Here is a 48,239-nt window from a genome sequence, read left to right as displayed (position 1 = left end):
GAAACGTCGTCATTCGACATTAGGCGGAATTAGTCCGGTAGAATTTGAAAAAGGCTATACGGGCTTAACTATGTGTCCGTGAATTTGTGGGAAACCCACCCCCCACAGCATCATATTACGAGTACTCCAGTGCCCCTGTAAGGCACCTTCATCTCTACCAGAGTTTCAACGAAATAGCGTCTAGTAGTTTGTTAGTTCTACTTCCGATTATTCCGAGGCATGGCGTTATTCCCAGTCCAACCCGGGCGCATTACTCTGGACAGCTTCGACTTAAAGTCATAGTGAAGGGTAAGGGAGAAAAACCTTAAATGTCTCTGTAAAAAACACTTTTGTCTTTACGTCGAAACTTTCAGATTCACGGACTTATAACGAATAGTTTCCTTTTCATGCCGTCAGCATACGATAAAACGCATACTGCCCCCGGTCGAACTATGTTAGGTTCTTCCTAAGGTGCGTGGTAATTTGTGGATAAGTAAGTTAAGTCATTGTCAGGAAAGACAGAAAAACCCCACAAAATACTTCAGAAAAACTAACGTATTTCAGAGCTTGATCTGCCAGTTATCCGTTAGAGATTGTGTCAGTATCAGTTCAGCGACTTTGGTCATTGTCAGGTCATATATTGATGACAATCATGAAAAAGTATCAGCTTTAAGGATTCCCCAAGCCCTTCTGATCGTCTTTCTATCCTTGCTGATAGAGTGATGGCTCGGGTCTGCTGAAAGTCGATCAGGAGATCATACTTGCGGTATTCTGAAAAGAATAAACAGGGCATCACATACATGACACTGAGAGCAGCTTCCAAGAAACTGAAATTAGTTACATCTTGATCTAACCGCACAGAATTTGTTTCAGCTACCCTAGGTTCATCCTTCAGGAGAAACAAGATCAGAGGATCACGAAGCGCGTTCTAAGGGTATTGAATGCAGTCAACAACCTTTAACACGTCTTTTAGTTGGAAAGTATGAGTGTAACGATCAGTTTGTCCAGCACCATACTTCTCGTGCCCAACGACTTGCTGAACCAAAACATTATTTATTCCAGCCGCTCTAGCCTTTGTAATAAATGTATGTCTGAGAGAGTGAAATACTAGACGTTCACCGTGATCATTGACGTTTCTTTCAAGTATGGAGCCGAATAAATCAGTTACTCTGTTCAGATTCTCATAAGCAGTATTGAAAAAGCGGTAGTTGCTGGAGTCAATCCACTCCAATAATCCGAGTTCAATCAGATGGTTGTGTATCGGAACTGTACGTCTAGCCGCTTTAGTCTTACCCTCCTTGACGATAAAGTAATAACGCTTGGTATCTGGGCAAAGCTTAATGTCGTCCTTTGTTAGCGCTGCAATTTCACTGCGTCTTGCTCCAGAATAAGCAGCCATTAACAAGAACCACCTAAACCACTCTGGTTTTAACTTAGCTTTTTCAATCGCATCCATTACTTCTGAATCGGTTAGGCAACCAAAACGTCTGTTTTCGTAGTCCCAGCTTACGCCTTCACTTGGTGAAACTTGAATAAGATCAGCTTCATGCTTTAGATAACTGCTAAAGAAGCTCTGTGCAAGTTTGAGGTGTTCTTTAACGTACTTGCCGGATACCCTATCTTCATCAGGTATTGTGATCTCAGGTAGCTTCTCAAGGGGAATCTGATTGTATTGTTTCTTGTTTCTCTGAGGTAATTGCGAGATGCCTTCCAATGCAATTTTAAGATGTCTCTTGGTGATATCCCTTACATCTTTATTACCAAGGAACAAACGAAGGTTATCAAACATTCTCTGATTTGCTTTGGCCTGTTTGTCAGTCCATTTTTTCCATTCACTGAAGTCTTGCCATGCACGATCGAGAGGAATCACTTTACGCTTTCGTTCAGGCCATGCGGGTGGACTCTCAAGTTGTTGCCCATAACTTTTCAGTTTGGACTTAACCCATTGGCTTACTTGTTTACTGAAGTCGGATAACCGCTGACATATTGCCAACAAAGTATCAGCATTATCAGTGCTTCTTAACAAACGAATCAGAGGGATTTTGTCACTGACCATTGCGAGGGCATCTGTCAGGGAGTCAGTACGAAGGCTACGTTTTATCTCTCGTGGTAACGAGGGACAAAGCTCTCGTAAATGCTGAGGAATCAACACGCGGAAATAATAAGTTTTCCGTCTGAGATAAACGTAAGAGTTTCCAGTTTGTACCAGTTCTTGTACCATAAGTCAGAGTCTCCTTGATTGGAGTCGTAACCCATTGATACAGAACCATAAATATAAGTTTGAGATGGCCGATAAGCCGGGTTCTGTCGTGGACAATCATTCATCTGGGACAGATGTCACCATCTGCCTCAAGCAACCTACCCGGGAACCATGCGGGCCGCATGTCATGCCGAAGCATTTGTTCCTCTATTTGGTCTTGCTCCTGGTGGGGTTTACCATGCCACTTCTGTTACCAGAAGCGCGGTGCGCTCTTACCGCACCCTTTCACCCTTACCTGAACTACATTCAGGCGGTTTACTCTCTGTTGCACTGGCCGTGGACTTACGTCCCCCAGGTGTTACCTGGCACCTTACCCTATGGAGCCCGGACTTTCCTCACTCTTGCAAGCGCGATTGTCTGGCCATCTCAACCAGTTATTTTACCGTAGCAGTGTTATTTTTGCTGAAGTTTCAACGCCATCTCATAAGCTTTATTCTTCTTGATACCAAGAATCGATGCCGTGATGCTCGCAGCCTGCTTTAACGGCATTTCTTTCAGCAGAATGTTTAACACCCGCAGCTGCTCAGCTTCATCAATATCCGTTACCGTTGATTGCCCTTCGATAAGGAGGACTATCTCACCCTTTTGATGATTTGCGTCGCTGATGACGACCTCGACTAATTCGGCTAACGGTAGTGTAACAATGGTTTCGAACATTTTTGTCAGTTCACGTGCCAAGCATGCTTTACGCTCACCACCAAATACGCTCAACATATCCTGCAAGCTCGCTACCATCCGTTTGGGACTTTCATAAAAAATCATTGTTCGCGGTTCGTTTACCAGCTTTTCCAAAACCTGGCGACGTGCCGTAGCTTTCGGCGGCAGAAACCCTTCAAAAGCAAAGCGTTCAGCGGATAGTCCAGAGGCTGATAAGGCGGTAATAACGGCACAGGCGCCAGGTATAGGAATCACCTCAACACCCTGTTCACGTGCCATATTGACCAGTCGAAACCCCGGATCGCTGATTAATGGTGTACCGGCATCTGAAATCAGAGCAATGGAATTTCCGTCCGCTATTTTTGTTAACAATAATTCACTGCGCTGCTGCTCGTTATGTTCATGCAGAGAAATAGTTGGAGTTTCGATACCGTGATGTTGTAACAAATATTTGCTGTGGCGAGTGTCCTCCGCTGCAATTAAATCCACTGAAGACAGGACTTCAATGGCGCGCGCTGAGATATCGGCGAGATTGCCGATTGGCGTGGCAACAATGTAAAGTGCGGCTGTAGCGTCTTTCACGGCGTATATCCTGAAAAGAAATATTGATTCTGGTCGTAATATACGCGAACAGGTAAGATGATGCCTTCTCCGAACTAAATTTGATGTAGCTTATGACGCAACGATTTTCCGCCCTGCTTATGTTGTTGGCCATTCTGACATTATCAGCCTGTCAGCCAATCTCCATGGAAACTAAACCCAGCGGTCCTGACATGACAACGTTGATTTCTGACGCTGAGAAACAAGGTGATTATGCCGTTGCCGCTGAAGAGTATTTAACAAAAGCGGCAGAATCTGAAGGTGCGCTGAAATCGGCATTCCAATATCGTGCAGCTATCATGCAGTATGAATTGGGCGAATTGGCTGAGGCAGATGCTCTCCTCGCAGAAACCAACCTTGAACAACTGACGTCAGCTGAGCAGCTGACGGCCAATTTATTACGTGCGGATATCGCAGTATTAAATCTGGATGGTCAGACTGCTTTGCAGCATCTGGATAAAATTGATTTTGCTTCCGCCAACACGGCACAACAAAAACGCATTCTTGAGTTACGCATCACAGCTTATGATTTGACTGAAAACTGGCTGGAAAAAGCCCTGGCTCACATCAAGCTTGATGGAATGTTGCCAGAGGGTGAGCGTGAAAATAACCATCTAGCCTTGTGGCAAACATTAATGAAAATGACCCCACAGGCGTTGGATTTATATAATCCGGGTCAACCGCCCGCCGAGGATAGTGGCTGGTTCGCTTTAGCCTATGCTTTTAAAGCCTATGAAAATAATCCGGAAGCGATAGAAGTTGCCATTGAGGACTGGCAATACAGTTATCCGAATCACCCTGCCGATGTTGAACAATTAAAAAAATCCATCAAAACACCAGTCCGTCTTCCTGAGCAACTCGATTTGATAGGCATCTTATTACCCGATTCGGGGCCTGCAGCAAATGCAGCTCAGGCGATCCGCCAGGGCATTATTGCAGCACATTTTAATGCACAGTCAAATGTACGTTTGCAGTTTTATGATGTGCGCCCCGGTAATACGCCGGATGCCAATAATGTCATCTCACAATATGATAAAGCTGTAGCAGATGGCGCCAATATCATCATTGGTCCTTTAGATAAGGTCTCAGTTGAAATATTGGCAACATACGATGCCCTATCAATCCCTGTGTTAGCTCTCAATCGTATTAATCAGGACATTGATCAGGCTAACTTTTTTCAATTTGCTCTGGCTCCTGAAGATGATGCCCGTACTCAAGCGGAATATGCGAACCAACAGGGCTACAAACGAGCTATCGTTTTAAGTCCTCGAAGTGACTGGGGTGATCGCGTTGTACAGGCTTTTGCTGATGAATGGCAGACTTTGGGCGGGCAACTTGTTACACGTGCAAAATATGATGAGGCAGAGAATGACTATTCTCATATCCTGACGCCCATCCTCGGTGTTGATAGCAGTAATCAACGTTATCAGAACCTTCGCCGTACGCTGGGACAATCTTTGGAATTTGAACCACGAAGACGTCAAGATGTGGACTTTCTATTTATGGTTGGCCGGCCTTTGAAAGCGCGGCAGTTATTAACCCAATTACGCTTCCACCGTTCAGGACAACTACCGATCCTTGCGACCTCTCATGCATACGGTGGTGAGGCTAATGCTCAACAGGATATTGATTTAAATGGCTTAATTTTTACCGATATACCTTGGATGTTTAGCGAACAATCTGCACAGGATCCAGCTTATGCCGCTGTACGGCGTCAAGCATCCGGTGATATCGGGACATTTATGCGTTTGGCAGCATTGGGAGTCGATGCCTATCGAATGATTCCTTTCTTACCGACCATGACCAGCTCTGAAAGCGAAGAATATAAAGGAGCGACCGGTACACTGACAATTAATGAGCAAGGCCAGATTGAACGTTCAATGCCTATCGCGACAATACGTAATGGACTGATTGAGCCACTTACCAGTGAATAAAATATATGGCCGACCATCTCCAGTCTGGTAAGCAGGCGGAGCAATTAGCTTGTGATTACCTTAAAAAACGTGGATTAAAGCTCATCCAGCGTAACTTTCACTGCCGTCGCGGGGAAATTGATCTGATCATGCAGGATGGAACAACCCTGGTATTTATCGAGGTTCGGTTTCGACGCAATGCTTATCATGGAAGTGCATTGGAAAGTATTACAAGTGCCAAACAATCACGTATTATCACCACAGCTCAGCATTATTTAATGCAATCTGGATGGCCCCATAATTGTCGATTTGATGCAATCGCCGTTACGGCAAATTCACCTGATCAAATTTTATGGATTCAGGATGCTTTTCAACTAAACTAAGCCACAATTTCATCAGCACTCTTTCAATGAGGAAAAACCCATGCACCAATTCAGACTGGTCTTATTATTACTGATTCCCATAATGCTTCTGCAAGCATGTGCAGCGGTGGTGGTCGGTGGCGCCGCAACGACTGCTGCAGTCGCGTATGATCGTCGAACCGCAGGAGCGATACTGGATGATCAAAGCATTGAAGTGAAAGCTAAATATGCTATTTTTCAGGATAAAGACATTTATAATCAAAGTAATATCAATGTAACAAGCTACAACGGATTTGTATTGTTGTCAGGCGAAACGCCCAGCGAAGCTCTTAAACAAAAAGCCACAAATCTAGTTAAAGACATTCCTAAAGTACGTAAAGTCTTTAATGAACTGGCGATTTCGGGGCCGAGCGCATTAACTTCCAGAAGTAGCGATAGCTGGATCACGACCAAAGTCAAAACCAGAATTACCCAGGATGAAAATGTCGATCCGTTCTATGTCAAAGTCGTTACCGAAAGAGGAACGGTCTACCTGATGGGCAAAGTTACCAAGCCTGAAGCTGACCGTGCAGTCGCCGTGACTCGTTCTGTAAAAGGAGTTTTACGGGTGGTGAAAATATTCGAATATATCGATTAATTTATGCAAACCTAAAGCCCCTCTCAGAGGGGCTTTTTTTTTAAAACGGTTTCACCACTGCTAAAATCATTACTGCAATTAATATCAGCACTGGCATCTCGTTAAACCAACGATAAAATACATGGCTACGTTGATTTTTATCTGCGGCAAACTGCTTGAGTATTCGCCCACATATTCCGTGATATGCAAACAGGAGCGTTACCAAAGTTAGTTTTGCATGCAACCAATACATGGATTTCAATTGATCCAAGGTGTAGAAGCTCATTAGCCATATGCCCAGTAGCAGGGTAATAATCGCACTGGGGGTCATGATGCCACGATAGAGTTTACGTTCCATGATTTTAAAACGTTCGTTACCGGCTTGATCCTCGCACATCGCGTGATAAACAAATAACCTTGGCAAATAAAACAAGGCAGCAAACCATGTTACAACGGCCATCAAATGGAACGCCTTTATCCATAACATCTGCAATGACTCCTTATTAGAAACAATGATAGTATCCGTTCATATTAAACTGGAGATCAACGATGTCCGATGAACGAAGGTATTTTAGCCGTATTCCTTTCACGGCTAATGCGCATATTTTAACGACTAAGGGTGACATCTATCTGAATTGTCGGGTAATTGATGTGTCACTTAACGGATTATTAATTACCCGCCCCGAAAACTGGTTGGGCAAGCTGACAGATAATTTTAACGTTGATCTGTTGCTAGATGACGCGCAGATTGTCATTAAAATGCAGGCAGAAATGGCGCATATGGATGCCAACAGTATCGGGTTTCATTGTAAACTTATCGACCTTGACAGCATTACCCATTTAAAAAGACTGGTTGAGCTGAATCTGGCTGACGAGGGGTTATTACATCGAGAACTATCCGCTTTATTAGCTATGTCGGATAATTGATGCTCACATCCAGCCATCTTTAAGAGCATCTATTGCTTGCTGCAAATGATGAACAGCAATCACTTTAAGCCCTGAAATTGCCTTTCGTGGAGCATTGGCAGCTGGCACCAATGCCACTTTAAAGCCATGTTTCCCTGCGTCACGAATACGTTCCTCGCCGGCTTGAACAGGACGAATTTCACCAGTTAATCCAACCTCACCAAACACCACCCAATCCTGTGGAATTGCTTTGTTACGTAGACTGGATATTACCGCTGATATAACAGCCAGATCAGCACCTGTTTCGCTAAGCTTAACCCCACCAACTACGTTGATAAAAACATCTTGATCATGACAAGTGATACAACCATGACGATGTAATATGGCCAATAACATCGCTAACCGATTCTGTTCCAGCCCTACTGAGACACGTCGTGGATTGCCCAATGGACTCTCATCAACCAGCGCTTGAACTTCTACCAGCATGGGCCGACTGCCCTCGCGAATCACTGTAATGATACTGCCTGGAACCGCTTGTTCACCGCGGGAAAGAAATATTGCCGAAGGATTGCTGACCTCTTTCAGGCCCAGCTCAGTCATGGCAAATACACCCAATTCATTCACTGCGCCAAAACGATTTTTAACAGCCCTTAAAATACGAAAGCGGGTAGAACTGTCTCCTTCAAAATATAAAACCGTATCGACCATATGTTCCAGGACACGTGGACCGGCTAATGCACCTTGCTTGGTCACATGTCCAACCAGAATCATCGTGATACCGCTGGTTTTTGCAAACCTTACTAACTGAGCTGCACTTTCACGGACCTGCGCTACTGTTCCGGGTGCCGATTGCAGCAATTCTGTAAAAACGGTTTGAATTGAATCTATAACCATCACTTGTGGTTGGCGTAGCTGGGCGGTAGCCATCATTTGTTCGGCATGAGTTTCTGCCAGCAAATCGACCGGTGTTTCCTGTAATTGCAAACGTTCCGCGCGCAGACGGATTTGCTGTAAGGATTCTTCACCACTGATATAAAGCGGATTGATACCGCTTAACTCGGCCATACTGGCCATGGCCTGTAACAACAGGGTTGATTTTCCGATCCCCGGATCACCGCCAATCAGCACCACTGAACCGGTTACTAAACCACCGCCTAGTACACGATCTAATTCTGGCAATCCTGTTGACCAGCGAACAGCCTGTTCAGAAGTGATGGTTTTTAATGCCTGAACCGTATTTTGCTGCTGCCCGGCATACCCCGTATGTTTATTCAGCGTTGCGGTGGGTTTAGCGCTAGTTTGTACTGATTCTTCAAGACTGTTCCAGGCACCACAATCGGTACACCTTCCCGCCCACTGTGGAGTTTGTGCACCACACTCACGACAAACATAGACACGTTTGGCTTTAGCCATCCAGATACTCCCTGATCACACGTGGGGTCACGCAACAGAGTAACTCGTATGGAATCGTGCCCGCCTGTTCAGCTAACCATTCAACCGTCAGCGCTTCGGTTCCCCAAATAATCACTTCATCATCAAGTCTCGCCTCGGGACATGCTTCAAGATTGACACAAATCGTATCCATCGAGACTCGACCAATCACCGGCACACGTTGACCTCTGATAATCACTTCACCTGCATTTGATAAATGGCGGCTGTAACCATCACCATATCCAATGCTGACTACGCCCATCCTCATCGTTTTTTCTGCAGTCCATTGTCCACCATAGCCTACTTCATCCCCTGCCGATAACTGCTGGCTGGCAATCAATTTTGAAATGATTTGCATCACTGGCTTCAGTCCGACCTCTGCTCCCGATTTATCAGCGAAGGGTGATACGCCATAAAGCATCAAACCCGGTCTCACCCACTGATAATGCGATGCTGGCAGACTGATAATCGCGGCTGAATTTGCCATACAAACGGCTAATCCCGACTTTTCAGCAAGATTTTGCATTACTGCTAGTTGTTGTTGATTTCTGGCATCATTAACCAAGTCGGAATTAGCAAAATGACTCATTAATCCCAGTTTCTCGATAAGATCGGTCCGCCCTTCCAGCTGTTTGATAATCTGCTCGATAACTGGCGCAGGCAGCCCCAGTCTGTGCATACCGGTTTCTAACATGAGCCACATAAAAGGAAATGGCTGCTTGATATCAGCTTTCAGTAAAAAATCGAGATGTTTTTGTTGATGCAATACTGGTGTTAAATCATATTCAGCAGCTAATTGCCATTCTTCAATAGTACTGACACCTTCAAAAACAGTGATTGGCTGTTGAAAACCCTGTTGTCGAAGTGTTATGGCTTCTTTTAATCTTGCCACTGCAAACGCATCACTTTGCTTAAGTGCTTGGGCAACCTGAATAACGCCATGTCCGTAAGCATCGGCCTTAATCACCGACATCACTTGACTCTGAGGAGCGAATTGACGAACTCGTTGTAAATTATATTTCAGTGCTGCCAGATCAATGCGGGCAAACGGATAACGACTCACGATTCATTATCACCATAATCTTGATAGTACGCCGGAGCAAAATTTTCAAAACGCGTATATTTGCCCTGAAAGGTTAATGCCACGGTTCCGATTGGACCGTTACGCTGTTTACTGATAATAATTTCTGCCTTGCCTTTTTCTGCAGAATCTTCGTTATAAACTTCATCACGATAGATAAACACAATAATATCAGCATCCTGCTCGATCGCTCCCGATTCACGCAGATCTGACATTACCGGACGTTTATTTGGTCGCTGTTCTAATGAACGGTTTAACTGAGACAAAGCAATAACTGGTACATTTAGCTCTTTGGCAAGTGCTTTTAATGAACGGGAAATTTCAGAAATCTCATTGGTACGATTTTCAGCTTGCCGTCCATTAGCGCTACCGCTCATTAACTGTAGATAATCGATGATAATCAAGCTCAACCCATGTTCACGTTTTAAACGTCTTGCCCGGGCTCTGAGTTCAGATGGCGTCAAACCACCCGTATCATCAATAAATAACGGCGCTTCATTTAATAAAGCAATTGCTGAAGTCAGTCGTGGCCAATCATCATCGTTAAGTCGTCCAGTGCGTAAACGATGCTGGTCAATACGTCCCAATGACGACAACATACGCATCGCCAATGAATCGGCAGGCATCTCCATACTGAATACAGCAACCGGTAGTTTGCTATGAATCGCTGCATTTTCAGCTATATTCATAGCAAAAGTTGTTTTACCCATAGAAGGCCGGCCAGCAATAATAATCAAATCCGCTGGTTGCAGGCCTGAGGTTTGATCGTCAAAATCAATAAACCCGGTAGGGAGACCGGTAATCCCGCTGTCCTGTTCAAACAGCGTATCAATTTTATCAACGACTTTACTTAGTACATCTTTGACCTGAATAAATCCGCCGCCACGTTTTGCCCCTTTTTCGGCAATTTCGAAGACGCGTCGTTCAGCCGTATCAAGCATTTCTTCGCTATTACGCCCTTCCGGAGTAAAAGCCATATTGGCAATGTTATTACCAATCTGAATAAGTTGACGCAAGATAGAACGCTCACGGACAATCGCGGCGTAAGCCTTGATATTTGCTGCACTAGGAGTATTGCGCGCAAGCGCGCCGAGATAGGCTAATTCACCAACCTTATCGAGTTCACCTCGCTGATTATGCCACTCAGCTAAAGTGATGACGTCTACAGGATTGGCTTGCTCCATTAATTCCGCTATGCCGCGGAAAATAAGCTGATGATCGTGGCGGTAGAAATCCTGCTCAACCAGGAGATCAGATACCTGTTCCCAGGCACTGTTATCAAGCATCAAGCCGCCTAAAACCGACTGTTCAGCTTCAACTGAATGCGGTGGGACCTTCAAGGCCTGAGTTGCGCTGTCTTGATAGCTTTCTGGATAAGTTATCTGTTCCACAGCATTTGTCCAAGCTGGTTAAACAAGCATTGATTCAATAACGCTGAATCACAAAAATAACAGGGGTATAGCATTCACTATACCCCTGTCAGTCAAACTTCTTACTGTTGTTCTTGTGCTTTGGCGATTGCTTCCGCTTCTTCACGTGAAGCTTCACGCGCTTTACGTGCTTCCTCTGCTGCAGCAATAGCAGCAAGTTCAGCTTCAGAAGTAATGTTAACTTTCACACTAACAACGACATCCGCATGTAACTGCACATCAATGTTGTATTCACCAGTATGACGTAACGGGCCTGTTGGTAAACGGACTTCATTACGGTCGACATCAGCACCTTTAGCATTTACCGCATCAGCGATATCTGCAGCAGTAACTGAACCGAACAATTTACCTTCAACACCCGCATTAGCCATGATATCAACATCACCAGCTGCAACCAGTTTTTTCTCACGTTCTTGAGCGGCGGTGAGTAATTTGGCAGCCGCAGCTTCTAATTCAGCGCGACGTTCTTCAAATTTCAGTCTGTTGTTCTTGTTAGCAGGTAACGCTTTACCAGCAGGAACCAGATAGTTACGACCATAGCCAGCTTTTACACTAACTTCGTCACCCAAATTGCCAAGCTTTTGAACTTTTTCCAGCAAAATTACTTGCATCGTTCTAACCCTCATTCGCAGTCAAAGACTGCTTATAAAATAACCGCATCACGCCCTTGAGCGCTTGCGAAAATTAAACCATTGTTCCAAAACGCCAAGTGAGGCAGTCAAAATCAACATTTGTGGCAGCATTAACACCATCAGCACATACATCACAACGAGCCAAATAACAGATTTTTGCTTTGCCCGGACTACTGCATGTGCAACAGCAATACCTTGTATTGCAAACAGCACCAGCAGAACAGGTAAACAATCTATTAAAAGTGACAGTGATCCGGCAACAGGTGTCAGCGATAGTCCCATAAGAGCAGCTGTCACGATAGCCAGTGTTTTACCCAGTGTTATCTGAGTAAATTCACTACCGAAAGCCCCTTCGTTGTATAACGAAGCTTGCCAGGCCCGGCCAATTAAAATACCCAGAATAATGTTAACGCTTACTGCAGCGGCCATGAGACCTGTCATCATACTGGCCATTTGCACCAGAAAGTTTTGGGTATCGGCTGCGTTCAATTGCCAACCAGATTGCTCTGATAATAGCTGAACAAATGGCCCCAAAACTTCTTGCCACCATAATGCCGGTGTGGGTAGGAAAATATGGACCACCAACACCACCAGAATACCGGCACCTGCAGCGGCCAAAAGAGCCCGCTCCAAAGATCGACTATATCCCAGTACCAGTGTCACCAAGTAAGCCGGTAACCAACTGGTCACGAATAAAACTACAGCGATCCAGATCTGACCTAATAGCAAACCGGCAACTACCGCAAAAACCACTAATGTTGCCGCCATGACACGCAGCCCTTCTTTGGGACCGACGCGTAAAGTCGCCAGTACAATTACCCCGCTAGCAAGATAATTGAGTGGAGGTATTAACATTGCAGCAACTGATAGCAAAGCAGCGGCTAAAGCAGCCTGCCAGCGACCTTTCATTGCAAAATTAGCTATACCACGCAACATAAATATTTAATTTTGACGTTTCAACTAAGCGGCTAAATTACTTGTGCATGTCACAGTAAGGCAGCAATGCCAAAAACCGTGCACGTTTAACACAAGTTGACAGCTGACGCTGGTAACGAGCTTTAGTACCGGTAATTCGACTTGGAACGATCTTGCCTGTTTCAGTAACGAAATTTTTAAGCAGGTTTACATCTTTATAATCAATTTGTTTCACACCTTCGGCAGTGAAACGACAAAATTTTCTACGTCTGAAAAAACGTGCCATCGTGATATCTCCTGATTAGGCTTGTGAAGCGGGTTTTTCGTCGTCTTTGCGCATCATTGGTGAAGCTTCTGTAACAGCTTCGTCCATGCTGACGACAAGGTGACGAATAACGGCATCATTAAAACGGAAAGCCGTAGTGACTTCATTCAATTGCTCAACACCACATTCAACATTCATCAACACATAATGTGCTTTGTGAACTTTATTGATTGGGTAAGCTAACTGACGACGACCCCAGTCTTCCAGACGGTGAACCTGACCGCCAGCAGCAGTCAATGTTTGGGTATAGCGCTCGATCATACCAGGCACTTGTTCGCTCTGATCAGGGTGGACCAGAAACACGATTTCGTAATGTCTCAATTTGAGCTCCTCACGGTTTATACAGCTTACTGAAAAATTTCAGAAAGCAAGGAGTTTTACCTATCAAAGGTAATCTGGCATTTTACTTTATTTTAGTAGCTGCTCACAAGCGACGTTGACGATCTGCTTCAAATAAGCAGACACCTGCAGCGACAGATACGTTGAGACTTTCAGCAGCACCTTGCATCGGGATATACATAACCTGATCACAATGATCGCGGGTTAACCGCCGAATACCCTGCCCCTCGGCTCCCAGTATGATTGCTAGAGGTCCTTTGAGATCAGCTTGATATAAACTCATTTCTGAGTCACCCGAGGTACCGACTAGCCAGATGCCGCGTTGTTGCAGATCGCGTAAAACTCGCGCAAGGTTGGTTACCTGAATAAATGGCAGGCGTTCTGCAGCTCCACTGGAAATCTTTATTGCTGTCGGCGTCAAGCCTGATGCACGATCTTTAGGCGCAATCACAGCATGCGCGCCAGCGGCTTCAGCTGTTCGTAAACAAGCCCCCAGATTATGCGGATCTTGCACACCATCTAAAATCAACAAAAATGGTGTCTGTTGCAGGTTATCCAGTAAAACATCCAGGTCAGATTCATCCAGTGTGGCTAATGGATGACAACGTGCTACACAGCCCTGATGTCGATTTTCAGGCACCATTTCATCCAGTTGCTGACGTTGAGTTTTATGTAAACGTATCCCCAAATCACCCGCTAACTTATAAATAGTTTCAACTCGTTGATCATGGCGTTCATCAGCCACCCAAATTTCGGCTACTCGTGATACAGGCGACTCCAGAGCCGCCTGTACTGCATGCAAACCAAAAATCAGATCTTGCGATGGTGTCTGATGTCTTTCAGATGTGCCTTTACGGCGTTTGGTAGGCTTCAGCTTCCTGTCCCTCAACAATAGGTTTAACAATAATTTCTACACGACGATTCAACTGCCGTCCGGCTTCTGTGTCATTAGTGGCACGTGGCTCAAGTTCACCGCGTCCCATTGGAACCAGTCGCTCCTGCATCACACCACGGGTTGCAAAATAATTTGTCACCGATTGTGCTCTGCGTTCAGATAGTTGTTGGTTGTAACTTTCTGAACCTTTGCTGTCGGTATGGCCGATAACGTGAATAATTGTTTTAGGATAACGTTGTAAAACATCCGCGACTTTATTCAATGTCGGTTCAAAAGCGGGTTTGATGGCTGAGCTATCAAAATCAAAAGACACTTCATTGGAAATATCGATTTTTAACGATTCATCCTGCAATTGCTGAATTTGCAATTCATTCCGCGCCTGTTCATCCGCCAAGGCCTGATTCATTTCACGCTGCTGATTATCCATATAACGGCCAACGCCCGCGCCTGCCAATGTTCCCACTGCTGCGCCGGCAATAACACCACCAGCACCATCATCGATTGCATAACCAATGAGAGAGCCCGCGGCGGCACCAATTGCTGCACCGCGTTTCGTGCGCATATTCGGATCGTCCGTGGCACATCCCGACAAGATGAGTGCTGATGAAATCGCTGATACTAATAAAACTTTTTTCATTTTTATAACTCCTCACTACGGCATTGCATTCTAGACCCTTGGTTATAGGGTGGCTATACTTGTTTTCAATTCTTTACATTTGAGCACTACGACTAATGGAACAAGACTTTATTGCCGTCAAAATTGCCATTTTAACCATCTCAGATTCTCGTACAGAAGTCGATGATGTTTCCGGTAAAACCTTACAAGACAGAGTGATTGCTGCCGGACATGAACTGGCGGATAAGCAAATTGTGGCCGATGATATTTATCAAATCCGAGCCATTGTTTCCCAATGGATATGCGATGAGCAGGTTGATGTCGTTATCACTACGGGCGGAACCGGACTGACGGGTCGAGACGGAACGCCAGAAGCCGTTCAAGTATTATTTGATAAAGAAATCACAGGATTTGGTGAACTGTTTCGCCAAATTTCTTATGACCTCATCCGAACCTCTACAGTGCAATCAAGAGCGATTGCCGGTGTGGCAAACGGTACTTTTATTTTCTGTCTGCCGGGCTCGTCGGGTGCCTGTAAAACCGGCTGGGATGACATACTACAGCACCAGCTTGATATCCGTCACCGCCCTTGTAATTTTGTTGAACTTATCCCCCGGTTACGCGAAAAATGATCGAACTGCAATTATTTTCAACGGCAGGATGTCATTTATGCGATCTTGCAGTTGAACAGATTAAAACCTTACCCCTGGCTGCTCAGATTACTGTAGATGTGGTTGAAATCGGTGATGATGAAATGTTGGTGGAACAATATGGAGTGCGTATTCCTGTCATAAAATTTCCCGACCAAAGTGAGCTGAACTGGCCATTTAATCAAAATGACATTTTGCATAAAATCGCTTCAAATTACGTGGAACTTTAATACCTGCTGCAGCTCTTAACATAACTGTTTATGTGAATCGCATCGGAGCTAATGAATGAAAGCGTTGATCTGGCCTCTGTTAGTGTTTTGGTCCGTTTCCGCACCGTTAATCGCTGCTGAATTTCCTGCGATTCCTGGCCAACGTTTTGATATCGGTGGCTATCAGTTGCATATCCACTGTATGGGGTCAGGCAGTCCCACAGTCATAGTCGATGTGGGGCTGGGAGATGATTCCACTGATTGGCTGCCGATTCAAAAAGCTGTGTCCAGTTCTGCTCGTATTTGTGTATTTGATCGCCCCGGTTATGGCTGGAGTGATTTTGGTCCATCACCACGTACCAGTAATAGAATTGCTCAAGAGCTGGAAGAGCTGCTTATACAAGCCGAAGTTCCGCCCCCCTACATTCTGGTTGGTCATTCTTTTGGTGGGTATAACATCCGGATTTTTGCAGCAAACAATCCTCAGATGGTAGCGGGTATGGTTTTAGTGGATGCCTCTCATGAGGATCAATACACACAATTCCAAATCAAATTACCAAATAACTTTAATCGCCGTGGCACTATTATGATTTTGCCAAAATCGACGGATAGCACTGCCCATGCCAACAAAGCACCGGTATTACGTGAGCGCGCATTTCATGCAGCAAGAGCTGAAATTTCCGCACTGGATGAGAGCTCAGTCCAGTTACAAAAAAATTCAGCATTACCCACCGTTCCACTCATTGTAATCAGTCGTGGCAAACCTGAATGGTTTGGTGATATAGGCCAGCAACAACGAGAAAAAACCTGGATTGATTTACAGCAGGATCTGTCACGCTTATCACCTATCAGTACCCATATGTTTGCCAACCGAAGTGGTCACGCAATTCCGCATGAACAACCTGAAATTATCATCGAAGCTATTGAACAGGTACTGACCCAGGTACACGCCCGCAATATCCTTTAAAAACAGTTATACTGACCGCTTTTTTTAGCTGGATAACATGACTGTTCTTTACATTGATTCGGAAGCGGCTCTAACACAATTTTGTACAGAAATTCAGCACAGCAAATGGCTGGCGATCGATACCGAATTTCTGCGCGAAAAAACCTATTACCCGCAACTTTGTCTGATCCAGATTGCCAATGACAACGTTATTGCATGCATCGATCCGATTGCGATAAAAGATCTCACTCCTTTGCTTGATCTGCTGTATCAGCCCGATATAACACTGGTTTTTCATGCTGCACGGCAGGATCTGGAATTGTTTTTTTTGTTAAAAAACAGTCTTCCCCCCAACCTGTTTGATACACAATTAGCGGCGACGATTCTCGGCGATGGTGATCAAATCGGCTATGGCAATCTGGTCAAACAACGACTGGACGTCAACCTGGATAAAGCCCATTCTCGTGCAGATTGGACGCAGCGCCCATTAAGTGCAGAACAATTGGAATATGCAGCAGATGACGTACGTTACCTGCGTGAGTTATATCATCAAATGTCCGCTGATCTGGAAAAACAACACCGTACGGAATGGCTTAAGGAAGATTTTGCCGCCCTGTCTGATTCAGCTAATTACATTGCAGACCCAGAAACCATTTGGCGTAAAATTCGTGGTGCCGGTAAGTTAAAGGGTGTACAACTCGCTGTATTGCAACAGTTAGCTGCATGGCGTGAACAACGTGCGATGGACAGGGATCGACCAAGACGTTGGATTCTTAAAGACGAAGTCATGCTGGATCTGGCACGATTTGCACCGGAAAAGTTGGAAAAACTCAGTCAAATCCGCGGTATTGAGGCACGCGATATCGAGCGAAGTGGACGAGCCATTATTGAAGTCATCAGTAAGGCAAAACAGACACCTGCCGAGCAATGGCCCATATTGCTCAAACCTGAACCATTAAGTAATCAGCAAGAAGCACTTATTGATGCGTTGATGGCATTATTACGTAAATTCTGTGATGAGCAATCTATTACGCCAATTGCTGTCGCCAGCCGTAAAGATATAGAAAAACTGGTACGTGGTGAGAAGGATCTGCCTTTATTACAAGGTTGGCGCAATCAAATCGTCGGGCATCATCTGACCGCATTTATCGAAGGTCACCTATCAGTCACTGCTGATACACAACAAATTCACACACAAGAGGTATAGCAACATGTCGGTACTTATCTGTGGCTCATTTGCCTACGACAATATTATGGTGTTTCCAGATCAATTCAAAAATCATATTCTGCCGGACAAAGTGCATATGTTGAATGTGTCATTTCTTGTGCCGGAATTGCGTCGCGAGTTTGGTGGTTGCGCCGGTAATATTGCATACAACATGAAAATGCTGGGTGATAATCCGGTCCCAATGGGAACTGTGGGGAGTGACTTTGCGGCTTATGCAGCCTGGATGGACAAGTACGCTATTAATAGACGCCATGTCCATGTCAAAGAGAATCATTTTACAGCTCAAGCCTATATCACGACCGATATCGACGACAACCAGATTACTGCTTTCCATCCTGGCGCAATGAATCTGGCTCATGAAACGAACATCAACGAGGCACAAAATATTACGCTAGGTATTATTGCGCCTGATGGTCGTGACGGCATGATTCAACATGCCCAACAATTTGCCGATGCAGGAATTCCTTTTATTTTTGATCCAGGCCAGGGACTGCCCATGTTTAACGGTGAGGATCTGCTGCAGTTCGCCCGTCTGGCTTCTTATATTGCCCTTAATGATTATGAAGCCCAGTTATTTGAAGACAGAACCGGTCTGCCATCTGAAGAAATTGCCAAATTAGTTGACGCCCTGATCATCACAAGAGGTGCGCAGGGTTCACATATTTATACAGAAGGTAAACGCATTGATATTCCATGCGCTAAAGCCGAAAAAGTCGTGGATCCGACTGGTTGTGGTGATGCCTATCGTGCCGGGTTGCTGCATGGCATCCAGCATGGCAAGGATTGGGAGATGACTGGGCGTATCGCATCATTACTGGGTGCTATTAAAATCGAACATCATGGTACGCAGAATCATCAATTTACAGCTGAAAGCTTTGCAGCACGCTTTGAACAAAACTTTGGTATGCGCCTCAGCTAACTGATTATAAGCTCTGGGACTGTCTGAGGGCAGTTTCAGAGCATGTAATGACAAAACTGTAAGGCCGCTGCAGCAAATATACCCGCGATCACATCGTCAACCATAATGCCAAAGCCACCATGTAGCTTGCGATCAGCCAGTGACACCGGCCAAGGTTTCCAAATATCAAATACCCTGAATAAGACAAATCCCAGTAACATCCATTGCCAGCCTGCTGGTGCGGCTATCATTGTCACCAGATAACCGACAATTTCATCCCATACCACAGAAGAAGGATCATCCTGTTTCAACCAATTGACTGCTTGCTGACAAATCCAAACTCCGGCAATAAACGCTATCACGGTAATCAGCAAATACCTGATCAAGTCGAGATCACGCAGCAACCAATAAATGGGCAGCGCCACAATTGTCCCGATGGTTCCGGGCGCTTTGGGTGATAGACCCGCCCCGAATCCGTAGGCAAGCAAACACACCGGTCTTTTGAGTAAGTCCAGAAAGCTTATCTTGTTAAGAGAAATGGTCATAGCCCGCCTTTATTTCTGAGAATCCCTGCCACTCGCCTTGGGCATTCCGAAAAAACAAACCTGCTTTATCAGTGATTTCACCAATCACTTGAATCAGCCCAGGAAATTGTCGTTTAATCAACATGACATTGTCTGCCGTTGCGGTAAAACATAATTCATAATCATCACCACCGGTCAATGCCAACTGGGTCGCGACTTCTTCAGGTAATTTTTGCAATGCAACAGATAAAGGTAAAGCCGATAGATCCAGCTTTGCCCCTCTGTTACTGGCCGTCAGAATATGATTCAAATCTGCCAGCAAACCATCTGAAATATCAATTGCAGCATGAGCTGCTCCCACCAACTGCTCACCGATTTGATTACGTGGTGTAGGCATTTCTAGACGTTGCAGCAAATAACCTATATCCGCATCAGTCAATAGCGTCGTATCAAGTTGTCCCAACCGATATTGAAGACCGGCGGCAGCATCCCCCAGGCATCCGGTCACACAAATTAAATCCGAGGCTTTGGCGGCGTTTCGTTGCAGAAGGTTATCTTTAGGTACATGTCCATGCACCTGAATAGTAATAGTTAAAGGACCGCGGGTGGTATCCCCGCCAACCAGCTGAATCTGATAATCATTAGCGATATCTGCTAAACCGGCCGAAAACTGTTTTAGCCAGTCATCATTAATTTCCGGTAAGGTTAATGCCAGCGTAAACCATGCTGGTTTTGCGCCCATAGCGGCTAGATCACTGAGGTTGACCGCCAATGCCTTGATACCTAAACGATAAGGATCCACATCGGCAAAAAAGTGTATGCCTTGTACCAACGTATCGATGGAAATAGCGGTAAAGCAATCTTGCGGATTATCTAAAACAGCACAATCATCGCCAACGCCGACAATCACATCTGCACGGCGCATCGTTAATGCTTGAAAATATTGCTGGATCAATGAAAATTCGGGAGATGGTTTCATTCAGGAAAAGCCCCGTTTGGATGGGTTCATCTTTTCGGGGCAATTAATCAATTCGCTTTTTTCTGAGCGCGAGCAGCTTTGGCAGCTTGATACTCAACCTGACGTAAACGGGCGCCCATTTTATCCAACACACCGTTTACGTACTTGTGGCCTTGTTCACCGCCAAATGACTTGGCTAATTCAACAGCTTCATTTAATACCACACGATATGGAATATCAGGACGATGCATATATTCAAAAACCGCCAGACGCAGGACCGAAACTTCTACCGGATCAACAGCAGATAAGCTTCTATCAACTGCATGGGATAGTTCAGCGTCGATGTTATCCATTTCTTTGGTCACGCCTTCAACCAGCAGTTGAAAATAGTTTTTGTCGATTTTATTGGCATACTCTGCCATAACAAAATCCATTGTATCTTTTTCAGGTGCCTGATTATTCACCAGAGATTGATAAAGTGCTTGCACAGCAGCACGTCGAGCCTGGGTCCGGGGAAGTCCACCAGCCATTTACTTGGCAGCTCCGATTTGACGTAATACATTGACCATTTCAATGGTGCCCATGGCAGCTTCGGCCCCTTTGTTACCGGCTTTTGTACCGGCACGTTCAATCGCCTGCTCAATGGTATCCACCGTCAATACTCCAAACGAGATTGGAATATCCAGTTGCAGAGTCAATTGGCCCAAACCTTTTGAACATTCACCGGCAACATATTCAAAATGAGGAGTACCACCACGAATGACTGCACCGAGTGCGATGATGGCATCATACTTACCTGTTTTTCCCATACGCTGTACCGCCAGAGGAATTTCCACTGCACCGGGAACACGGGCGATTTCAATATCTTTTTCCGCAGCACCATGACGTAATAATGTATCCACCGCACCAGCAATCAGATTATCAACAATAAAGTCATTGAAACGGCCTGCTACGATACCCACTCGTATACCTTTTGCGGAAAAGTCACCTGAAAAGGTTTTGATATTGCTCATATTTCAGAAATGTCCAAAAGAGAAAAAAAGATATTGTACTGTGTTTAAAAATGAATGCCTAACAGTCAGTTACAGCCAGCGCTGCTTTTCAGCCGCTGTTTTATTTTTCGCATGGGGTAAACTCTCTGGATCCGCTTCAACCACCGTCCATTCATACGGCATAGGATCAATACGCACTGCCGTCAATTGCTCTCCCCACACGGCGCCACTATCCAATGAAAACACATTGTCATACTGACCCGTTCCCAATTGGGACCAATGACCAAATACAATTTTGTCATTGATGCTGGCACGATTTGGCATCATAAACCAGGGTTTCTGCTCAGCGGGTTTATCCTTCGGCGCCCCTTTAAATTTTAATGCCAGACTGCCGTCTTCATGACAATAACGCAATCGTGTAAAACAATTAGTGATAAAGCGCAGTCTATCCCAGCCGGTTAAATCAGCAGACCAGCGTTTGGGTTTATTTCCATACATATGCTGAAAAAATTCCCGCCAGTTCTCTGATTGCAATACAGATTCAACTTCCGCTGCTCGATCCAGTGCTTCTTCAATGCTCCATTCCGGAGGAAGACCAGCATGTACCATGGAAAACTGCAATTGTTTGTCATGATAAAACAGGGGCTGATGACGTAACCAGTCAATTAATTCATCCTTGTCATCTGCATTGAGTACCGGTTCGATGGTATCCAGCCTATGGCTGAACTCATGATTACCCGCGGCATGTGCCAGCATATGCAGATCATGGTTACCTAAGACTACTTTTGCTGACTGTTGACCAAGGTTACGAACAAAACGCAACGTATCCAACGAATTTGGACCTCGGTTAACAAGGTCACCCGCCAACCAGATTTGATCCTGCAGCGGATCAAACTGGAGGGCTTCAAGTAATTTGATCAGTTCTGCAAAACATCCCTGAACATCACCAATTGCATAAACAGCCATCTGATTTGCGAATTAACGGCGACGATACAAAGGTTCAGGTCTCAATACTGTTGCCTGATAACTTTCGCTAAAATCGTCAAATGCTGCTAACGCCTGGGTCAGACGGTTCGGGTTGGCCAGTTCAAAACTGTTAAAACCACATTGAGACATATAAAAAAGTTGATCGTATAACACATCACCTTGTGCGCGAACTTCACCTTTATAGTGGTAACGATCGCGTAACAAGCGCGCATACGAGTAACAGCGTCCATCAGTAAATGCTGGAAATAACAACACTACCAGTTGAAAGCGCCCCAAATCCGGAATAATTTCTTCTAGTGGATCATCTCCCGAAAGCCGAATACCCAAACCACCTTCGTGATGGCTCAGAGTTTCATGTTGCTCCTGCCAGCGCGTTATTGAAACAGTAATATTGCCGGCAACCAACGCCGCCTCATCATCAAGGTGCTGCCAGTTGTCTTCAACGATCTCTCGATCTTTAATGATCTTCTGCATATACACGCTCCTTGAAAGGATCAACACCGACACGACGAACAGTGGCGAGAAAACTCTCATCATCGTGGCGCAAATCAATGTAGGCATCCAGTAAATGCGCTACGGTATCAATGACTTCCTCTTTTGGAATGGCTCGGCCAAGGCGCTCACCTAATGAGGCATCCGCTTCAGAGCTACCTCCTAGGGTAAACTGATACCACTCCTCACCTTTTTTATCGACACCTAAAATACCAATATGGCCTACGCTTTGGTGAGCACATCCATTCATGCAACCAGAAAATTTGATTTTGATATCGCCCAGGTCATGCAGATAGTCGAGATCATCAAAACGCTGCGCAATACCTTTGGAGAGTGGAATGGAAGTCGCATTTGCCAAACCACAGTAATCCAATCCAGGACAACAGATAATATCGGTTAGCGTATTAATGTTTGGCGTCGCCAAACCTTCGGCATTGAGACGTAACCACAACGCATACAGATCAGCTTGTTTGACATCCGTATAAACAAGGTTTTGCGTATGAGTAGAACGTACTTCACTAAAACTGAATTCATCAGCCAGATCTGCAACGACTTCTAATTGTTCGGAAGTAATATCGCCCGGAGCCTGGCCTGGTTTTTTTAATGAAACATAAGCCGCGCGGTATCCCGGTATTTTATGATCCGCAGTATTTTGTTTCACCCATAAAGCAAATTCTTTGTCTTGAGCTAACAGCTCTGTAAAGCTGCTATCTGAATCTGCTACATCACGTTCGTATGCTGGTTCAGTGAAATACTGTTTTACCCGTTCAATTTCTTTACTGTCCAGTTTTAGCTGGTCACGAATATGTACCCATTCAGCTTCAACCAGTTCACGGATGTGATTGATACCATGTTCCCGAACGGTAATTTTGATCCGTGCTTTATATTTGTTATCACGGCGACCAAGACGGTTGTACACGCGCAGAATCGCCTCAAGGTAAGACAGCAGATCCTGTTTTTCCAGGAAAGGACGAATTTGTTCGCCAATAATGGGAGTACGGCCCAGTCCTCCGCCGACCAGAACTTCAAAGCCGACTGCGCCTTCGTGATTTTTGACCAGATGCAAACCAATATCATGTAATTTGGTTGCCGCACGATCTTCTTTCGAACCGACCACAGCGATTTTGAATTTACGCGGTAAATAGGCAAACTCAGGATGGAATGTTGACCACTGTCGAATGATCTCAGCCCATGGGCGTGGATCTTCAATTTCATTGGCATTTACACCGGCAAGTTGATCCGAAGTGGTATTACGAATGCAGTTACCGCTGCTTTGAATGGCATGCATTTGAACACTGGCAAGTTCTGCCAGAATATCCGGCACCTCTTCCAGTTTTGGCCAGTTCATTTGAAAATTCTGCCGCGTAGTGAAATGCACATATCCCTTATCATAGCGGCGTGCGACTTCTGCGATTTTGCGGACTTGACGTGAAGACATCATGCCATAGGGAATAGCAACGCGAAGCATCGGTGCATGGATTTGAATGTATAAACCATTCATCAGGCGTAGCGGACGAAATTGCTCTTCAGTCAACTCTCCGGCAAGAAAACGACGTGTCTGATCGCGAAATTGTGCTACTCGCTGATCTATCATCGTTTGATCATACTTATCGTATTGATACATTTATGGTCTCTAAACGGTTTCAATGGAACCGCCCATTATAACGATGACGGCTTATAACAGGAAATTATAAATGGCTATATCGATATTAATGGACAGGTTAAAAATGCATTATCATGATTTGTTCTTGATGGTCTGAAAGTTTATGCCGCTTGGGATAGAAGGCTTTAATCACTTCAGACAGACAAATAAATTACGATTAATGATTTTGCAATGGTCATATTGCGCGCAAAAAACAAGCGCAATTCGTTACGGCATTCCATGTGAAGTACCCTGAATCTGCGATTATTTGAGCAAAACTATTAATAAAACTGAATTTAATATCTTGCAAGTCTATTGAATCGTTATCGTCCTTATTATTGATACTTCAGGAGAAAAATAGATGGTGCTATCTAGCGGTTCGATTATGTCTGATGATAAGACAAGCTTGTAGTTCCGCTATGTTTTGCTGAAACCGGCGCTGTTAATGGAGTCTGCTAACTGATTAGACAACTTGGTAACAGCGGACACTGGTTATTTCAGCAGCCTCATTCAAGTATGTAAGATTCTGTTGTTTATTAAATTGATTTATGGCGGAGCCAATCAGGTATGTCTAAATTCAAACGCATGCAACAAAGAATATGGCTCATATTCGGCTTTGCCATTCTAATCTTTGTCGGCAGTTTTTATGATCCCGAACCACAGACGCCTCAGACTTCGCCAAATGGCAGTGGAATAGAGCAACTTATTGAACAGCGCCAAAGCGATGTTCAAATTGAGGTTTCCGGCACCGTAATCCGTCTGTTATCAGACGATAATGAAGGCAGTCGCCATCAACGTTTTATTATTGAGTTACCAAGCGGTAATACTTTATTAATTGTGCACAATATTGATTTAGCACCACGAATAGACGATATCAGTATTGGTGATCGTGTCAGGGTTTATGGTGAATATATCTGGAATGATAAAGGCGGTTTAATTCACTGGACCCATCATGATCCTGTCAATCGTCATCCGCATGGCTGGATACGGCATCATGATAGACTTTATCAATGATGTTATTAGAACGCGCTTACAGTTTCCCGCCAATTGTCGGAACCCGGCCCAAATTTCTCATTTTAGGCTCCATGCCGGGAATGGAATCATTAAAACAACAACGTTATTACGCTCACCCGCGGAATGCGTTTTGGCCAATCATGACTTCTTTTTTTGAGCAACCGGAAAGTTTAGACTACCAACAACGTTGTGATCTGCTCAAACAGAAACAGATTGCTGTGTGGGATGTATTAAAAAGCTGCCTTCGTCCTGGTAGCCTGGATCAGCATATTGAAACAGAGTCGATGGTAGCTAATGATTTTGTGACATTTCTGCAGCAGCATTCTTCAATAAACCAGATTTTTTTTAATGGTGGCAAAGCAGAGCAGGTTTTCAAACGTTATGTGCTGAATCAGCTTGAAACGGCTCAGATTTCATTGAATTATTTAAGATTACCCTCGACTAGTCCCGCCCATGCAGCGATGAGCTATACACAGAAACAACAGATCTGGCATCAGGCATTATCAGCGCCACCAATCAGCTGATACTTCAGCCAAAGACTCAAAGCTGGCCTTGGCAAAATAAAATCCCTGAAATAATTCAATTCCCATGTCTTGTAAAATATAGAGCTCTTGAGCGGATTCTATACCTTCCGCTATCACCGTGATATTCAAGTCATTACAAACAGCTATGATGCCCCGGGTAATCGTTTGCCGGACCTTGTCATTGTGAATATTACGCACTAAGGCCATATCCAACTTGACCAAATCAGTTTGCATATTCGCCAACAGATTCAACCCGGCATAACCCGCACCAAAATCATCGATTGCGGTGATAAAACCTTGCTGTTGATAGCAATGAATAATATCCTGCAGATGCGCATGATCATTGATCTGCTCACCTTCAGTAACTTCAAAAATGATTTGTTTGATGGGAAAGTTGTAGAGCTCTGCGGCTTCAAGTGTCGTTCGAATACACAGTTCAGGTTTATAAACCGCATTGGGCATAAAATTAATACTGAGTTTCGATTTAATACTGAGTTCGGCAGCAAGCATGATGGCTTTGACGCGGCAAGCTTGATCAAAACGGTAACGATTTTCTTGATTAACATTCTCAAAAACATGGGCGGCTCCTTGTCCTTGCGTACCACGAACCAGCGCCTCCTGTGCATAAACCGTTCGGGTAGTGGTATTAACTATCGGCTGAAAGGCCATCGAAAAATCGAATCCCAATAAACCGCTATTTAAACACTCACCACATCCAATCTTTCGAAAATCAGCTTGTTCTTTCATTATTCACCATCCCGGTTGCACAGAATGTAACCTAAATTATCGTCTTCCACGCAAACCGGTTCACATAATTTACAATTTTTTGAATTGTTACTTTAAAAACTGCTTACGATTACAAATTCGACTTCGTATTTCTTTAACATAAAGCAAACACAGTTAATTACTGCAGCGATAAACAGAATTTAATGAGTATGTAAGGGAATTGTGAAATAGTTTGAGGGCGACATGAAAGAACAAATCAGGCCGTGTAAACGGCCTGATTTGTTTGGGCTTTATTTCAGTAAATCGCTGATATCCCGAGCTTCCCAATGTGGGAAATGTTTACGAATTAGCGCATTTAACTCAACTTCAAATGCTGAAATATCAGTTGCAGCGGTGGTCTCATGAGTAATACCCGTGATTGCTTCGGTAATCATGCCCGCACCAATGGTGACGTTGGTCAGACGATCGATCACAATAAAGGCACCCGTAGTGCGATTACGCTTATAAGCATCGAACACAACCGGTTTGTTTAAAGAAAACTCGCATAAACCAATTTCATTGAGCTTCAATTCAGTTACCACATTGTGGGCCAGCGTATTGACATCCACCTGATGATCAACCTGAGTCATCACACCCGTACTGTCAGAAACGCCGACCTTGATATTGTATTGTTTGTTAGCCACTAACGGCTGCTCTGTCATCCACACCACCATGGCTTTGAAACGACTGGAAACATGTGGCTGATGATCCCGATGCACAATCATATCACCACGACTGACATCAACTTCATCCTGCAAAGTAACAGTTATTGATTCACCGGGAACGGCATGATCCAGTTCACCATCATAGGTCACTAACGCTTTCACCTTGCTTTCCTTACCAGATGGCAAGACGGTAATTTCATCCCCAGGCTTCAGGATACCGGCAGATAAGGTGCCACAGTAACCACGGAAATTCAGATTGGGGCGATTAACATATTGCACTGGAAAACGCGCATCTTCGGTATTGGCATCTTTACCGATTTCGATATTTTCCAGCAATTCCATCATTGTGCTGCCCTGATACCAAGGCATGTTTTCGCTCCGGTTCACTACATTGTCGCCATTTAAAGCAGACATTGGCACAAAGTGAATATCTTCAATTTCCAGTTCACGGGCAAATTCGCTATATGCTTTACGTATATCGTTAAATACCTGTTCACTGAAATCCATCAAATCCATTTTATTAATGGCAACGATGATGTGTTTTATGCCCAACAATGAAGCTATAAAACTGTGACGGCGCGTCTGAGTCTGCATACCATAACGGGCATCAATCAAAATAACCGCCAACTGGCAGGTTGATGCGCCGGTAGCCATATTACGAGTATATTGTTCATGCCCTGGTGTATCGGCAATGATAAATTTACGTTTGGTCGTAGAGAAATAACGGTACGCCACATCAATGGTAATGCCTTGCTCACGTTCGGCCTGCAGGCCATCCACCAGTAAAGCCAGATCGACCTGATTACCGGTCGTTCCGGATTTCACACTGTCGCGCGTCACCGCTTCCAGCTGATCTTCGTAAATCATTTTGGAATCGTGTAACAGTCGCCCAATCAGCGTACTTTTTCCATCATCCACATTACCGCAGGTCAGAAAACGCAGCAGTTCCTTGTTTTCATGTTGTTTGAGATAGGCTTCGATATCGGTCGCAATCAGCGCATCAGTTTCGTATGTCATGTTGAGTGCCTGGTTTAATTATCTTTAACGGGTCAAGATGCCAATCAATTTGAGCATCCTCTTCAATTCTGTTTACTGCTGGATGAGGAAGATGATTATTCCTCTCAATGTAGAAATCAGAAATAACCTTCTTGTTTCTTTTTCTCCATCGAACCAGCTTCATCATGATCAATGGCACGACCTTGTCGCTCAGATGTCGTGGTCAGCAGCATTTCCTGAATGATTTCAGGCAAAGTGTCAGCATCTGATTTCACTGCTCCGGTCAGTGGATAACAACCTAAGGTCCGAAACCGTACTTTTTCCATCCGGATTTTTTCACCTTCCGGAATACGCATGCGGTCATCATCGACCATGATGGTCAGGCCATTGTAATTGACCACTGGACGCTCGGCTGCGTAGTACAGCGGTACGATGGGAATCTGTTCCAGATAGATGTATTGCCAGATATCCAGCTCTGTCCAATTCGATAGCGGGAACACCCGGATGCTTTCACCTTTATTGACTCTGCTGTTATAAATATTCCATAACTCAGGACGTTGAGCTTTAGGATCCCAGCGATGATTTTTATCACGAAATGAATACACTCGTTCCTTGGCTCGAGACTTTTCTTCATCACGGCGTGCACCGCCAAATGCCGCATCAAAGCCGTGTTTACTCAACGCCTGTTTCAAGGCATCAGTTTTCATGATGTCGGTGTAACGAGGATGGTCAAAGGGATTAATACCCGCCTCAACACCTTCCTGGTTGGTATGCACGATGAGTTCCAGCCCCAGCTCTTTTGCTCGCTGATCACGGAATTTGACCATTTCCTGAAACTTCCAGGTGGTATCGATATGCATTAATGGGAAAGGAGGCTTGCCCGGATAAAATGCCTTCATAGCCAGATGCAGCATGACGGCAGAATCCTTCCCAATTGAATACAGCATAACCGGGTTTTCAAACTCTGCAGCCACCTCACGCATAATGTGAATACTTTCGGCTTCCAGTTGTTTTAAGTGTGTCAGTTGTTTTTCTGTCATAATTTATCTCTGTTACTTAGCCTTTACGTGTAAGCCACATTCTTTGGTTTCAGGATTTTCCCACCACCAGCGTCCCGCACGAATATCTTCGCCAGGCGTAATCGCTCTGGTACATGGCGCACAGCCAATACTTGCATAGCCTTGGTTGTGCAATTCATTGAATGGAACATCAAAAGCGCGAATGTATTTCCATACTTCACCATTAGACCAGTCCGTCAGTGGACTGAATTTTTGCAATTCATGATCAGCATCCCACTCAGACACCGGTAACTCATTGCGGGTAATTGATTGGGAGCGACGCATTCCTGTCAGCCAGGCTTTTTTACCTGCTAATGCCCTTTTCAATGGCGCTACTTTGCGGATACCACAGCATTGCTTACGCATATCGACACTGTCATAAAAGGCATTGGGTCCATTATGAGTGACAAACTGCTCAAGACTCAACGCATCCGGATAATACACTTCCACCTCTACGTCATAATGCTGCTTTGCCTGCTGCATTAATTCATAGGTTTCTTTAGGCAGTCGGCCGGTATCCAAAGTAAAAATGCCGATTTCAGGTGCAAATTTGGCAATCAGATCCATCAAGACCATGTCTTCGGCGCCATAACTAGTCGCTAAAACAGCAGGACTATAGTCAGCCGCTATCTGTTGCAACAGCTGTTTTGCCGCATCGACTTTCAGTTGGAGCTTTTCATTTATTTCAGTCATTTCGAACTACTTTTCATTCGTTTATCTATATTTACAGTAAGCATTTGATGCCAACCAATAATAAAATGATTGCCAGCAAAGGCCGTAAAATCTTATCGGATATTCTTACACCCAAATGTGAACCAATGTAGATGCCAGGCAAAGACCCCATCAGCAGATAGGATAATAGTGACCAGTCCACCGTACCCACTGCAGAATGTCCCAAACCCGCAACCGCAGTTAATGGAACAGCATGGGCAATATCTGTCGCTACAATTTCAACGCCACGCATACGTGGATAAAGAAACAATAAAACCACCGCTCCTAATGCGCCGGCCCCAACAGACGATAAAGTCACCATCACACCCAGTAAAGCGCCGATAATCACGGTTGCCGGTGCCTTTAACGCTTCATCCTGCCGTAAACGATACAGATAATTCACTAAAGGATGACCTTGGCGGGCTTTCATAATCCCGGCCAGCCAGTTTTTCAGCAGTAATGCACTGGACGTTAAAATCAAAGCAATGCCCAGAGCAACCGTTATCAGATCATTGTGCTTCCCTTCATGAACACCAGTAGCACTCAAAAACCCTAGTGTCAGCAATGTGGCTGGTAGACTCCCTGCAGCAAGCCGCAAGACTACACGCCAATGCACCACGCCATGCCGCCAATAAGCCCAAATTCCACCTGCTTTGGTTACTGCGGCAAACAATAAGTCAGTCCCTACAGCAATTGCAGGTTGAATACCAAAACCAAAAATCAGAATTGGGGTCATCAACGATCCGCCACCAACGCCTGTCATCCCGACCATAATGCCTACACCCAGGCCTGCCAGCAAAAAACCCCATTCCATTAATAAATTAACCTTAACCTGCTTTGTTGGCAGCAAGTTTACCAGCTGGCAATATTCAATCAATGAATATTATTTTTTATCTATATAATTTAAATGAATATAAAGAAATCCATGCTATCTAAACCGAGGGTCAATTTTTAACATAGCCTTAACCTCAATTGACTGACACTGCTAATTGTTCACATTTCTTTCACGGTGTTTAGACGATGCTCTAACCCAATAACACTCTTGGATGAGAGGCTGAAGATGACAACTTATCGAATTTTGTTAGTTATAACTGCAGCTACTTCTGCATTGATAACCGCGCTATTGATTAACCCCGTTAACTCAAAAAGTTTTGTTGATCCGGTGCGAAATTTTATGCCACCGTTACTAATGCAGGCTCCAGACAGATCGAACTATGAAATCATTGAAAATGCTGATCCACTAACGTTAGCGCTGAAAATTTGTACTCAAACCAACTGTGAATACATCACATTATCTGAGAAGGAATACTTGTTTACCAGCGAGACAGGAACAGAGGATAAACATTATCAAACCAGTGTGCCTTTTCACCTCCCTCAGCAGGGCGTACCCATTATCGAAATGTAAAAAGTCCAGCTAGATTGCTTTTTTATAATCAATATTTATATATTTACTAAAATTAATAACGAAAACGGATATAGCGAATGAAGTTGCAACAATTAAAGTATGTTCGTGAGGTTGCTCGACGCGGACTTAGCATATCTGCAGCGGCTCAAGCACTTCATGCTTCTCAGCCGGGAGTCAGCAACCAAATACAGTTGTTGGAAGACGAGCTGGGGTTATTAATATTCGAGCGACATGGAAAACGTTTATCAGCCATTACCCCACTTGGACAATCGGTTATTGCCATGGCTGAACGGGTGCTGCAGGAAGTGGATAACTTGCGTGAGCAGGCTGCTGACAGTCGTCATGAGAAGAAAGGTACGCTTTCTATCGGTACAACACATACTCAGGCTCGTTATGCATTACCCAAAGCGATAAAAGCTTTCTCAGAAAAATATCCGGACGTTCATTTAAATATGGTACAAGGCACTCCTCCTGAAGTTGCGGAGATGGCTGCCACTGGGAAAGTTGATCTGGCCATAGCTACTGAAGGTTTATCGAAATTTGATAATCTCGCAATTCTGCCTTGCTATGAATGGAATCGGACGGTTATTACGCCCCCCGATCATCCATTGTTAAAAGAAAAAAGTCTGACCCTTGAAGCAATATCAGAATATCCCATACTAACCTATGTAATGGGCTTTACTGGTCGGGCGCAACAAGATCAAGCATTTATCGAGCGGGGTCTGAAACCGAATGTTGTTTTCACTGCAACGGATGCTGATGTCATTAAAACCTACGTCGAACTCGGATTAGGTATAGGTATTATTGCCAGCATGGCGTTTGATCCGGTAAAAGATGCGCCTTTGAAAGCCCTGGATGCAAGTGGTTTATTTAAACCAAGTACAACCCATATGGGAATCCGAAAAGGTAGCTATCTTCGCGGATACAGCTATGCTTTCATTGAGTTTTTTGCCCCTCACCTGCAGCGATCCACTATCCAGAACGCCATCGCTTTGTGAATTTTTCCCTTTAGCATTTAGGAACGTGATGGTAATTTAATTGAGCTGTTTTTTGGCATCTCAAATGAAATATAAGAAGGAAATATAATGAAAGCTGCATTTAAGGGCCTGATTACAGGCTTGTTTTTATTACCGGCATTGGTATTCGCTCATGGTGCTTCTCGTCTGCAAGTTGAAGAAACTGTCATGATTGATGCGGACGCTGCAACAGTGTGGGAAATAGTTAAAGACTTCGACAGTCTGCACAAATGGCATCCAGCCATCATTTCAACAAAAGCTTCCGGTGGTAATGAACCGGGTGCCACTCGCACATTAACATTAAAAAATGATTCAACAATTACTGAAACATTGAAAAAATTTGATGATGAATCAATGAGCTTTATGTATGAAATCGATGATATGAGTTCGGTTGGACAAGTTGATATCGAAGGTGAGATGCACGATATTCCTGCAGTTCCTGTCAGCAAGTACAAGGCATGGTTAACTGTTGAGCCTGAAGGCGAGCAAACCAAAGTTGTCTGGTTAGCGAAATTTTTCCGTGGTTATACCGGTAACCACCATGAGCCAAAAGAATTAAACGACGAAACAGCTACTAATGCAATCAAAGGTATTTTTCGTTCAGGGTTAGACACGTTGAAAGCTAAAGCTGAAAAATAAGCTAACCCCCCTTTAATCATTGAGGCGTCTTTGGACGCCTTTTTTGTATCTGTTAAATGAGATTAAGGTGGGAAAACACCGCACTTTTCTGTATATTTCACTTACTTGCTAATACAAGCCTCGGGGTGGTCGAAAGGCCTGAGATTCACCAGTTGGTGGAGACCCGATGAACCTGATCCAGGTAATACTGGCGTAGGGACAGGCGGCAACACCTTCTTGCTATATCAATGCAAATGGCGTGATCCCCCTGTTCTTTTTATGAATTTAAAAAGGATAGTCATGAAACCTAACTTGCTTTCAATTGCAGTTACCAGTGCACTTTTCTCACCAGGCGTTGTTGCTCAAACAAGCTCAGATAACACTGATTTACCCTCCATGCTGGTCAGTGCTGATTTCCGTCCTGCAGCAGCACAGGACATCCCTGTCAGCCTGACCACGTTTGATGAGGACATTATTGAATCCCGTGGTGCTCAACATATTGAAGATGTGCTGAATCTCGCACCCAATGTAAATATCTCCAGCGGCGCTTCACGTGGTCAGTATTTTCAAATCCGCGGTATTGGTGAACGCAGTCAATTTGCTGCACCTTTAAATCCATCTGTGGGTTTAATTATTGATGGCATTGATTTCAGCCGCACTGGTGGTGCCGCGACATTATTTGATATTGAACAGGTCGAAGTGCTGCGAGGTCCACAGGGAACCCGTTACGGTACCAATGCACTTGCTGGCGTAATTAATATGCAGAGCAAACAGGCCACCAACGAGCTGGATATGGATTTTGAATCCACCGTCGGTAATTACAATACACGTAGCGTTGGTGTTGCCGTCGGTGGGCCATTAATTAAAGACACCTTACTCGGCCGGGTTGCTGTTCATACCTATCAATCAGATGGGTTTATGGATAACGACTTTCTGGGTCGTGACAATACACAAAACCGTGATGAAATTACTGCTCGCAGCCATTTAAAATGGTTAGTGAATAATGACTTAACCATTGACCTGAATTTACTGCATCTGAATATTGATAATGGTTATGATGCTTTCACATTGGATAACAGCCGGAATAGTCTTGCAGATTTTCCAGGTGAAGATAAGCAACATACCAATGCTTTTGCCTTGAAATCTGATTGGCAAATTAATCGGGTAATGTCGATGGAATCGGCGTTAACCTACAGTAAATCAGATATTACCTATAGTTATGATGCTGATTGGAACAATGCGGAAGCCAATGCTGACTTTTTCAATTCATTAACACCAGCACAACAAGCAAACTGTACTGATAACGATTTTGATAATGACGCTTTCTGTCCATACGATGCGTCAGAAACTTTTAATCGCAGCCGCGAAAACTATTCATTTGAAACTCGATTATTATCTGATGAAGCGGGACGAATTTTTAATGGAACAACGGACTGGGTTATCGGTGCCTACTTCCTGTCACAGGATGAAGATCTGGATCTGATTTCCGACTTTGGTAATTTACAGAACAATTACCAAACCTATAACACAGCCTTGTTTGGTCAATTGGATACCGCATTAACCGACAGACTGACATTAATTTCTGGTTTACGCGTCGAGCGCTTTGAAGCGGATTATGAAGATTCCAACGGTTTGGATCTAGATCCAAGTGAAACGTTATTTGGTGGAAAGCTGGGATTAAATTATCAGCTCACTGATGATCATATGCTCTTCACCTCATTGTCTCGCGGCTATAAATCAGGCGGCGTAAATAATAATGATAATTTGCCGAACAGCAAACGCGAGTTTGATACCGAATACATGTGGAATCTGGAGGTAGGTTTGAAATCGCTTTGGCTTGAAGGCGATTTAACTACTAACATCACAGCTTTTTATGCCCTTCGCCGTGATGCCCAAGTCAAAAGCTCTATCCCGGTAGGGGTTGAGTTTGAAGACTCACTTGATAATGCCGCCCGCGGCAAAAACATTGGTATCGAAGCGGATATGGACTGGTTGATAAATGATCAATTCCGGGTCTTTGCTGCATTAGGATTACTCAGTGCAACTTTTGACGAGTATGAAAACCCTGAACTTGAAGCTGAGGGATTTAACGTAGATGGCAGGCGTCAGGCTCATGCTCCAGCCTATCAATTTACCGTTGGCGGTGAAGTCTATCTAAATCCAAACTGGACTCTGCGCGCCAACATTGAAGGTAAAGACGAGTTCTATTTTTCTAATAGCCATGATGCCAAATCGGGCTCTTATACTATCACCAATACCAGTTTGCAATATCAACAACAGAACTGGAAATTTACCCTGTGGGCCCGCAACTTATTTGACAAAGACTATTACACCCGTGGCTTTTTCTTTGGCAACGACCCGCGTGATAATTATACGAAAAAAACGTATAAGCAATATGGCGACCCACGTACTTTTGGTATGACCGTCTCATACGACTACTAATATACAGGGGAGCTGTAGCTCCCCTTCTTCCTTAAGGAAACTATTATGCGAATTTCAGTAGATATCAGCCTATATCCACTTACCGATCAATTTGTTGAACCGATTCTGGCGTTTATTGCCAAGTTGGAAAATAATCCGAAATTAATCGTGCATCGCAATACGTTAAGTACCCAGATTTTTGGTGAGTATCGCGACGTCATGGATGCCATGGACAGCGAAATTGAAGCCGTGTTTGCCCAATTACCACATAGTGTTTTTGTTTTAAAACTTATTGGTAACGATCGTCATCAAGTCAAAGACTGATGTCTGAATCGAATTGGTGGGATATTACGCTGAGCGGTCTAGCAGGAATGAGCGGCTGGGAAATGTTTGCCGCGCTGCTCGGTATTGGTTATATCCTGTTTGCTTCCCGTGAGTCTCAATGGTGCTGGCCATTAGCGTTTATCAGTACCATTATTTACACCATTCTGTTTTGGGAAAATCAGCTGCCGATGCAGGCTTTGCTTAACCTGTATTACATCGGTATGGCGGTCTATGGTTTTATTCTCTGGCATCGTCATGAAAACCAGACAGCAGAGCTGAATATTCACAGCTGGCCATGGCAGTATCATCTGGTCTTTATGGCTATTGGTGGGTTTCTCAGTCTGATTTTTGGCTATTACTTATCGGCACACCCCACCCAATATCCCTATCTGGATGCTTTTGTAATGGTATTTTCGGTGATGAATACTTTATTGATGGCACGTAAAGTTTTGGAAAACTGGCTATATTGGCAAGTTATTAACAGCTCAGCGATTGTGCTTTATGCCCTGACCGGCTTTTACGCCACTATCGTGATGTTCAGTATTTACTTATTTCTCGCTATGGCGGGATATTTTAAATGGCGCAAATTATTAGCAACCCAACAGCAGACTCGAACGGCCTAATTAAACCGTTTTGGATGATTAAGCCAGGAATCCAAATCCATCTCACCTAACACATTCATTAAAAACAGTAATAAACGATATGGCAGACGGACAGCTGTCAAATCAGGTATGGTTTGATGGTTCATATATTCAACAGCAAAAATCTCGGCCTGTTTTTGATCCAATAAATATTCGAGCAAAACAAATTCTAAGGTTTTAGGGCCATAGACTATTGCATCAAGATCCACCAGTGCTGAGAGGTTATCTTGCTGGATTAAAAATTGATCCCACCTTAAATCAGGCATTATCGGCACAAATAGCTTTTCCGACAGTTTTTCTATTTGCCCCAGGGCCTGGTGTAACACCGCTGGATCAATATTATCGGCTTGTTGCCGCATCAAAAATTGCAAGGTTGTTTTCAGACGAAGTGGCCAATCTTTTTCTGTATATTCTGGCTGTTGCAGACATCCCCATTGTTGACGTTGGAGTTGATGCAGCAACCCAAGGTGTTTAGCCAATGAGTTAATCGTTGAATCTGTTATGACCGATACATCGACATCGTTACCAGATAACCATCTTGTCAGCACATATTCTCTTTCTGCGGCTGCAATGAATGGAGGAATGTTCAAAAAGCTGATGTTGGAGATATAGTAGTAAACGTGTGAAATATCTCCCAGCGACGCCGGAAAATTGAGGTTAAACAGGCTATTCATGCCTCGCCAAAATGATGATTGTTGAATATTTGCATGGTCACACAACTTCAACACCATCGGCCCATCAACTGTTTCACAAAACCAAAGTTGATGACTGCTGTCAGTAAATTGGGCGGGTATTCTACTTGCCGGTTTTTTCAGTGCCGGCAAGCCATGTTGCTGCTGGTCAGAAAGCGATGGGTATTTTACCAAGGCAGCACTTCACCATTCATATGCCAGAAAGTGCCGGTATTCTCGATATTCAACTCTGACATGCGATCCAATAAGCCCGATGCCGACTCGTTTGCATCGATCAATCCACCATGCCCTGTCATATCTGTTCTCACCCAACCTGGATGCAGAATCGCCACGGCGATACCCCGCGGTTTCAAATCGATTGAAAGTGATTTGCCTGCAGCATTTACCGCAGCTTTGGACATACGGTAAGCATAGCTACCGCCAGAATCATTATCCGCGATCGATCCCATACGGCTGGTAATAATGCCCACTTTTCCGCCTTGAGGAATATGATTTATCAATGCTTGCGTTGTCAATAAGGGTCCGAGACTGTTTACGGCATACATGCTTTTAAAGCTATCAATTGCATTCGTATCAATATCATTGAGCCCAAGCCCCGCTGCAATGCCAGCATTATTAATCAACCAGTCAATTTTACGGTCACCAAGCTTTTCGGAAAGGGCTTTCAAACTGATAGGATCGCTTACCTCAACGTCTTCAATAACTTCCACATCTAACTCTGCCAAAGCAGGAGATCGATGACGGCATGTCGCAATCACATCAAAGCCACGAGCTTTTAACTGTCGACATAATTCGAGCCCAATACCTCGGTTACTGCCTGTTACCAGTGCGGTTTGTGACATATCCTGCTCCTTAATTCTGCTTATGTAGGTTTTTCATTGTAGACGTTGACGGTGACAACACAACGCCTGCTTCAGTGACAATAGCGTTTATCAGCTCTGCCGGTGTGACATCAAAGGCAGGATTCACCACATTGATGCCTTCTGGCGCAATTTGCTGATTGGCAACATGGGTGACTTCGCTTGATGGTCTTTGTTCAATTGGAATCTGTTTTCCCGACGCTGTCTGCCAGTCTATGGTTGAAAGTGGCGCCACCACCATAACTTTGACTTGATGATATTTGGCTAATACCGCTAATGAATAGGTACCAATTTTATTCGCCACATCCCCATTCGCGGCAATCCGGTCGGCGCCGACAATAATCCAGTCAATCTGACCTGAAGCCATTAATGCGGCAGCCGCCACGTCGGCTTGCAAAGTACAAGGGATATTATCCTGCATTAATTCCCAGGCCGTTAACCGCGCACCTTGCAGCCAGGGACGCGTTTCATCCACATAGACATGTTTTATTTTGTCATCAGCGAATCCCTGCCGAATAACGCCCAAAGCCGTTCCAAAACCGCCCGTCGCAAGTGCTCCCGCATTGCAATGGGTTAATACCGTACTATCTGCATCAATCAGATCGGCTCCAAGCTTTCCCATCGTTTGATTAGATCTAATGTCATGCTGATGGATTTCAATAGCTGCTTCCAGTAAAGCCGCTTCTGCAGAATATGTTTCTGGCTGGTTGAGATAAACCGCCGTCATTTTCTCAATTGCCCATGTCAAATTCACTGCTGTAGGTCGGGACGCTGCCAATTTAGCCAATGGTTCTATCATGGCTTGTTTCCAGTTTATGCCAGCCTTATTCCAAGCCTCGCGAGCAGCTAACACCACCGCATAAGCGGCTGTTACGCCTATAGCAGGCGCGCCCCTTACCACCATTTCACGAATGGCATTGCTGACATCTTCTGGATAGTCAAAACCGAGCCAGACTTGTTGTAAAGGAAGCAAGCGTTGGTCCAACAAGTGAAGTTGTTCACTGTGCCATTTAATAGGTTGAATCATTTCACTTATGCTTTGCACTGTGTTCTCCTGCTATTGGCGGTTATAATCGGACGCTATGAAAAACATTGACCTGATTATTAATGCCCGCTGGTGTCTGCCGATGACGGCAGAACAACTTATTCTCGAAAATCATTCTATTGTTGTTCATGAAGGCAATATTGTAGCGCTATTACCGCAAGCTGAAGCGGAACAACTTTATCACCCCACTCAGACACAGGATCTTCCTGAACATTGCGTGATGCCCGGATTAATTAATAATCATGGTCATACGGCTATGACATTATTCCGAGGTCTGGCTGATGATTTGCCCTTAATGTCCTGGCTCAACGAGCATATTTGGCCAGCAGAACAACAATTTGTTGGTGATGCTTTTGTCGAGGCTGGTTCCGCTTTAGCCATCGCAGAGATGATTCGTGGTGGTACAACCTGTTTTAGCGACATGTATTTTTTTCCGGAATCAACGGCGCGTGTCGTTGATAGCAGTGGTATTCGTGCCAGCCTTGGCATGGTTGTAATTGAGTTTCCCACTAACTGGGCAAAAGATGTAAATGAATACTTACATAAAGGACAGGCTTTACACGATAAGTACCGTCACCATCCGCGCATTACAACCAATTATGCTCCACACGCCCCTTACACCGTTTCGGACAAAACACTCCAGGCGATTATGATTAATGCGGAAGAATTGGATTTACCAATACAGATGCATATTCATGAAACAGCTGCAGAGGTCAACGATAGTCTGACGCAATATGGCAAACGTCCATTAGCGCGACTGAAAGAATTGGGACTACTTTCACCACGCTTGATTGCTGTGCATATGACGCAACTGACAGAAGAAGAAATGGACTGGTGTGCCGAAGCGGGAGTTCATATCGCACATTGCCCCGAATCAAACCTGAAGCTGGCCAGTGGATTTTCTCCAATTGCTGCCTTGATAGATCGGGGCGTTAATATCAGTATTGGTACCGATGGAGCTGCTTCCAACAATGATCTGGATATGTTTGCGGAAATGCGCCAAACCGCCATTCTGGCAAAAGGCGTAGCTGGTGATCCCAGTGTCGTCCCTGCCTATCAAGCTTTGGAAATGGCAACTATTAACGCGGCAAAATCGCTAGGGATTGATTCAGTGACCGGCACACTTGAAATCGGCAAAGCAGCTGACATTATCGCTATCGATTTGAGTGATATAGAAACACAACCCTTTTATGACTTACCGTCACAATTAGTTTATGCCACTGGCCGCGATAAGGTCTCTGATGTGTGGGTAGCCGGTAAACAATTGCTGAAACAACGGCAATTGACCACAATGAATGGTCAACATATATCAGCCCAGGCGCAAGAATGGGCTACAAAAATAAGGTCTGTCTCATGACAAAACACAATGTTGATCCAGCAGAGGTCGCTAAATTTGATGCATTGGCTTCAAGCTGGTGGGATCCTGAAGGACAATCTAAACCGTTACATGAAATCAATCCGCTACGGCTAGCCTTTATTAATGAAAGGGCTCAGTTAAAAAATGCCAAGGCCGTAGACGTAGGTTGTGGCGGCGGTATTCTCACTGAGTCTTTAGTAAAAAGTGGGGCAGAAACTATTGGCATAGATATGGGCGAAATGCCACTTAATGTCGCCAAACTGCATGCGCTGGAAGCTGGTTTGAAAATCAAATATGAACTGATAACCGCAGAAGCCATGGCAGAAAATCATCCGGATGAATTTGATGTAGTGACTTGCATGGAAATGCTCGAACATGTGCCCGATCCACAGGCGATTATTAATGCCTGTGCGACAATGGCAAAGCCGGACGGTGATGTGTTTTTTTCAACGTTAAACCGCAACCCAAAAGCCTATCTATTAGCCATTGTCGGTGCCGAATATATTGCTAAAATGCTCCCCAAAGGCACCCACGATTACGCACGTTTTATTCGCCCGGCGGAACTGGCTCGTTGCTGCCGTGAAGCTGGCCTACATGTTTGCGACATTACCGGTATCAGCTACAACCCGCTGACCCGCCGCTACAAACTCAGTAAAGATGTGGATGTCAACTACCTCGTTCATTGTAGAAAAATATAGTGTTTATTTCTCCGTTTAACGTTGTGCTATTTGATTTGGATGGCACGCTTGTCGATACAGCACCTGATCTGGGTTTTGCATTAAATACCCTGTTAGAACAGGAAGGCAACAAACCATTGGATCATGCACTGATTCGACCTGTTGCCAGTCATGGTAGTGCCGGTTTATTGAAGCTCGGGTTTGGCATTGAAAAAGAAGATCCTATTTATCCGGCGTTACAGCAACGCTTTTTAAGTGTGTATGCAGAAAATATTGCACGGGAGTCCACTTTATTTATTGGCATGCAACAAGTTCTGGATGGCCTGACAGCTAATAATATCCGCTGGGGAGTGGTGACCAATAAACCCTCATTTCTAACCATACCGTTAATGGAAGCGTTGCAGTTAACAGAAGCAGCAGCCTGTATTGTCAGTGCTGATACAACCCCACACAGCAAACCACATCCCGCACCGATGTTACATGCTTGTGAACTTGTGGATGCTAAGCCAATAGACTGTATTTATATCGGTGATGCAGAGCGCGATATTCAGGCAGCGCATAATGCGCATATGCGTTCTGTGGTGGCTTTATATGGATATATTGCTGACAGCGACAAACCTGAAACCTGGCAGGCAGACTGCATGATTAATCATCCCCACGAGATATTACAATGGATTTAAGCCTGGAGTCACTCCTGCAATATCAGGACTTATTCATTGTATTATCGATCGGCATTTTGCTGGGAATTGTCATTGGAATGGCGCTTCGCAGTGGCAAACTGCGTGAGTTGGAAAAACGTTCAGCAGAGCTTGAACTGACTTTACAGCTGGAACAAAAAAATAAACAACAATTGGATGAAATCCTTGATCAAACGCGTGATCAGCTGGCCAATACTTTCAATCAGCTTTCTAATGAAGCGCTAACACGCAACAACACCAACTTTTTACGCCTGGCTGAAGAAAACCTGAAACGCTTTCAAAGCGAAGCCAAAGCTGATTTGGGAACCAAAGAAAAAGCCATTGAACAGATGCTCAAACCCATTAATGAAGCATTACAGCAAACCAGCAAACAAATTCATGATATCGAGAAGGAGCGTAAGGAGGCTTATGGCAGTTTAACAACTACCATTGCCCAAATGACCCTGAGTCAACAGCAGTTACAGCAGGAAACGCAGAATCTGGTTCAGGCATTGCGTCGTCCTGAAGTTCGTGGACAATGGGGTGAAATGACACTACGGCGTTTGGCAGAGCTGAGTGGTATGGTTGCCTATTGTGATTTTTTCGAACAGACACATACCGTGACTGAAACCGGCAATATTCGTCCCGATATGATTGTTCGTTTACCGGAAAAACGTGAAATTATTGTTGATGCCAAGACACCATTAGATGCTTATCTGTCAGCGATTCAGGCCAAAGATGAGATAACGCGTAAACAGGAACTAAAGCGCCATGCCCAAATCATTCGCGGCCGAGTTAAAGAACTCTCTCGCAAAAATTATTGGGCGGAATATTCACGGTCACCAGAGTTTGTTGTGTTATTTATTCCCGGCGAACAGTTTCTATCGGCTGCGCTTGAAGTAGATCCTGCGTTACTGGAAGACAGCATGAGTCAGAATATTATTCTGGCGACACCAACTAACTTCATTGCCTTATTACGTGCTGTTTCCTATGGCTGGAAACAACAGGCATTGGCAGAAAATGCTGAGATCATCCGAGAACTTGGAGAAACGCTTTATAAAAGGCTTTCTACCTTCGGCAATCATCTAAGCAAACTCGGGAATAGCCTTGGCAGCAGTGTGAATCACTTCAATAGCGCTGTTGGCTCTTTGGAGCGTCAGGTCTTACCTGGTGCACGAAAATTTACTGAAATGGGCATTAGCAGTAAAAATGAGATCACTGAATTACCTCCAGTAGAGCAAATGCCCCGACAGGTTCAAAATCTGAGTGATGAAGAGTAAATCCGAGGTCGACAATGCCTACGCATTTTGTCTTAACCTTGCAAAGTCGCATTACGAAAACTTTCCAGTGGCATCCATTTTTTTACCTCGGAAGTTACGTCAGCCGATTGCGGCAATATATGCTTTTGCTCGCACTGCGGATGATTTCGCTGATGAAGGCGACCATCCTTTAGCAGATAGACTAAATTTGCTGAATGGTTACAGCCAGTATTTAACTGATATTGCAAACCAGGGCTATCAGGGTAACGATCCGATTTTTGTCGCATTAGAAGACAGTATTAAGCGCTTTAACCTCCCGGTGACTTTACTGGAAGATCTGCTGACTGCGTTCAAGCAGGATGTGATCAAGTCACGTTACGCCACATTTGACGAAGTACTTGATTATTGCCGATTTTCAGCAAATCCGGTGGGCCGCCTTTTACTGTATCTGCAGGGAGAGCCGACTGAACACCAGCTTGAGCAGTCTGATGCCATATGTACTGCTCTCCAGTTAATTAATTTTTATCAAGATATTGTGCAGGACTACACTGAACAGAACCGAATTTACATTCCCCAGGAAGAACTGACGAAAATTGGAATCAATGAAGTGGATTTGATATGTCCTGAGACACATAAACTGGCTCCAATACTACGAAGTCTGTATTTACGTACTGAAAGCATCATGAGTAAAGGTGTTGAACTTGGCTTAACCGTTCCCGGTCGTCTGGGCTGGGAAATTAGAGCCATGACATTAGGTGGTATCACAACCCTTGCAGCACTTAAACAGCAATCAGATGTCTCGCTTTTGCAGCGACCTAGATTGTCGCGTAAAAGGATTTTTGCTGTGCTCATGAACAGTGCGATAAAAATGCGGTATAAACAAATTGTTCATAAGTTTTCGTAACGGTTTATATCAAATATGCCGGCTTCCAATGGCTGCTGCTCTTTTTGCCAAGCGGTAAAATCATGCAGTTTTTCCCAAAATTGAGGATGTGTTCTGCGTATTCCCCACTGCAGGACTATGTTTTCAAAGCGCTTATGTGTATTTGCAGATTTTAACTGATGACTGAATTCAGAAATTTGTGAAGCAGGTACATCAAAAATAAAGTTGGGATAACTACCTGCAATGCTCGGGTAAATGGTCAAGGTATCATTTTCTGGTTGATGTCTTAATGACTCACCGAAAATGAAGGCGACATTTGTATGAGCACGATTTCGGATAATCGAATACATCGTGCGTTGTCCTTCATTGTTACTGACCCGCAAAAATGTCATTTCCGGTAAAAAATTTAAGCCCGAAATGAATTCCGCTTTTTTGGAGGTCAGTTCTGCCAGTTGAGCATCTACATTATGAATCCATTCTGCCTGATCATGTCGATAACACTGTTTTGTCTCACAACGGTTCAGGCTATCTTTTTCCATGGCATTAATATCCGCCAAATCCTGCAGGATATTTCTCGCGAGTTCATCTTTTACAGATTCTGTTTCGTACTTTTCTACTGTGGGAGTCTCTATATCCAAAGGCGCATAAGTAATATGTGTCTTTAATTTTCCTAAACCGCTATACCACTCATTGAGTATTTCCTGACGTTTGTCTCGGGGGAGTAAACGCAGAAAATTGTACTCGGCACCGTTACGAATCAAATCGAAGTACATCCGGGTTTGTAGCTGGTGTGCAAGGTTGCCAAACACATCAAAATTGACAACTAATTCGTAATAAGTCCGCTCAAATAATGGATAGTCCATCCACCAAATTGTTTCAGGAATATCACCAATAAACCCTTTTTGGACACTGGCACTATCAAAATTACGAAATACTGTCAGTAAAGCATTTTGATTTTCTCCCTCACCGTCCCATATTGAAGTACGGGTGACCCAATTTGGGGCAAATTCACGATAGTGTTCATTGCGGTTGAGATGGTATTGATTACGTTTGGCTTTGTATTTATCCCAGTTATTTCCTGTTTTTAACAAATCATCATTTTGTCCCGGTAAGCCGAGTAATGGTGCAACTTGATTATGATATTTTTTATCTGTAATGAATAAGTCCCGCTCTGGATCCTGAAACATTACCCAGAAATGATCGTGAATAACATCCGTAGCTATTTGCCCCCGACAAACAGGTCCACGAATAAAAGTACGAGTAAAGTATTCAGCATGCTCCAACATGAATTGGTAACGGGCTTGAGCAGGAATATTGGCAAAGGTTATAAATGGATTGGCCCGGTGTTCATACGTATATCCTGGTAGTTTGTTCACCGTCCAATCATTTTTAAAAAATAATGCCTCTATTCGCTGGCGTAATTTTTTATCTAACTTAAAGGTAATATGACGTTTGAACAATCATGCCATCGAGAGCTCTCAATCGATAATAAAACGGCTTGTCAGGATCATTGTTTGGTAAACGAGTATTAACAATCTCAATTGCCTTGCCAGGGACCGTGTATGATCGAACGAGTTCGAAAAACTGAGGCTCCTTAGCCGTCTCATCAAAATAGATATGCGCTAGGAATAAGTGTTCGTATAACCAACGGGCAACTAATTGAGATTTTTTGGATGATTGGTTAAAAAATCTCTCCCAGTCTGCTACTGCTTCAAGATCATTGTCTGTTATCTCTATATTATTTAAATTAAATTTGGCGCCTTGCTCAAGCCACCCGGCGATGACTGAGAATTCTGTATTGGTCAAACCAGATACAGCCAATGGCATTCCTTCCAATGGATGCTCTTGTGCATAAGAAGAAAACTCATTATCGGTCACACAAAGATTTTCGCGACGGATTCCCAGTTTAATGGAGTCTGGGATCTTTGTATTTGCAGGTAGAGGATATCTTTTCCCTAATGCCAGCATATTGTAGAGTAACGGTTTCGTCTCATTGTTCTGGCTCAAGATAGAATAAAAACCAAGCTTTCGCCATTCTGCTTCATTGTTTGCATCAATCCCAAGCCGAGTTGGTGTTTGCGCTTCGGTACGTTTTCCATCATAAACCTCATGATGATGAGCACCACGCAACAAACCTGATGGCGACTCCAGTTTAAGCTGGCATGGAGCATCAAAACAGCCATGACAAGCAATACACTTTTTTTCGATGATTGGTCGGACATCGTCTTGGTATGAAATGTTATGAGTTGCGGCTTTGGGTATTTGTGCGGGAGGAAGGTCATATTTTTCATCACTACAGCTAGACACACAAACGACAAGGAATATAAGTATTAAAAATTTATACATGCTCTTTCCCTGCAGCACAGCGCCAAATTTATTGAGCTGAAGACCTGCCCGGATAGTAGTTAAAGTTTGCTAAAAACAACAAGGCACAATACCTTGAGTGCAGCAAGCATGCAAACAGTTAAATTTTATAAAAGCCGCTTTGTTTTATTACAGTTATTGTTTAGGCGGCCAGCGGGTAAACAGGTTTATGCTGACGTTTTATACATTTTCGGATTTATTAGATTTGGAGCACTTTTGATTCTTATATATATATTTACGCCATTAGTAATTTTTCTATTGTCTGCATCTTTATTGAGTTTGTTGAGGTGTGAAAAATGGTGGATCCGTGCTTTTGATTTTCCACGCATGCAGTTTTTGATATTGGCATTGATTTTACTATTTGCTGAATTAGTATTTCTTGATTACACCAAATTAAGCTTTTGGCTATTGTTTTTGCCAACTTTATTTTCTTTTTGTTATCAACTTTGGTGGATATTGCCTTATACAAAAATCTACCCCTATGAAGTCGAGCAAACATCTCAGAATGATCCTGATAACAGCATAAAAATCATAACTACAAATGTTCTTATGTCGAATCGCAATGCTGACAAGCTTATTAGCTTTGTTGAGGAATATACTCCAGATATTCTGGTCACCCTAGAAACAAATCATTGGTGGGAAACACAGCTCCAATCTCTTGAAAATGATTATCCTTATCAAATAAGCTGCCCACTCGATAACTTATATGGAATGCATGTGTTTTCCAGATATGCCTTATCTAAATCTACCATTGAGTTTTTGGTTGAAGATGACATTCCATCGATCCATACACTTTTAACCCTGCCATCTGGACAGGATATTCGCATGCATTTTTTGCATCCAGCACCGCCGAGTCCGACTGAGAATGAAGAGTCATCTGAACGAGATGCAGAGTTAGTGATGGTGGCCAAGAGTGTAGTAGATGCTGATATTCCAGTGATTGTTACTGGAGATCTCAATGATGTAGCATGGTCAACTACCACTCGCCTTTTTCGCAAGATCAGTAAATTATTAGACCCGCGTATTGGTAGAGGAATGTTCAATACATTTCATGCTGATTATTGGTTTATGCGATGGCCTTTGGATCATTTATTCCATAGTCCGCATTTCAAACTTTATGATATGCGTCGCTTACCGCATTTTGGATCTGATCATTTTGCCTTATTTACCCAATTGGTCTATGTTAATTCTCGAAGTAAAAATGTCTCATCCGGACTTGAAGCCGATAAGGAAGACCAAATCTTAGCCAACGAGAAGCTTTCATCTGAAGAGGTGAGTGAAAAAGAAGTACCAAATCCAAGTTAGTAACTTTACTAGCTTCAAAAAACTAAACGAGGAAGGATTATATTTTGAAACTATCCAAGCAAGTACCGGCCATTCTAATTTTAGCTTTTATGCTGATGTCTGGATGTGGACATTACAAGCATGGACACGTTCCACCAGGTCATGACCCTGCTGGCCCAGGAAATAGTGAAAATGCGCCTGGCCATAATAAATAACAGTCATGCACAGAAACGGTTCATGTAATGTCTCCATAGAGTAGGTAATGGAGTAACCTGCTGTTCAGCTATTATGGCAGCAGGATGAATTATCGTTTATCCCAAGGGATGGCCGCATCTCTCCTCTGCCTTCACGTACATTAAATGCAGACCAATACCAGAAACATTGTCTGTTCTGATGTTTTTATTATCTCTATGGATGGATGGTATACAGTCACTGCAGGAGTAATTGACGGTCACTTCGTTCCAATAGCTCACTTTGTCAAAACGATAGAGAAAAAAAAA

At 44.0% G+C, this 48,239-nt stretch carries 50 protein-coding genes, 1 other RNA gene, 1 pseudogene and 1 riboswitch; of the genes and pseudogenes, 23 read left to right on the top strand and 29 right to left on the bottom strand.

The window, feature by feature from the left end:
* Positions 1–907: 907 nt before the first annotated feature.
* From LGT40_RS06790 to rsmI, 3 genes are all read right to left on the bottom strand, one after another.
* Positions 908–2,200 carry a tyrosine-type recombinase/integrase gene (locus LGT40_RS06790; protein ID WP_226070149.1) on the bottom strand — a complete coding sequence of 431 codons (1,293 nt, stop codon included), beginning with the start codon at positions 2,198–2,200 and terminating at the stop codon, positions 908–910.
* 56 nt (positions 2,201–2,256) lie between these two features.
* Positions 2,257–2,608, bottom strand: an RNA gene (gene rnpB, locus LGT40_RS06785) — RNase P RNA component class A.
* Positions 2,609–2,632: 24 nt separating this feature from the next.
* A complete protein-coding gene (gene rsmI / locus LGT40_RS06780; RefSeq protein ID WP_226070148.1) occupies positions 2,633–3,478 on the bottom strand; it encodes a 16S rRNA (cytidine(1402)-2'-O)-methyltransferase in 846 nt (281 codons plus the stop codon).
* Between the two features lie 92 nt (positions 3,479–3,570).
* Here rsmI and LGT40_RS06775 point away from each other — a divergent pair, with 92 nt between their 5' ends.
* The 3 genes from LGT40_RS06775 to LGT40_RS06765 are packed head-to-tail and all read left to right on the top strand — an operon-like array spanning position 3,571 to position 6,408.
* Positions 3,571–5,430: a penicillin-binding protein activator gene (locus LGT40_RS06775; protein WP_226070147.1), complete on the top strand. Its 1,860-nt coding sequence runs from the start codon at positions 3,571–3,573 to the stop codon at positions 5,428–5,430.
* A gap of 5 nt (positions 5,431–5,435) precedes the next feature.
* The gene (locus LGT40_RS06770) at positions 5,436–5,792 is read left to right on the top strand and encodes a YraN family protein (protein WP_226070146.1); all 357 of its coding nucleotides are present in this window, start codon (positions 5,436–5,438) and stop codon (positions 5,790–5,792) included.
* Between the two features lie 40 nt (positions 5,793–5,832).
* Complete coding sequence (locus tag LGT40_RS06765; RefSeq protein ID WP_226070145.1) at positions 5,833–6,408, top strand: BON domain-containing protein; 576 nt, start codon at positions 5,833–5,835, stop codon at positions 6,406–6,408.
* Positions 6,409–6,448: 40 nt separating this feature from the next.
* Here the strand turns inward: LGT40_RS06765 and hemJ are convergent, their stop codons facing one another.
* The gene (hemJ, locus tag LGT40_RS06760) at positions 6,449–6,874 is read right to left on the bottom strand and encodes a protoporphyrinogen oxidase HemJ (protein WP_226070144.1); all 426 of its coding nucleotides are present in this window, start codon (positions 6,872–6,874) and stop codon (positions 6,449–6,451) included.
* 62 nt (positions 6,875–6,936) lie between these two features.
* On the opposite strand from hemJ, the gene LGT40_RS06755 reads away from it, so the two are divergent.
* Complete coding sequence (locus tag LGT40_RS06755) at positions 6,937–7,314, top strand: PilZ domain-containing protein (RefSeq protein WP_226070143.1); 378 nt, start codon at positions 6,937–6,939, stop codon at positions 7,312–7,314.
* Positions 7,315–7,317: 3 nt separating this feature from the next.
* Here the strand turns inward: LGT40_RS06755 and radA are convergent, their stop codons facing one another.
* The 9 genes from radA to LGT40_RS06710 all read right to left on the bottom strand — a co-directional run bounded on the left by radA (position 7,318) and on the right by LGT40_RS06710 (position 14,978).
* Entirely contained in the window at positions 7,318–8,706 is a 1,389-nt protein-coding gene (gene radA, locus LGT40_RS06750) for a DNA repair protein RadA (protein ID WP_226070142.1), read from the bottom strand.
* Positions 8,699–9,787 carry an alanine racemase gene (gene alr, locus LGT40_RS06745; protein ID WP_226070141.1) on the bottom strand — a complete coding sequence of 363 codons (1,089 nt, stop codon included), beginning with the start codon at positions 9,785–9,787 and terminating at the stop codon, positions 8,699–8,701. The genes radA and alr overlap by 8 nt, the downstream gene beginning before the upstream one ends.
* Positions 9,784–11,196: a replicative DNA helicase gene (dnaB, locus tag LGT40_RS06740; protein WP_226070140.1), complete on the bottom strand. Its 1,413-nt coding sequence runs from the start codon at positions 11,194–11,196 to the stop codon at positions 9,784–9,786. Before dnaB ends, alr begins: the two co-directional genes overlap by 4 nt.
* 101 nt (positions 11,197–11,297) lie before the next feature.
* A complete protein-coding gene (gene rplI, locus LGT40_RS06735) occupies positions 11,298–11,846 on the bottom strand; it encodes a 50S ribosomal protein L9 (protein WP_432758067.1) in 549 nt (182 codons plus the stop codon).
* Positions 11,847–11,894: 48 nt separating this feature from the next.
* The gene (locus LGT40_RS06730; RefSeq protein ID WP_226343178.1) at positions 11,895–12,803 is read right to left on the bottom strand and encodes a DUF2232 domain-containing protein; all 909 of its coding nucleotides are present in this window, start codon (positions 12,801–12,803) and stop codon (positions 11,895–11,897) included.
* A gap of 37 nt (positions 12,804–12,840) precedes the next feature.
* Positions 12,841–13,068 (bottom strand): 30S ribosomal protein S18, encoded by a 228-nt coding sequence (gene rpsR / locus LGT40_RS06725; protein ID WP_014706206.1) that lies wholly within the window; start codon positions 13,066–13,068, stop codon positions 12,841–12,843.
* A gap of 15 nt (positions 13,069–13,083) precedes the next feature.
* Positions 13,084–13,428, bottom strand: a complete 345-nt coding sequence (gene rpsF / locus LGT40_RS06720) for a 30S ribosomal protein S6 (RefSeq protein ID WP_226070136.1) — start codon at positions 13,426–13,428, stop codon at positions 13,084–13,086.
* Between the two features lie 103 nt (positions 13,429–13,531).
* Positions 13,532–14,260 (bottom strand): 23S rRNA (guanosine(2251)-2'-O)-methyltransferase RlmB, encoded by a 729-nt coding sequence (rlmB, locus tag LGT40_RS06715; protein ID WP_226070151.1) that lies wholly within the window; start codon positions 14,258–14,260, stop codon positions 13,532–13,534.
* A 37-nt stretch (positions 14,261–14,297) separates the two neighbouring features.
* Positions 14,298–14,978: a YiaD family glycine zipper/OmpA-like lipoprotein gene (locus LGT40_RS06710; protein ID WP_226070133.1), complete on the bottom strand. Its 681-nt coding sequence runs from the start codon at positions 14,976–14,978 to the stop codon at positions 14,298–14,300.
* A gap of 95 nt (positions 14,979–15,073) precedes the next feature.
* Here LGT40_RS06710 and moaB point away from each other — a divergent pair, with 95 nt between their 5' ends.
* The 5 genes from moaB to LGT40_RS06685 are packed head-to-tail and all read left to right on the top strand — an operon-like array spanning position 15,074 to position 18,909.
* On the top strand, positions 15,074–15,589 hold the full coding sequence (moaB, locus tag LGT40_RS06705; RefSeq protein WP_226070131.1) for a molybdenum cofactor biosynthesis protein B: 516 nt from the start codon (positions 15,074–15,076) through the stop codon (positions 15,587–15,589).
* Positions 15,586–15,837, top strand: a complete 252-nt coding sequence (locus LGT40_RS06700; RefSeq protein ID WP_226070129.1) for a glutaredoxin family protein — start codon at positions 15,586–15,588, stop codon at positions 15,835–15,837. Before moaB ends, LGT40_RS06700 begins: the two co-directional genes overlap by 4 nt.
* Positions 15,838–15,892: 55 nt before the next feature.
* Entirely contained in the window at positions 15,893–16,783 is an 891-nt protein-coding gene (locus LGT40_RS06695; protein ID WP_226070127.1) for an alpha/beta fold hydrolase, read from the top strand.
* A 37-nt stretch (positions 16,784–16,820) separates the two neighbouring features.
* Positions 16,821–17,969 (top strand): ribonuclease D, encoded by a 1,149-nt coding sequence (rnd, locus tag LGT40_RS06690; RefSeq protein ID WP_226070126.1) that lies wholly within the window; start codon positions 16,821–16,823, stop codon positions 17,967–17,969.
* Between the two features lie 4 nt (positions 17,970–17,973).
* Positions 17,974–18,909, top strand: a complete 936-nt coding sequence (locus LGT40_RS06685; RefSeq protein WP_226070124.1) for a carbohydrate kinase family protein — start codon at positions 17,974–17,976, stop codon at positions 18,907–18,909.
* Between the two features lie 35 nt (positions 18,910–18,944).
* On the opposite strand, the gene LGT40_RS06680 is transcribed toward LGT40_RS06685, so the two are convergent.
* The 7 genes from LGT40_RS06680 to LGT40_RS06650 all read right to left on the bottom strand — a co-directional run bounded on the left by LGT40_RS06680 (position 18,945) and on the right by LGT40_RS06650 (position 24,465).
* Positions 18,945–19,433 carry a phosphatidylglycerophosphatase A family protein gene (locus tag LGT40_RS06680; protein WP_226070122.1) on the bottom strand — a complete coding sequence of 163 codons (489 nt, stop codon included), beginning with the start codon at positions 19,431–19,433 and terminating at the stop codon, positions 18,945–18,947.
* Positions 19,417–20,391, bottom strand: a complete 975-nt coding sequence (gene thiL / locus LGT40_RS06675; RefSeq protein WP_226070120.1) for a thiamine-phosphate kinase — start codon at positions 20,389–20,391, stop codon at positions 19,417–19,419. The genes LGT40_RS06680 and thiL overlap by 17 nt, the downstream gene beginning before the upstream one ends.
* Positions 20,392–20,438: 47 nt before the next feature.
* Positions 20,439–20,900 carry a transcription antitermination factor NusB gene (gene nusB / locus LGT40_RS06670; RefSeq protein ID WP_226070118.1) on the bottom strand — a complete coding sequence of 154 codons (462 nt, stop codon included), beginning with the start codon at positions 20,898–20,900 and terminating at the stop codon, positions 20,439–20,441.
* The gene (gene ribH / locus LGT40_RS06665; protein ID WP_226070116.1) at positions 20,901–21,383 is read right to left on the bottom strand and encodes a 6,7-dimethyl-8-ribityllumazine synthase; all 483 of its coding nucleotides are present in this window, start codon (positions 21,381–21,383) and stop codon (positions 20,901–20,903) included.
* A gap of 69 nt (positions 21,384–21,452) precedes the next feature.
* Positions 21,453–22,328: a symmetrical bis(5'-nucleosyl)-tetraphosphatase gene (locus LGT40_RS06660; protein ID WP_226070114.1), complete on the bottom strand. Its 876-nt coding sequence runs from the start codon at positions 22,326–22,328 to the stop codon at positions 21,453–21,455.
* Between the two features lie 12 nt (positions 22,329–22,340).
* Entirely contained in the window at positions 22,341–22,823 is a 483-nt protein-coding gene (locus tag LGT40_RS06655) for a DUF934 domain-containing protein (protein ID WP_226070112.1), read from the bottom strand.
* A complete protein-coding gene (locus LGT40_RS06650) occupies positions 22,807–24,465 on the bottom strand; it encodes a nitrite/sulfite reductase (protein ID WP_226070110.1) in 1,659 nt (552 codons plus the stop codon). The genes LGT40_RS06655 and LGT40_RS06650 overlap by 17 nt, the downstream gene beginning before the upstream one ends.
* 585 nt (positions 24,466–25,050) lie before the next feature.
* Between LGT40_RS06650 and LGT40_RS06645 the strand changes: the two genes are divergently transcribed.
* Positions 25,051–25,497: a DUF3465 domain-containing protein gene (locus LGT40_RS06645; protein ID WP_226070108.1), complete on the top strand. Its 447-nt coding sequence runs from the start codon at positions 25,051–25,053 to the stop codon at positions 25,495–25,497.
* Positions 25,494–26,021, top strand: a complete 528-nt coding sequence (locus LGT40_RS06640; RefSeq protein ID WP_226070106.1) for a DNA-deoxyinosine glycosylase — start codon at positions 25,494–25,496, stop codon at positions 26,019–26,021. Before LGT40_RS06645 ends, LGT40_RS06640 begins: the two co-directional genes overlap by 4 nt.
* Here the strand turns inward: LGT40_RS06640 and LGT40_RS06635 are convergent.
* The 5 genes from LGT40_RS06635 to LGT40_RS06615 all read right to left on the bottom strand — a co-directional run bounded on the left by LGT40_RS06635 (position 26,001) and on the right by LGT40_RS06615 (position 31,030).
* Positions 26,001–26,768, bottom strand: a complete 768-nt coding sequence (locus tag LGT40_RS06635; RefSeq protein ID WP_226070104.1) for an EAL domain-containing protein — start codon at positions 26,766–26,768, stop codon at positions 26,001–26,003. The genes LGT40_RS06640 and LGT40_RS06635 overlap by 21 nt on opposite strands.
* Before the next feature lie 269 nt (positions 26,769–27,037).
* Entirely contained in the window at positions 27,038–28,468 is a 1,431-nt protein-coding gene (gene cysN / locus LGT40_RS06630; RefSeq protein WP_226070102.1) for a sulfate adenylyltransferase subunit CysN, read from the bottom strand.
* Positions 28,469–28,584: 116 nt separating this feature from the next.
* Entirely contained in the window at positions 28,585–29,487 is a 903-nt protein-coding gene (gene cysD, locus LGT40_RS06625; protein WP_226070100.1) for a sulfate adenylyltransferase subunit CysD, read from the bottom strand.
* A gap of 12 nt (positions 29,488–29,499) precedes the next feature.
* Complete coding sequence (locus LGT40_RS06620) at positions 29,500–30,198, bottom strand: phosphoadenylyl-sulfate reductase (protein ID WP_226070098.1); 699 nt, start codon at positions 30,196–30,198, stop codon at positions 29,500–29,502.
* Positions 30,199–30,229: 31 nt separating this feature from the next.
* Positions 30,230–31,030 carry a sulfite exporter TauE/SafE family protein gene (locus LGT40_RS06615; protein WP_226070096.1) on the bottom strand — a complete coding sequence of 267 codons (801 nt, stop codon included), beginning with the start codon at positions 31,028–31,030 and terminating at the stop codon, positions 30,230–30,232.
* 246 nt (positions 31,031–31,276) lie between these two features.
* Here LGT40_RS06615 and LGT40_RS06610 point away from each other — a divergent pair, with 246 nt between their 5' ends.
* From LGT40_RS06610 to pnuC, 6 genes are all read left to right on the top strand, one after another.
* Positions 31,277–31,621, top strand: a complete 345-nt coding sequence (locus LGT40_RS06610) for a hypothetical protein (RefSeq protein WP_226070094.1) — start codon at positions 31,277–31,279, stop codon at positions 31,619–31,621.
* A 77-nt stretch (positions 31,622–31,698) separates the two neighbouring features.
* Complete coding sequence (gene cysB / locus LGT40_RS06605) at positions 31,699–32,619, top strand: HTH-type transcriptional regulator CysB (RefSeq protein WP_226070092.1); 921 nt, start codon at positions 31,699–31,701, stop codon at positions 32,617–32,619.
* 87 nt (positions 32,620–32,706) lie between these two features.
* Positions 32,707–33,276 carry an SRPBCC family protein gene (locus LGT40_RS06600; protein ID WP_226070090.1) on the top strand — a complete coding sequence of 190 codons (570 nt, stop codon included), beginning with the start codon at positions 32,707–32,709 and terminating at the stop codon, positions 33,274–33,276.
* A 111-nt stretch (positions 33,277–33,387) separates the two neighbouring features.
* Positions 33,388–33,493: riboswitch (TPP riboswitch) on the top strand.
* Between the two features lie 62 nt (positions 33,494–33,555).
* A complete protein-coding gene (locus tag LGT40_RS06595; RefSeq protein WP_226070088.1) occupies positions 33,556–35,697 on the top strand; it encodes a TonB-dependent receptor in 2,142 nt (713 codons plus the stop codon).
* 45 nt (positions 35,698–35,742) lie between these two features.
* A complete protein-coding gene (locus LGT40_RS06590) occupies positions 35,743–36,000 on the top strand; it encodes a YkoF family thiamine/hydroxymethylpyrimidine-binding protein (protein ID WP_226070086.1) in 258 nt (85 codons plus the stop codon).
* Positions 36,000–36,623, top strand: a complete 624-nt coding sequence (gene pnuC / locus LGT40_RS06585; protein ID WP_226070084.1) for a nicotinamide riboside transporter PnuC — start codon at positions 36,000–36,002, stop codon at positions 36,621–36,623. The genes LGT40_RS06590 and pnuC overlap by 1 nt, the downstream gene beginning before the upstream one ends.
* Here pnuC and LGT40_RS06580 read toward each other — a convergent pair.
* The 3 genes from LGT40_RS06580 to mtnA are packed head-to-tail and all read right to left on the bottom strand — an operon-like array spanning position 36,620 to position 39,238.
* Positions 36,620–37,507, bottom strand: coding sequence for a hypothetical protein (locus LGT40_RS06580; protein ID WP_226070082.1), 888 nt, complete (start codon positions 37,505–37,507; stop codon positions 36,620–36,622). The two genes, pnuC and LGT40_RS06580, sit on opposite strands and share 4 nt — an antisense overlap.
* Positions 37,501–38,175 (bottom strand): SDR family oxidoreductase, encoded by a 675-nt coding sequence (locus tag LGT40_RS06575; protein WP_226070080.1) that lies wholly within the window; start codon positions 38,173–38,175, stop codon positions 37,501–37,503. Before LGT40_RS06575 ends, LGT40_RS06580 begins: the two co-directional genes overlap by 7 nt.
* Before the next feature lie 10 nt (positions 38,176–38,185).
* Positions 38,186–39,238: an S-methyl-5-thioribose-1-phosphate isomerase gene (gene mtnA / locus LGT40_RS06570; RefSeq protein ID WP_226070077.1), complete on the bottom strand. Its 1,053-nt coding sequence runs from the start codon at positions 39,236–39,238 to the stop codon at positions 38,186–38,188.
* A 37-nt stretch (positions 39,239–39,275) separates the two neighbouring features.
* On the opposite strand from mtnA, the gene LGT40_RS06565 reads away from it, so the two are divergent.
* Genes LGT40_RS06565 through hpnC form a run of 5 tightly spaced genes read left to right on the top strand, consistent with a single transcriptional unit; the run spans position 39,276 to position 44,112 of the window.
* Positions 39,276–40,595: a TRZ/ATZ family hydrolase gene (locus LGT40_RS06565; RefSeq protein ID WP_226070075.1), complete on the top strand. Its 1,320-nt coding sequence runs from the start codon at positions 39,276–39,278 to the stop codon at positions 40,593–40,595.
* Positions 40,592–41,293, top strand: coding sequence for a bifunctional 2-polyprenyl-6-hydroxyphenol methylase/3-demethylubiquinol 3-O-methyltransferase UbiG (gene ubiG, locus LGT40_RS06560; RefSeq protein WP_226070073.1), 702 nt, complete (start codon positions 40,592–40,594; stop codon positions 41,291–41,293). Before LGT40_RS06565 ends, ubiG begins: the two co-directional genes overlap by 4 nt.
* Positions 41,293–41,952 carry an HAD family hydrolase gene (locus LGT40_RS06555; RefSeq protein ID WP_226070071.1) on the top strand — a complete coding sequence of 220 codons (660 nt, stop codon included), beginning with the start codon at positions 41,293–41,295 and terminating at the stop codon, positions 41,950–41,952. Before ubiG ends, LGT40_RS06555 begins: the two co-directional genes overlap by 1 nt.
* Positions 41,943–43,229, top strand: coding sequence for a DNA recombination protein RmuC (locus LGT40_RS06550; protein WP_226070068.1), 1,287 nt, complete (start codon positions 41,943–41,945; stop codon positions 43,227–43,229). The genes LGT40_RS06555 and LGT40_RS06550 overlap by 10 nt, the downstream gene beginning before the upstream one ends.
* Positions 43,219–44,112: a squalene synthase HpnC gene (gene hpnC, locus LGT40_RS06545; RefSeq protein WP_226070150.1), complete on the top strand. Its 894-nt coding sequence runs from the start codon at positions 43,219–43,221 to the stop codon at positions 44,110–44,112. Before LGT40_RS06550 ends, hpnC begins: the two co-directional genes overlap by 11 nt.
* Here the strand turns inward: hpnC and LGT40_RS06540 are convergent.
* Positions 44,097–46,437, bottom strand: a pseudogene (locus tag LGT40_RS06540) (fatty acid cis/trans isomerase). The gene hpnC and the pseudogene LGT40_RS06540 sit on opposite strands and share 16 nt — an antisense overlap.
* Positions 46,438–46,545: 108 nt before the next feature.
* Between LGT40_RS06540 and LGT40_RS06535 the strand changes: the two are divergent.
* Positions 46,546–47,760, top strand: coding sequence for an endonuclease/exonuclease/phosphatase family protein (locus tag LGT40_RS06535; protein WP_226070066.1), 1,215 nt, complete (start codon positions 46,546–46,548; stop codon positions 47,758–47,760).
* Positions 47,761–48,239 lie beyond the last annotated feature (479 nt).

The sequence above is a fragment of the Methylophaga pinxianii genome, assembly GCF_020447225.1.
GTDB classification, from domain to species: domain Bacteria; phylum Pseudomonadota; class Gammaproteobacteria; order Nitrosococcales; family Methylophagaceae; genus Methylophaga; species Methylophaga pinxianii.
Note: the sequence above shows the minus strand (reverse complement) of the source record. Positions and strands in the feature narration are given on the sequence as shown.

Bases quoted from the DNA above. Each gene is read 5' to 3' on its own strand.
- LGT40_RS06790 (WP_226070149.1), bottom strand. From the start codon at position 2,200: ATGGTACAAGAACTGGTACAAACTGGAAACTCTTACGTTTATCTCAGA.
- LGT40_RS06775 (WP_226070147.1), top strand. From the start codon at position 3,571: ATGACGCAACGATTTTCCGCCCTGCTTATGTTGTTGGCCATTCTGACA.
- LGT40_RS06770 (WP_226070146.1), top strand. From the start codon at position 5,436: ATGGCCGACCATCTCCAGTCTGGTAAGCAGGCGGAGCAATTAGCTTGT.
- LGT40_RS06765 (WP_226070145.1), top strand. From the start codon at position 5,833: ATGCACCAATTCAGACTGGTCTTATTATTACTGATTCCCATAATGCTT.
- hemJ (WP_226070144.1), bottom strand. From the start codon at position 6,874: ATGTTATGGATAAAGGCGTTCCATTTGATGGCCGTTGTAACATGGTTT.
- LGT40_RS06755 (WP_226070143.1), top strand. From the start codon at position 6,937: ATGTCCGATGAACGAAGGTATTTTAGCCGTATTCCTTTCACGGCTAAT.
- radA (WP_226070142.1), bottom strand. From the start codon at position 8,706: ATGGCTAAAGCCAAACGTGTCTATGTTTGTCGTGAGTGTGGTGCACAA.
- rplI (WP_432758067.1), bottom strand. From the start codon at position 11,846: ATGCAAGTAATTTTGCTGGAAAAAGTTCAAAAGCTTGGCAATTTGGGT.
- LGT40_RS06730 (WP_226343178.1), bottom strand. From the start codon at position 12,803: ATGTTGCGTGGTATAGCTAATTTTGCAATGAAAGGTCGCTGGCAGGCT.
- rpsR (WP_014706206.1), bottom strand. From the start codon at position 13,068: ATGGCACGTTTTTTCAGACGTAGAAAATTTTGTCGTTTCACTGCCGAA.
- LGT40_RS06710 (WP_226070133.1), bottom strand. From the start codon at position 14,978: ATGAAAAAAGTTTTATTAGTATCAGCGATTTCATCAGCACTCATCTTG.
- moaB (WP_226070131.1), top strand. From the start codon at position 15,074: ATGGAACAAGACTTTATTGCCGTCAAAATTGCCATTTTAACCATCTCA.
- LGT40_RS06700 (WP_226070129.1), top strand. From the start codon at position 15,586: ATGATCGAACTGCAATTATTTTCAACGGCAGGATGTCATTTATGCGAT.
- LGT40_RS06695 (WP_226070127.1), top strand. From the start codon at position 15,893: ATGAAAGCGTTGATCTGGCCTCTGTTAGTGTTTTGGTCCGTTTCCGCA.
- rnd (WP_226070126.1), top strand. From the start codon at position 16,821: ATGACTGTTCTTTACATTGATTCGGAAGCGGCTCTAACACAATTTTGT.
- LGT40_RS06685 (WP_226070124.1), top strand. From the start codon at position 17,974: ATGTCGGTACTTATCTGTGGCTCATTTGCCTACGACAATATTATGGTG.
- LGT40_RS06680 (WP_226070122.1), bottom strand. From the start codon at position 19,433: ATGACCATTTCTCTTAACAAGATAAGCTTTCTGGACTTACTCAAAAGA.
- thiL (WP_226070120.1), bottom strand. From the start codon at position 20,391: ATGAAACCATCTCCCGAATTTTCATTGATCCAGCAATATTTTCAAGCA.
- nusB (WP_226070118.1), bottom strand. From the start codon at position 20,900: ATGGCTGGTGGACTTCCCCGGACCCAGGCTCGACGTGCTGCTGTGCAA.
- ribH (WP_226070116.1), bottom strand. From the start codon at position 21,383: ATGAGCAATATCAAAACCTTTTCAGGTGACTTTTCCGCAAAAGGTATA.
- LGT40_RS06660 (WP_226070114.1), bottom strand. From the start codon at position 22,328: ATGGCTGTTTATGCAATTGGTGATGTTCAGGGATGTTTTGCAGAACTG.
- LGT40_RS06655 (WP_226070112.1), bottom strand. From the start codon at position 22,823: ATGCAGAAGATCATTAAAGATCGAGAGATCGTTGAAGACAACTGGCAG.
- LGT40_RS06650 (WP_226070110.1), bottom strand. From the start codon at position 24,465: ATGTATCAATACGATAAGTATGATCAAACGATGATAGATCAGCGAGTA.
- LGT40_RS06645 (WP_226070108.1), top strand. From the start codon at position 25,051: ATGTCTAAATTCAAACGCATGCAACAAAGAATATGGCTCATATTCGGC.
- LGT40_RS06640 (WP_226070106.1), top strand. From the start codon at position 25,494: ATGATGTTATTAGAACGCGCTTACAGTTTCCCGCCAATTGTCGGAACC.
- LGT40_RS06635 (WP_226070104.1), bottom strand. From the start codon at position 26,768: ATGAAAGAACAAGCTGATTTTCGAAAGATTGGATGTGGTGAGTGTTTA.
- cysN (WP_226070102.1), bottom strand. From the start codon at position 28,468: ATGACATACGAAACTGATGCGCTGATTGCGACCGATATCGAAGCCTAT.
- cysD (WP_226070100.1), bottom strand. From the start codon at position 29,487: ATGACAGAAAAACAACTGACACACTTAAAACAACTGGAAGCCGAAAGT.
- LGT40_RS06620 (WP_226070098.1), bottom strand. From the start codon at position 30,198: ATGACTGAAATAAATGAAAAGCTCCAACTGAAAGTCGATGCGGCAAAA.
- LGT40_RS06615 (WP_226070096.1), bottom strand. From the start codon at position 31,030: ATGGAATGGGGTTTTTTGCTGGCAGGCCTGGGTGTAGGCATTATGGTC.
- LGT40_RS06610 (WP_226070094.1), top strand. From the start codon at position 31,277: ATGACAACTTATCGAATTTTGTTAGTTATAACTGCAGCTACTTCTGCA.
- cysB (WP_226070092.1), top strand. From the start codon at position 31,699: ATGAAGTTGCAACAATTAAAGTATGTTCGTGAGGTTGCTCGACGCGGA.
- LGT40_RS06600 (WP_226070090.1), top strand. From the start codon at position 32,707: ATGAAAGCTGCATTTAAGGGCCTGATTACAGGCTTGTTTTTATTACCG.
- LGT40_RS06595 (WP_226070088.1), top strand. From the start codon at position 33,556: ATGAAACCTAACTTGCTTTCAATTGCAGTTACCAGTGCACTTTTCTCA.
- LGT40_RS06590 (WP_226070086.1), top strand. From the start codon at position 35,743: ATGCGAATTTCAGTAGATATCAGCCTATATCCACTTACCGATCAATTT.
- pnuC (WP_226070084.1), top strand. From the start codon at position 36,000: ATGTCTGAATCGAATTGGTGGGATATTACGCTGAGCGGTCTAGCAGGA.
- LGT40_RS06575 (WP_226070080.1), bottom strand. From the start codon at position 38,175: ATGTCACAAACCGCACTGGTAACAGGCAGTAACCGAGGTATTGGGCTC.
- LGT40_RS06565 (WP_226070075.1), top strand. From the start codon at position 39,276: ATGAAAAACATTGACCTGATTATTAATGCCCGCTGGTGTCTGCCGATG.
- ubiG (WP_226070073.1), top strand. From the start codon at position 40,592: ATGACAAAACACAATGTTGATCCAGCAGAGGTCGCTAAATTTGATGCA.
- LGT40_RS06550 (WP_226070068.1), top strand. From the start codon at position 41,943: ATGGATTTAAGCCTGGAGTCACTCCTGCAATATCAGGACTTATTCATT.
- hpnC (WP_226070150.1), top strand. From the start codon at position 43,219: ATGAAGAGTAAATCCGAGGTCGACAATGCCTACGCATTTTGTCTTAAC.
- LGT40_RS06535 (WP_226070066.1), top strand. From the start codon at position 46,546: ATGCAAACAGTTAAATTTTATAAAAGCCGCTTTGTTTTATTACAGTTA.